The following is a 57,671-nucleotide window of genomic DNA, read 5'->3' as shown; positions in this document are numbered from 1 at the left end:
TTTAGGGTCAATCAACTCACCAAAAACATTTTTACCCTTTTCTCCCTTAGGTAAAAGACGGGCTGTCAAAATCAGAGCATCCTTTTCTACAGTTGCCGTACTAAGCTCTTCATTAAATTTAATCGACCATTCAAGCCTATAAGAGCCGGGAGCAATCGGAGGAGTTCCGCTTAATATTACAAACTCGCATTCATCGTTTACCTTTCTTGCAGATTCTATAATTTCGTTTATTTTTGCGTCCGAAATTGAGTCGAGAAGGTTGACTTCGTTTAATGCGGTTTTTACGCCTATTACCGAAAGTCTTTCTCCTGCACCCAGTCCCGACTGCAAAATAAGAGAAACTTCCATCTTATCGCGGCTTATTACCGCTCTTACCTTTGCATCCCTATATGGAACTATGCGAATCTTTAAACCTCTTTCGGTATTTGCTATTAAAAGAAGGCCGGTTTCTCCTGCACGCAACTCTGAATGGTTTTGTACTATGTTTCGTAAATCCAAGAAAAAAGGGTCATTGCCCGGAAGCCCGGGAATAGACTGACCGTATACATCAACACCGGCCTCTCCCAATCCTGCATCTTCAACCTCATAAATAAGGTCGCCTTTTTCGACAACCGTAAGGGTTTCAGCTTCGGAAAGAGGATAATCTTTGTCTGTCGTGGGGTTTTCCACATCAGGGGTACGTAAGTCGGGCCTCTTTAAACGGTCTGCCAAACGCTGTACCTCATGGTCAGGTATTTGCTCAAAATGAGTAATAAGTTTTTTATCGGGCCCTCTTTTTGGGGGAGAACCTTCAGCAATCTGCATCGAGAATTCCATCTCTGAAGAATTTATAAAATCGCTTAAACCTTCTTTTACTTTTTCCGTATCGATATTTGCAATATTACTTCTCTGGAGAAGTCTGTTTATAGTAGACATGTCCACTTCGTTAGCGGAATCGGCAGCCTTTCTTACATAGAGATAGGCCGCCGTTTTGTCGTTATTTGTCGTAATTCTTGCATCAAAGTTGGGATCAAGCTCAAGCGGCAGTGAAACGGGTTCTATGCCGGAGCCGGTATGTTTTTTTAAATAGTCCTCAATAGTTTTTTTACTTACCAGAGATGAGCTTTTTATTCCTTTTCTTTTTGCCTCAAGATGAATCTCATCGGCTGAGGGGCAATTTTCAGACTCAATTAAGGCTGTAAAGGTTAAAAACCACTTTCCGCTGTTATTTTTCTTTAATGTCCATGCCTTTTCCATAAACTTTTTTCCTATACTTTAAAGCCCTGCTTAAGAGCCTTTGCTATTTTTGTTTTTAAAAGTAAATTTTCATTCCTAAGCACATTTATTTCAAATTGCTGGGATTTTATAATTTCGCTCATTTCGCCCGAAGACAAGACCTCTCCTCCTATCAAATCATCCAAATACTCCATCTTAGACTTAAAGTCCGTTTCAGCTTCGGCTTCAGCCGACACAAAGGAATAATCGGAGAATTCTTGAAAATCTTCTCCACTATAATTTTCGGCTTCAGACTGAATAAGTTTATCGGCTATGCGGTATATAGCCTGAGAAATCATAGACTGAGGTTTATACCTGATTACCGGAAGCCTTGAAGCAAGAGCTTTATCCTGAACCGCATCCGTATATATTACCCCCAGATGCTCCAGATCAACATTTAAATACTGCTTTGTAGAACGGCGTATCTTCATAGCCTTTTCAGCATCCTTTGGATCATCCATCATGTTCATTATAATGCGGGGCTTAAAATGAGAAAATTTGCTTAAAAACTTTTTGGTATTGTCAGGGTCAAGAGTCATCAACTCTTGCGTTATTGTCGGGATATAAAGACGCTGCATTCCGGGAACATCATTTTTTAATTTTTCAAAAAATATACCGCCCTTAGACTTTGCAGGAAATGAAGAGCACATCATCCTAAACACAATATTCTTTAAAAAAACATAGGCATCAAGAGTTGAGGTTACCGAAGGAGAGGTTATTATTATTCCTTGAGGGGACAGTAAAAAAAAGTCTAAGATGCCCAAATGAGTTCCGGCACCTAAGTCCAAAATCAAAAAGTCGGCTTCGAGTTTTAAAAGCTCTTTTACCAAAGAGTTACGCTGATATATTTTTAAAGCGGCAAAACCGGGAATTTCGGAATCTCCCGGAACAAACCTGACATTTTCATAATCCGTATCGATTATTATATCTTTAAATTCGGCTGCCTTTGTTAAAAAAGTGCCTATGCCGTTTTTGCGTCCTTGAACACCTAAAACTAAGTGCAGGTTTGAAGCTCCCAAATCAAGGTCGGCCAAGGCTACCCTCTTACCGGCCTGCCCCAATGCAATTGCAAGATTTGCAGCTATAAGACTTTTACCCACACCGCCCTTTCCGCTGGCAATAGGAATTATTTGCATAAAGACCTCTCCCTTTTTAAGCATAAAATTAATATCAAAGTATCAATATACAAAAACAACCTTGTTACTCGTGTCTGTAAAATAAACGCATCGGCAGTCCAATCCGTAAGGCTTACAAAACGCGCAGTTTTTATCAAAAAAAACCATGCCGCAATAATGGATAAAAATTTAATACCGGCAATAATCCTTAAAAGCTGGTGAAAATCTTTTTCTTGATGTAATAATAAAAAGAAAAACACGGCCGGCATACATAAAAAAACGAAGGCAATCCAATCAACAATACTTAAGGGCCAAGGCTGAGCCTTTTCAATATAAGTAAACAAGAGAACTCTGAGTATTTCTATTGCCAATGCCAATATATAAAGCATATAAGCCAAAACGCGTCCCATACTTACAGTTTACGTAAGTAAAGCCTTGCGGTCAAGAGGGATAGAGGGCTTTATTTTTCTTTTCCCGCTTTTTTTGCATCTACCTTAAAGAAAAGAAGCTTTTCCGTTTCAAATCCGGAATTTAAATCGACCTTCCAAAAAAACAGATTTCTTATTCCCATAATAGGATTTTTTGCCTCAGAGATTTTCTCGTATATGGGAAGAATAATACACTCTGCAGCCTCATTAGATTCTATGGTAAAGACAGTCTTCCCTTCAGGTTCCGTTATCTGAACCCAAGAAACCTTTGAAAAGGTATTTTTTTCTTGAGAAGCCTCATATTTTTGATCATCTGCATAAACTGAAACGCTTGCAAGTTTTTTTTCAATAGGGCTTACGGACAGGTCTATTTCCACCATAAAATAAGCCGAAAGATTAAAGGGACTTTCATTTTTTAAAATATATTGAACTTGGACGCCATGATCATTGAAGCTGTATTGTTTGCGTAAGGATACCAATTGATTAAAACTGCGGAAGCTTCCTTCGGTTTTCATTAGAAGCTCAAATTTAACCCTGTCGAATTTTACATCCTGATAAAGATTTTCGCAAAAAACCGGCTTGGCAACAGCAGACTTAAAGTCCCCATTTCTAATTGTTTCAAGCTCATCCGAAGATATAAGATGGTCTACAAATAATCCGGTCTCTTCGGAGCAGATATCTGCATAGTTTTTATAGGCGGAAAATACATCCATCTCAAAAATCTTTCCACCCAGAGCGTGAATATACATATTAAGATGTTCCCGCTGGGATATAAACTCCTTAATGCCATCCAAATCAAAATCCAAACTGGTTAAAGAATCTGCAAAAACACCGGGGATTCGAGTCTGCTTTTCGGCTAAAAGCAGATTTCTGTAGCAGTACTGCCTTAAATCTCTGTTATATTTTTTATTTTTACAATCCAAATTAAAAAGTATTCCGCTTTCAGCCTTCCACAAATCCAATGAGGAATTATTTTTGCGGGCCTTATCACCACGCACCTGGTTTACAAGACTATGGACATAGATCATCTTTGCATACATGGCATAGACATTGGGTTTATTGGCTAGAAGCTGTTTTACGGAGCTGTTTACAAGTTGATTTGAAAATATTGCATTTGAGGATATAAAGCCTTTTTGATATATTCTTTTATTTTTAATTATTTGTCCGGTATGAGTGAGCGAAATAACGGAGTCGGGAGATGAAATACGTTCAAGAAATTCCTCCATCCACGATTTTTTGCCCTTTGATTTATCTAAAAATCGAACTGCTGTTTCTCCGGATAAGAAGACGACAACGCTTGTTTCGGTAACCACACTTGCATAATTACATAATAAGTCATAAAAGGCTGCCGGCTGCAAATCGGTATTTTCAAATTCATAAGTAGAAGGAATACCGAATAATATTTTTCCGCCGTCTTCCATACAAACCGGAGCAAAAGCATTTAAGCCGGCCTTAATAAAAAAGCGGAAATCAAGAAGGCAATACTCCATTCCGCATTTTTGTAAATTGGGAAGGATATTGGGATTCCATGCAAAATAGGGCAGATACATACCGCGGGGCCTCTTATAAGAATGTTTACGCAAAGTATCCGTCATGTACTCTATCTGCCCTATGAGGTCGGATGAAGGAATCATCGAGATAAACGGCTCATAAAAAGCATTTCCCAAAATCTCGACTTGTTTTCTATTGTGCATTTCGTAAATAACATCAAAAAAGGAGGGGTTTTTACGCTGTATCCATTCTAAAAATCTACCGCTAAAGACAAGAGTAAAGGGAATAGAAGGAGAAGCATATAAGCTTGAAAAAAAATCTTTGTAGTCTTGAGTATAATCTTCTTTTGAAAACTCATCAATTACGTTATAGTCTGCATGAACGGCAAAACATATCTCCAGTTTTTTTTTACTGTTCTTTTCCACAAAAACCCCTTTACATTTTTACAATGGTTCAATTATAAATTATAAACAAAGCCTTGTCAATCCTGTAATGCTTTTCAAAAACGGTTAAAAATTAAAAAAAGGGCGATAGATCAGTAAGATAAAAAGCCGATAACATCAGCCCCATGCTTATCAAAAATAGAGACGCTTTTTTCCATTCGGTAAAAGATTCTTTATCCGCTGTTTTTTGCTTTATTGCATTTAGAACAAACAAAAACACAAAAAGACTAAAAAAACCCGAAAAAATCAAAGCAAGACATTCTCGATATGTAGAGGACTGATAAAGGCAAAAAAATACGAGTCCCCAGCTAAAAATCTTTTCTTCAGGTTTTAAACCGTTAAACTTAGGCCATACAAGCTTAAAAATCAAATTCAATGCCTCTAAAAAACTTATAGTCAAAACAGGGAGAAGAAAACCGGCACCGAGAGGGTTTAAAATATAACGGCATAAAGCCCAAACCAGACTAACCGATATCAAAACTACTATGACATTTTTAATAAAAAATGCGTATACTTTTTTTGGGTTTTCAAGATAGATATAGAGGCATTCCAAACCTATTCCATATACAAAAACAATCGAAGATACAAAAGTATAAAATATAATCAGACTCATTCTTCCTCTCCCATCTTAACAGTCGGCAATTCTTTTGTAACGGAAAAATAAATCCATATTATAAGCCCGAGGATAATAAAGGCTCCGGCAGTGGTCCCTAAAAAACGGAATAGAGGATGATTTGAAAAATAAGGCAGCCGAAGCGATAAAAAACCCGATGAAACAGGAAAAGAAAGCGAGCCGAAAGCAAAAAATTCCCTTAAAGCAGATAAACTCAAAATCAAAACGGAATACCATATAGGTAAATCCAATGATTCAGAGTCTTCATAATATTGTTTTAGGCCCAAAAAAATAATGTAGGAAAAGGTTAATATATACGTATATACTTGAAGGGGGCCGTGTATTATAGGTAATATACCTTCCAGCAAGGCATTGACCAAAGCCGTACCGGTAATCATAAATATACTTACAAACACATAGTTAAAACGGTTAATATCTATCAGCTTCCCTACATAATTTCCTAAAATCCCCAAAAAAAAGATAACCCACAATGAAACGGTTAAGACAATTCCGTATGCAAAATTTGAAGCAGCAGGAATTATGGGGCATAAACCGAAAAGAAAGACGATCAACTTCTTATTTGCAGCCATTTATTTTTTCTCCTTATTGTTTATCTCAAGCCGTTCAAAGGCGGAGGCTAATTTTTGCTCGGAAATACTTATACTCAAAGGGATTATGCCGTAATATATCGCCGGTTTATCGGCAATTCCTCCCCCCAAACCGCAAAAAAAGCATTGTCTTTCCTCTTTAAAGTAGAGAAACATTCCTTGATATATTCCATATTTTCCGCTCATATTTATAAAAGCGGCATAGCCTTTTTTCTCCTTCATCTTGACTTCAAAAACCGCATTACAAAAATTCATATTTAGCGAAGAAGGATTTAAGGCCTTTATAAATTCTACACCTTGATGTTTCGAACAAAGCGGAGAGTTTTTTAAAATATAGTCTGCATCCTGTAAATAGGCATCGTTTTTAAGTCCTGAAATTATATAACCGCTTCCCCATAATATAAGTCCCGATGCAATAAAAAAAGCAAAAAGGAGGAGGTGTTTTTTTATTTTTTCTACATTCGAATTATTCATAAAGACTCCTTTTTTTAGCCTGTATTTTTATCTCAAGTCTTTCGATAAGAGGAGAAATTATATTGCCAAGGATTATGGCAAAGAATATTCCTGCAGGCGATGCTCCATGGGCACATATAAAAAAGGCAAAAACTCCTGTAAAAAAACCGATCATAGCCTTTCCATATTTGGTTTTGGGAGAAGATGCAGGCTCCGTCATAACAAAAAAGGCTGCAAATAAAATGCCGCCCGTTAAAACAGCCGACAGTATGTCTCCCGTAAAATAAATATTTGAAACAGGGGCCATTCCGAAAATCCAAACTAAAACAGCATAGGTTGCCAAAAAAAACGCAGGAAGAATATAATCCACAGCCCTGATAGAAAACAGTATTATCGACGACACCAATGTAACTATATTGTAACGGAAAGCAGGTATTGATGATGTAGAATTTAAAAAGAGGCTTATATAGCCTTCAGGAAGGGTTACGCCTACCCCGTGTAGTAAAATGGAATTAAGAGCAGAGGTAATGGTAAAATCCGTTTTAAGTTTTAAAAGGCCGTTTGCCTCCATCACGGCAAAAAAACTGCCTTTTTCAGCTAAGAGTGAAAAATCTGAAATCAGCGGCGGAAAGGCCTCCGGCCGGGAAATATATGCAGCACAGACTGCAAAAGCAACAGGGTTCAGCCAATTTCGCCCTGTTCCGCCGAACACGGTTTTTACAATAAATACCGAAAAAGCACTTAAAATAAAAACAAAAACAAATCCTATACCCGTAGGCATAAAGAAACCTATCAGCAGACCTGAAATTATCATTTCGAGGGATAAACCGAATTTTGAAGAAGCTAAGTATCTAAGTAAATTTTCTACAAATAATACGCCCATAACGGCAATGACAATATTTAACAGAGCATAAAGGTCGGCACTCAGCGCCAAAATCAAAATTTGGATACCTAAAAGAGATAAAACGACAATATTAATTTTAAAAATGGGAAGGCGTGTATACACAAATGGAGCTGCCGTCAAAGACAAGTTAGAATAAGATTTCATAAAAGATTTCCTTTTTTAATTTTTTTTGACATCTCTAAAATAATGGAACACAGGGGAATCCTTGAAGGGCAGCAGGAAGAACAACAAGCACAACCGCTGCAAATCTTTATTTGTTTTAAAATGTCCTCGTTTAAGTCCTCAGCTTCAATGGATTCGACTATTTTTTTAGGTTCCAAATATAGAGGACAAGAATTAAAACATAAACCGCAATTTATGCACTCTTCTATAGAGTGTTTTTTTATACTATCCTTCCCCGGAATATGAATCGATTTTAAGGTACTCGTTACAGGTATATCCAAAGTATCGGCGGATATCCCGCCGATAAGCCCGTTCAATATAATTTGTGCCGGCACGGTTTTAAAGCCTCCGCACTCTTCTATAAGATTTCCTATAGGTGTCCCTATCTTAACCTTTAAGACCTTGGGTTCATTGATAGCCTTACCCGTTACAAGAACATAAACAGAGGTTATAGGATTATTTGTTCTTACAACCTCATATGTATACATAGCAGTAGGAATATCTATTAAAAGAGAATTTTCCTTATTTGCAAAATAATTTTTTTGAACAAAGGGATAATCATTCGATGCATTTATAAATTTTACCTTACAAAAAGGCTCACAAGTTTGTGAAATTTGCTCTAACTTGTAAAGATCTTTTTTTGCCAACTTATGAATACAGGTTACAGAAGCAGCATTGAGGATTTTCGCCATTATACCAAGACCCTCTGCAACATCTTCAAAAAAATGATCAAACAAGATTGAATCAATACCTGAAGAAGGGTCCTTATCGAAAAGGTTTATATAGATATCGGCCTCTTCCTTTTTTAAAGCATTTCTTACCTGATAAATAAGGGGCACTGTTGAAAAATCAGCCGTATTTAAAATTCCGGAATAACCTATTGCTCGAACAATTTCGGAATTAGAAGAAGTCCTCCACGGATAATCGGCAGATGGGCGGCCTAAAATATCAAAAGCCCCTTCGAGTTTTACGGCTGCAGCATGAATATGCTTTCCGTCCGGAAGGGTAAAGTCAATAAAATCATATAAAATTCCGGGAATAGAAGAGTATATGCCGACCGAAAAAGGTTCTTCAGTACGGGCTATAATTTGACCTTCTTTTACGGTCTCTCCTTTCATAACAAGGGTTTCCGGGCGCTTTTTAGAATCAAAAGCTATAGGTATAAAAGCCTTTTGAGGTAAAAAAGCATTGCCCTCAAACGAGGCAGGAAGCTTAGGGTATTCTAAAACCTCTTTACCCCGTTTAAATCTTAAAAATTCCGTCATTTTTCTAACACTCTCAATAATATAATCATTAACGGCATTATAGCCGAAACAAGGGCAACAAGCAATGCTGCACTATTATAACGGTTAAGCGGAAATTTCTTAGGTGCATAAGAAGCCGTAATAAACCTTCCCTGACTGTAAAGCAGGTCTTCGATAGAAGGGCTGGTCCTAAAAGAAATAACGCTTTTTATAAACTCATCATCAAAATTGAATACAAGGCCATCTTGTTCCGTAACTACACCGTTTTCATCTACGGAAAAATCGTTAAAACTGACCCTGTCATTTTCTTGAGGAGAAAGACCCAGACGGGTAAAGGGAATAACCTTTGCATTCCATGTATCCGAAATAAGGTTTCCAAGATCAGGAAGGTCATCTCCTGTCCTTATTTTTTTTAATTCATCAAAGGCCTTTTTTGAAAAGCCTGGAATTCCTACAGAGGCCTCCGGCATAGGCAGATATAGGGTATTTTGATATGCCTTTATGGTTTTATTAAAACTGAAATATAAAAACAAGGCTGAAAAAGCAATAGAAAAAAGGGCACAAGAAGAGACGGCGAACAAATGCCTTGTATGCCAAAATTTTGCGATAGATTGCGGATTCATCACATAGGCCCGTATTGTTTTATGAATTTTTTGCGTATCCATCTTCTCTTCAACAAAAAAACTAAACCTTTCAATGATGTATGTAAAAGAGGCTGAAGCCGATATTGCAAAGACAAAAAGAACAAGCGAAATATTACTGTTGAATTTTGCAATTATCAAAGCAACAAAGGGGAAAAAAACTAAAAGAGGATTTTTTTTGATTCTGGACACAAGCTGTTCTCTTGTAAATTTTAAAGAAGAACCTATGGCTTCCATCCAAAATGCAAGAGTATACATTATTAGAATTGAGGAAGAAAGAGCTAAAATTCCCCTCTGAAAGGCTGCGTAAATAACAAAGGGAAAGGCGGCAGAAAAATAATTTTTTTTACGGCTTGTATAAAAAAAAGATACTGCAAAAAATATTAAAGCAATAAAAAACTGAAAGGCCGAAAAAGAAGTATCGTTTTCTATAAAAAAATACCCGGTATTTTTCTTTAAAAATCTAAAAAAGTCCTTAGTTATATGCTTATCGGATGGAATATACATATATCTTATATTTTCCTGATCATTTATGAACCACTGAGTGTAACGCTCCTTATCGGTAAAGGGATAGCCGGTATAACCTTGTTCTTCCAAATCCGAAAAACGGTTTTCTATGGTTTGAGAAGAAATTATCCCCGTAATACCGTGTTCTTCGGCTGCCTGTAAAATTGCAGGTTCATCTACTTCCATGGGTAAAAAAAGGACACGGTAGTCCTTCCACAATGTAGACATTGAGCTCATCGGAACAAATATTAACAAGAAAAAAGAGAAAATCAATAAAAAACCTGCAATAATATCAAAACAGAAGATGTATTTTTTAGGTTGATTCATAGCTCTTATCCAAAATAAGCAAATAATATTGATGTGATTATACCAAGAATAATGCCGGCAACAGCTTCAACGGGCTTGTGTCCTTGGATTTCCCTTACTGCTCTAAAATGATACCCTTCATTCTTTTCGGCAAACTTTGCACCGAGGTCATTTAGAGCCTTAGCCTGCAAACCGCTGGACCTTCTTACGCCTACAGCATCCCTTATAACTATAAGTGCCATAAAACAGGCAAAAATAAAAAGATCCGAATCAAACCCCTGCCTTATACCTATGCTGACGGTTAAAGATGCTACAAGAGCGGAGTGACTTGAAGGCATTCCGCCGGTACGCCAAAACACCAGCTCAAAAAAATCTATAGGGGTCTTTATTGAGGCATTAAATAATGCAAAAATAGTCTTTATAATCTGACTCATCATCCAGCTTGTTATAGCGGACAAAAAAATCGGATTAGAAAAAAACATAATCCACTGCATTTTATACATCGCTTCCAACATATCTTTAATTCTCTACAAAATAGCTCTTTTGTCAAGTCTGTAAATGGTATATAATGTATAAATGAGTAAAGAAAATAAGATTTTTTATATAGGCGAAGATGATTCAGGCAGGAGACTGGACCGTGTAATACGAAAATTTTTAGGAAAGATGCCCCTTTCCGGCGTATATTCGGCAATACGCAGAGGGAAGATAAGGGTCAACGGTAAAAAAGAAAACGGAGCCTACTTAACCCAAAAAGGCGATGAAATTTCAATGGATTTGAGCCTATTCGGCTTAACTGCACCCGCATCAGAAGATCAAACAAATTATTCAATTTCAAAACCTGACGTTCTATTAAAAACCGATGATTTACTCTTTATAAACAAAAGATCCGGAGAGCTTGTACATGGAGAAAAAAGTCTTTGTGAGGCTGTTTTAAAATATTTTCCGTCAAAAGAAAAAAGTCTTTCCTTTAAAGTAGGAGCCCTGCATAGACTGGATAAGGATACAAGCGGAATTCTGGCCTTTTCTCAAAGTTTAAAAGGAGCACAGGGATTTTCAAGGGCCCTGCAGGAAGGAAAGATAGGTAAATTTTACATCGGAATAACTGAGGGGCGCCCTTCTTTAAGCGAATTTAAAAGCATAATCGACGGAAAAGAATGTCTTTGTCTTATAAGAATTCTTGATTTTTCAAAAGAAGAAAATTTAAGTCTTGTGCTTTTTAATCTTATAACCGGAAGGAAGCACCAAATAAGAATACAATGCTCTCAGTTCGGCACTCCCCTTTTAAACGATAAAAAATACGGCTCAAAACAAAAAAAAGCATTTTCTGAAGATTTATCAAAAAAAACTACATATTTTTTACATGCCTATAAGTTAATATTTTCGGAACCGTTTTTAGACGACTTACCAAAGGAGATTACCGCCCCCCTTCCCGAAAACTTTAAGAGGGCGGTCAAAAGTTTATTTGGTATAGATTTGGCAAGCTTAAAAACTTAGTTGAGACAGGTACTTCATAACCTTAGTGACAGCCTCTTCATTCTTTTCGCTTATTCCGCTTACCTGAGTTATAATTTCATTTATTTGTCCGGTATCGTTTCCTATACCATCCATACCTTGGTTTATCAGTTTAGAAATTTCTACCAGTTTTGAAATTTCTTTGCTGACCTCAGTATTTCCTTTAAGTATTTCCAAGGAACCGCTTTTTACATCATAAGTTATATCGCTTATTTCTTTTATGGCATCCAAAACTTGACTGCTTCCGGAGCTTTGCTCTGTCATAGCATGCATTATAGAGCTGCTTCCGTCATTTACCGTCGAAAGAATTTTCATTATTTCGGCAAATTGCACTTCCGTAGTCTCGGCGGCAGAATTAAGCTCTTCAATCTTAGTTTTGAGATTATTTAATACGGTCGTAATCGTTTTTCCTTGAGTACTTGATTCTTCAGCCAGTTTTCTGATTTCGTCAGCAACTACGGCAAAGCCCTTTCCCGACTCTCCCGCATGAGCAGCCTCAATAGCCGCATTCATTGCAAGAAGGTTTGTTTGACTTGCAATATGCTGAATAACATTAGAAGCCTCCAAAAGTCCATCCGAATCATCGGTAATATTTTTTGCTATAGTGTGTGCGGTCGAAACGGCTTGATTGCCTGATTCGGCAGAAGCGTTTAGTTTTTCGATGGAGTCGACATTTTCTTTTACGGTTTTTGTTACGGACTGAATATTGGAAACCATTTCTTCTATCGTTGAAACGGATTCCGTAACGGCTGCAGACTGACTTTCAATATTCTTTCCTAATTTTTCTATACCTGAGGCCATTTGATTTAAGGTCCCCTGCATCTTTACAACACCTGAAGATTGATCTTGGATATGATTTCTAGCTGAAGAAATATTGTCGGTTATTTTTCTGACTGACTCGGATGTTTTATCCATATTTGACAAAAGAAATTCGGCCGTATCTCCTGAAAGGCCTACACTTTCATTAAGCTCCTTTATAAAAGTTTTGTTAAAAGTCAAAAGCTTACCGATATCCACCAGTAAAAGAGCTATCTCATCCCTGTTCCAGCTTGCGACAGGTTCCCTCTTATAATTTCCATCAGCCAGATCCTTTATTATTCTTTGAATCAAAAAAATTCTAACTTCGATAGATTTTATTATAATCCCTAAACTTAGCACCGATAAAATTAAACCGTAAATGAACAAAGGTAAAACGGAATTTATAAGTCTTTCATAAATATTTTGATTTTCAAAACGTACGATAGGTGCAAGTACAAGAAGAATAACGGCTATAATACAAGTAATACTTGCAATAGTAACTTTTTTTATCATTGAAAACGATAGATACTTTTCTTCAACAGGAATAAAGGAAACCCATTTTTCAAAAGCTCTAATAGTACTTGAAGAAAATATAGTACCCAACAAGAATATATTACCTATGGTACTAAAAAGAGAGGATAAGAACATACCTGTTTCCCCAATAATTCCAACTTCCAAAGATATGAGAGGAACAGTAATGGTAAACAGCAGCGGCACTACCAACAAAAAGGTTTCATATCTTAATATATTTCTTTTCGCCTTTTCCGGATTTTCTTCCCAGTTTATAATTGCAGGGAAAAAAAGTTTTTGTTTTACGACGGGACTTAAAACGGCAATCAGCATACCTATTATAAAGACCTTTGAGCTCACAACAGCCTTCAAATTAGATGAACTTCCGACAAAAATAGAAGTAAAAAAATTACCGGCAATCCAACCAAGATTGGTAAATAGATCAAAAACTAAAATCTTTTTTGGCGGAGGGGGAACAATTACATTAACTTTTTCCATAAAACTTTCTCCTTTATTTATTATATCAATTTTAAACCTTTTCTTTAAATTCTTCAAGCTTAAAAATTTGATTTATTATGAATAGAATACATGAGCGATTGGATTATTTACACGGAAATGGAAATGATAACACCCGATGACTATCTTTTGATGATGTATATCTTTTATAGTAAGAAAAACCGGCCCTTAGCCAAGTAAAAAGCTGAGCCGGTTTTTCTTAATTTTGTAATTTATCAATATTGAGCTATCTTTTTGCTCTTAAAGAATTAAATACGGCCAATAAGGCAACTCCGACATCGGCAAAAACAGCAGCCCAAAGGTTTGCAAGACCGAGAGCGCCCAAGGTTAAAAAGCCGATTTTTATACCGAAGGCCAAGGCTATATTTTGCCAAACTATTTTTCGGGTAAACCTTGCATGTTTTACGGCCGCAGCAACAAGACGGGGATTATCGTTCATAAGAACAACATCAGCCGCCTCAATGGCAGCATCACTTCCTATACCGCCCATAGCTATACCTGCATCCGAGCGTGCCAATACGGGAGCATCGTTTATACCGTCTCCTACAAAGATAACAGAAGCCTTCTTATTCTTTGCTTTTACTTCATCGGAAATTTCCTCAAACCTTGAAACCTTTTCATGGGGTAAAAGCATTGAGGTGTAATTTTTTATGCCCAAATCTTCTGCAATCTTTTTGGCCGATTTTTCATTATCGCCGGTAAGTATTTCTACCCTTGAAAGCCCCAATTTATTTAAATCGGATATAGCTTCCCTAGCTTCATTTTTAAGCGTATCGGTTAAAATCAAGCAGCCTATGTACTCACCGTCATAAGCGGCATAAACTTGAGTTCCGCCTATCTCATCTCCATATAAAGGAATTTCCTTTCCTATGTTTTCGCTTATAAAGGAATTTTTTCCGGCTAAAAGGCTCTTTCCCTTGTAATTTACCGAGATACCTTTTCCAGCCTTTTCGTAATAGTCTGTAAGCTCGGCATTTGGAAAAGTCTTTGTTACCTCTTCGGACAAGTTAATTAGGGCACAATCTTGAACGGCTTTAGCTATAGGATGATGAGAATTGAATTCGGCAAGAGCGGTCAATTTTAAAAATTCATATTTTTCTACATTTTCCGCAGGCATTAAGGTCATAACCTTTAGAACACCCTTGGTAAGAGTTCCCGTTTTGTCGAAGACAACGGCATCGGCCTTTGAAAGGGCATCTATGTAATCGGCACCTTTAATCAGTATACCCCGTTTTGCAGCTCCTCCTATTCCGCCGAAATACCCCAGCGGAACCGAAATAACAAAGGCACAAGGACAGGAAATTACCAAAAATACAAGGCCGCGTGAAATCCACGGAGCAAAACTTTCCCAGCCGTTAATAGGCGTTGAAAAAATAAGCGCACTTAAAAGAGGCGGTAAAACCGAAAGAAGAACCGCTCCTATCGTAACTATCGGAGTGTAAATCTTCGCAAAGGATGTAATAAAGCGTTCTACCCTAGCCTTTCTGTTTTGTGCGGACTCAATTAGCTCAAGCATCTTTGAGGCAGCGGTATTTTCTAAAGAAGCTGTTGTCTTTACCGTTATAACTCCCGTTAAGTTTACAAAACCTGCAAGTACGGGGCTGCCTTTTTCTGCAGTACGCGGAAGGCTTTCTCCCGTCATAGATGAGGTATCAAGTTCGGCACTTCCTTCATAAATGACACCGTCCAAGGGGATTTTTTCACCGGCTTTTACAAGAACCAAGGAACCGATTTTTACGCTTGCAGGATCTACAAGTTTTTCTTTAGAATCGGAATCATAAAGGCGGGCAAAATCGGGTCGGAGGTCCATAAGATCTATGATTGAACGCCTCGATTTTTCGACGGCCGAGTGCTGTACCACCTCGCCTAAATTGTAAAAGAGCATAACCGCTGCACCCTCGGTCCAGTCACCTAAAATAAAGGCACCGATTGTTGCAACAGACATCAAAAAATTTTCATCAAAAACTTGACCTTTTAAAATATTTTTTACCGAAGTCAACAAAACCTTGTAGCCTGCTATCAGCCACGCTATAACAAATAAAACCGTCGAAAAAGCTGCATAAAAATTCTTAATTTGTATTCCGGCTTCCGCAAAAAAAATACGGGTAAAAATACCTCCGGCAAAAAACAAGGCCGAAATACCGAATTGTACTACCATCTCTTTTGAGGAGCCGTGATGATGTTCACAGCCACAGCCTGAATGATCGTGTCCGCAAGCGCAATGTTCATGATGGTCATCATGACTATGCCCGTGATGATCGTGTCCGCTGTGGTCATGTTCGTGGTGGTCATGGCCGCAGGTACAGTGGTCGTGATGTTCATCATGACTGTGCCCATGGTGATCGTGTCCACGCATACGGCAATCTTTTTCTTCATGGTCATGCCCACAGCCGCAATGTTCATCGTGGCTATGTTCGTGATGATCGTGATGATCGTGATGGCCGTGTCCATGGTGTTCATGTTCATGATGTTCATCGTGCTTATGCTCGTGATGACCGTGTTCGTGATGATCATGATGTTCTTCATGACTGTGCTCATGCTTGTGTTCGTTTTCTTTTTTATAATCCATTTACCTGCCCTCCCTAATGTGTTCCAAACCGACGGAATATAGAATTCCGACATGGTTGTCATCTATTGTATAATAAACCTGTTTTCCGTTTCGGCGGCTTTTTACTATCTTAGCCTGCCTTAAAATTCTAAGCTGGTGAGAAACGGCCGAAGCCGACATTTCCAAAACTTCTGCAAGGTCGGCTACACAGAGCTCCCCGGAAATAAGAGCGGAAACAATCTTAATCCTCGTAGAATCTCCGAAGTTTTTAAAAAAATCTCCCAAGTCGCTCATTGTCTGCTCATCGGGCATCTTAGCCCTTGCATGAGCCACAGTTTCTTCATTCGAAACACCTATTTCATCATCTTCTATCATATTCTATCACCTATTCATATGAACAAATGCTCATATGTTCATTTATAATTATAATAAATTTAAAAAAATTGTCAAGTCCTATCTTGCTAATAATTAGTTTTTCTGTTACAATGTTGAAAGCATAACTTTGTTAAGGAGACATATATGGAAGTTCAATTGCAAGAGCTTGTTGATAAGATAAAAAAAGACGGAGTTGCCGCTGCCGATGAAAAAGCAGCTGAAATTATCAGAGCAGCAGAGGAAAAAGCAAAAAATATTATCGAAAAAGCCGAAGCTGAAGCTCAGGAAAGCGTAAAAAAAGCTGAAGCTGAAGCTCTCAGATTCCAAAAAGCTGCCGAATCTTCAATAGACCAAGCCGGCAGAAATACTCTTATTTCATTCAGACAAGGTCTTTTAAATGAACTTAATGCCATTATAAAGGCTGAAACAGCCAAAAATTACGATTCAGCAGTTCTAAAAAATCTGATTCCCGAAGCAGTCAAGGGCTGGGTAAAAACCGGCAATACCGAGAATTTATCAGTAATTCTTGCAGACAAGGACCTTAAAGAGCTCGAATCCTCTTTAAGTGCAGCCTTAAAAGATCATATTGCTAAGGGCATGGAACTTAAAGCCGACAGCAAGATAGCAGGCGGATTTAGAATCGGTACTAAGGACGGATCTGCCTATTATGACTTCTCGGCAGAAGCCGTTGCGGATTTGTTCTCATCATATCTAAGCCCTAAAACAGCCGAAATTTTAAAGAATGCGGCAAAGGAGCTTTAAAAGGTGGCATCCTACTATTATTTGACGGCTCAACTGCCTTCAATTTTTCCTAATCTACAGCCTCCTATGAGCTTTAAAGCCTTTAAAGAACTGGCTTTGCGTTCTCTTTCAAAAAAAGATGCTCAAATTTTGGAAAATCTAACCCTTGAGCCTCCAAGAGAAGAAAAAAGCACAGGCTCCGCCTATTTGGATAAGTGGTATGAGTTTGAGCGTTCTCTTAGAATAGCCCTTGAGCAGGTACGCTCGGCAAAGCTGAAATGGGAAGCTCCTATTTCCTATGACGAAAGAGTTTTGCTTTCTTCGGCTTTTACACCGGTACAAATTGCAAGAACAGCCGCTTCAATTCAAAATCCTCTTGAGGCCGAAACTTTTTTGGATAATGCAAGGTTTCAGGCTGCCGATACGGTAAGAGGGGCTGAAAACTTCTCTTCCGATGGAATTTTTGCCTATGCTGTTAAGCTCCTTTTGAGAGAGAGAGCATCTAAATTTGAAATGGAAAAAGGAAAAGAAGAATATTCTTCGATATACAACACTATCCTCGATGAAGAAAAATAAGCCGCTTATTTATAAGCTGATTATAAAACCGGTTCTTAAAACAAATGGCCGGATTTTAGGCTTATAGGTTAGTTATGTCCAACACCTTAAAAGACCTGAGATTTAAAGTCTGGATAGCCTTTTTAACCTTCTTGTCGGGTTTTATAAATGTAGGAGCAATCCGCAGCTTTTCTTTGCCTGTAAGCCATCATACAGGGAATGTAAGTCATCTTGCCCTTTCAATTGCAAACAAAAATATAACGGAAGTTTTTATAATCGGTTCAGCGATTCTTGCCTTTTTTGCGGGAGCCTTCATATCAGGACTTTTATTCCACCAAAGAAAATTCGGATTAAAGAAAAGATACGGAATCTTGCTGATGGGCCTGGCTATGATATTTTTAAGTTTAGCACTGTTTAAAACACCCCAAATCCTCAAAGTATCTGCCCTAAGCTTCGCAGCAGGAGTTCAAAACGCCATGTTTATCTTCTATGGAGATATCCTTGTAAGAACCACCCACATAACAGGCTACCTTACAGATGCTGCCTTTGCCCTAGCTATGTGCCTTAGGGGCAAAAAAGACAAATTCCGATTTTTTTTGTTTTACAGCCTCAACATTCTTTTTTTCTTAGCCGGAGGAATTACAGCAGGCCTTATCAAAATCGGCTCATTTTTTATAAGTTCTGCCTGTCTTTATCTTATCGCCGGCCTTTACTATTTTATGATGAGGAAAAAACAGTAAGATTGAAAATAAATTTCAACCATTGACATACGCATTTTTTATACATATAATTTACATATGACAGCAAAGGAAGTGTTAAAGCTCTTAAAACAAAACGGATGGTATATTTGTGAAACTAAAGGTTCACATTATCAATTAAAACACTTGAAAATTAAGAGGTATAAAATGAGAAATAAAATATATGGAATATGCATATTCAATTAGAAGCATCGATAAATTTAAAGAATATAATTTATTTTTAGAAACTCATAAAAGTAAAATAGCGGCTTATATTGATTTTATTCAAAATTCCTACAGTGTAAAAGATCTGCCTGAATATATAGTTTTTGCAGATTTTGATATGGCAACAAGGGTACACAGCAGCATAAGTATTCCGGCATATACCAATGAAATTAGAATGGTTATCACACCTGAACTTAATATTTGGAAATCCATATATTTAAAACAACTCGAAGTCTACGAACTCAAGACTGTGGAAAATATTCAAAGTTACTATTCAAATGACATAAATGAAAATAGTATTTTGCAAATAATAGGACATGAATTAATGCATCAAAGCGAACTCTTTCTTGACGATTTCGAAGATGAAAAAAAATTGACAGAAGGCATTTGGTTTGAAGAAGGGATGGTCGAATATATAAGCAAAAAATTTTTTCTTACAACCGAAGAATTTGAAAAAGAAAAACAAATTAATACTAGTCTGGTCAAACTTTTTGAAGAAAAATACGGCATTTCATCTATAGAAAGTTTCGGACAAGAAACCTATGATGAGAATTATACTTCAATTTTTTATAATTACTGGCGTAGTTTTTTGGCAATCGATATCTTGGTTCAAAAATTCCATATAGTATCCAAGGTTTTTGAACACTACCATAATTGGAACAAGGCAGGACGGACCATGCCCTTATCAAAATGGTTTCAAATAGAATAATCATAAATTGAAACCGTCTTAAATCATCTTAATTCAGTTTGATTTTCCGGTATTATAAGAAGTCCAAAACCACCCTTTTGAGCAAAAAGACTTGTGTATCTTTATTCCCTTTATCATAAATATAATCATAAAAATTAGAAAAAATAGGCCTCCGGCTATCGAGATATATAAGCGGAAGGATTTAAGGAAGAGCCAAAGACTATCAATACTAAGGCTTATAGGTGCAAAGATACAAAAAAATTTTAACCACAAGCCGGAAAGCAGGGTAAAAGAGTCTTCCCAGACCTTTTTTGAGCTCCATTGATATTTTTGGGCCTTAATACGGCATCCGGGTAAGACAGCCCTATCGTATTTATCTATTAAATAACGGGTGTATAAATACCCTAAAAAAGATGAAATAGACCACACCAAAAGGAAAATGGGAACTAAAATTTCTATAATAAACATCTATACCCCTACGCAAACGGTTTTATATTTCCTCTATTTTTTCCTTTAAGGCTTTTTCGACTATGGGAGGAACCATACCGGAAAGGTTTCCGCCGAAGGATGCCAATTCTTTTATGGAACTTGAACGCAACACAAAGTACTTTGTGTCGGGAACCATAAAAACGGTTTCTATCTTTTGGTTTAAACCCTTATTCATAACGGCAAGATCGAATTCATAGGAAAAATCGGAAACATTTCGCACTCCGCGGATTAAAACATTGGCACCGATTTTTTCGGCATAGTTTACTATCAGCGAATTCCAAGTATTTACAAAAACATTATCCCATTTTTGGGTAAGTTCTTCCATCATATGCTTACGTTCTTCACCCGAAAATAAATAATTTTTATTGTTATTTACGGCGATTACGACATGTACCTCGGTGAATATCTTTTGAGCTCTTTCAATTACGTTTAAATGCCCGAAGGTGGGCGGATCAAAGGACCCTGCAAAAACAGCTTTTACCATTGGCCTACTCTAACATATTATAGGGCCTTTAATCAAGCAGACCGGAAAAAAGATAGAAATCAGGCTACAACAATATCCTGACAAAGAATATTTTAATCGTACTTATGAGAAAAAATCAAGGTATATTTATTGATGTTGATTGTTGAATTTTTTAAGGTATTATTTACCTTGCCGGTTGAAGCGGGCCTTAGGTTTTATTTCCATAACAGAATAACTGCCGAATGCCGTCAAAGATAAGGGCATCATCAGTTCTCTTGAATTTTTCCGAGTATTTAATTATACTTCCGCCATGAAGTGCGAAATAAATAATATATTGATTGAAAAAACAAAGGCTTTTCTAAAAAGAAAATTCGATGAGAGTAAATATTTAAGCGGACATCCCGAAGAAAAAGCATACCGGCTTGAACATTCTTACCGCGTTGCAAATATCGGCAAAGCGATAGCCGAAAAAGAAAATTTTTCCATTACGGAAATGATAATTGCCTGTCTTCTCCATGATATTTCTTACTGCGAAGAATTCTGCGGCAAGGAGGATTGGCTTAACCATGGACGAAATGCGGCAAAAATCTCCTATCCTTTTCTTAAAGAATTGGGATTACCTGAAGATAGGATTAACGATATATGTTACGGAATAGCGATTCATGTAGACGACAAAGCCGATTTTGAGGGAGAGCGCACCTCATTTGCTCTGACGGTAGGAGATGCGGATAATATTGACAGATTTGATGTGTATAGGATTTATGAAACTCTGCATAACAATAATTTTAAAGATATGAATATTTCGCTTAAAAAAGATTATGTTGAAAAGAGACTCAATGAGCTTTACAAATTGCTAAACATGGAACTGGGAACAAAATCTGCGGAAGATCTATGGAAAGAGAGACTGGTATTTTACATTGAGTTTTACGAAAAACTAAAAGAGCAATTAAAAATAAGCGAGGATGTGTTTTAATCGATATGTATTGCCATTGATACAAAACCCAATGCGAAAATCTTGCTAAAAATCCGATATTGTGCTATTATATGCAAATGATGAAAAGAAAATTTATACGGAAACTTTGTTGTTTTACTCTCATTTTAACGCTTTTTCAGGGCTATACTCAAGTTTTTGCCCAAGAAAATGACAAGTCAATTAAAGAAATACGAACCGAAGCCATGGATTTTTATCGAAACGAAATCTCGGCGGCCTCAATCAATGAAATATCCGGCGAAAATTTAGGAGTTTGGCAGGAAGTGCTTAATGCCTCCCTTTTTATGCTCATAAGAAATAACGAGCTTTACCGAGGCAGAATGCGCCTCATTATTGAAGAAAGTCAAATAATCAAATGCGGAATTTATCCTGATGGAACAATCTTGATAAGTACGGGACTTTTCGATTACATAGAAGCTCGAATTGCCGAAAATTTAACAGCTTCTCCGCGAAGAATAAAAAACTTAAACATTGAAAGAGAAAAAATGCTTTCAGCTTTTTTAGCCCACGCAGCGGCATCTTTTGCCCTTGACAATAAGCTGGTCTATTTTTCGGACCCAAGGAGAAGCGGAGAAAAAAACAGCGAGCTTTTAAAATCATATAATTTGACTGCCGACAGCTTTACCTTAATTCTTTTAAAACTTGCAGGTTACGATTCAAACCTTTTTTATAACCATCTTGAAGACCTAAAAAGAATCCAAGCCGACCCTAATTATGCAAAAAAATTTGAAAGCTTTTTTACCGATAACTTTTCACCGCAACAGCGTATAAGCAATTTACTTAAACATAAAGATGAGGCAGAAGCCGTTGCCGATGAAATTTTTTATGTGCTTGATGCAGTCAGAAGTGATGATGAAAATGCTATCGAAGATGCAAAGCAAAGAGTTTCGGCCCTGCGGACTGCCTATCCAAACAATATGTATTTTAAAAGATTGGCAGCCATAACAGCACATAAAAAATGGGAATCAGGTATTTCAAATAAAGGACTTTTAACCGCCTATCCTGCAGCTGCACAAGATTCAAAAACAGCGAAACAAAATTATGAGATTTTAAATTTCGATCCCAAAAGTCTTTTGATAGATCAAAAAAACGAAGAAACGGAATCGATTCCGGGAAATATAAACGATTATGATGAAGCCGTGCGGGCTTATAAAAGCTACCTAAATTCAATTCAAGAATCCGGGATGGAGTCCTCCTATGCAATGCTCCTATTTTATTCTCCCAATATCAATGATAGGGCTCAAGCTCTTTCCCTTGCCGAAAAAGCATATTTGAGCGAGAGCGGAACGGAAAGTCTCATTGCAAATACAAATTATGCTTCCCTCCTCTACCTTTCACAAAAAGATTATACAAAAGCGAAACTCCTTTTGGAGTCGATGATAAAAAATACAACTGCAAGCACTGACAGCCTTTTTTTAATTACAGGAAGCATAATAGATAAAAGAATTATTATCTTTAATTATGCAAGAATGCTTTTTGGTTTAGGTGAATCGGAAAAAGCCTTAAAGGTGAGGGAGCAGTTACGTAATTTAATTTTCTCTATGGAAAAATATAATCCTATAATTTTAAAAAAGATTAAGCTTGAAGATACCACAGATGATTTAATCGAATATTGGGGTAAACCTTCAGGAATAAAATATAATTATTTTTCTGAAAAGTGGTATTACGATTTTTTAAATGCCGAGGTTTCAATTTCAACTGCAACAAACAATAACATAGAAAAGATTTCGATTTTTGCAGATTCCAATTTATCATTGCCCAATGATTTACGGGTAGGAGAAACAAAAAAATCTTTTGAAAGTTTTTTCGGTAAACCGATTTATACGGCAGGAGACTGTGAAAATTATTTTTATAAGTCGAACAAAATTCAGGTTTTATATTTAAACGGATTTATAAGGCAAATATCCATAACAAAACTTGAATTGTAAAATTATTGTAAGCAGCTTATTTTAAACATGCTTATTCTAAGCGGCTTATTTTGAGGAACAAAAATGAATACAAATGCAATCGTCTTATATAAAAACCGTCCGGCTCTTATAAAAGGACAGGCTGACGGAAAATTTGAAATAGAAACGGAAACGGGCATCAAAAAGGTGCGCGAAAAAGATTTTTCCGTTTTGGCTCCAAGTAACTCCTCATCGCTAAAAAACATTTTGACCGCTGCTTGTCCCGAACCTGACTTTAATGAAGCCGCCGACTTTTTTGAAGAAGGAACAGCCCTCTTCTCTGAAATAAGCGAATTGGTTTGGGAAAATTTAAATCCCGAACAAATGTGGGCAGCTTGGCTTTTAGTTTCGGCATCTCCTCTTTTTATTGCAGAAAGCCCTGACCTTCCGATTAAGATAAGAACAAAAGAAGAAGCTGAGTCCATAGCCGCTGCAGCACTAAAAAAAGAAACCGAAAAACAAGCGGAAGAGCAAGAGCGGAAAGAATTTATAAGCAGCTTATCAAAATTTATAAAAGAAAAAAAGGAAGAAAATTTCGACTTAAAAAAATATTCTCACTTTTTGCAGGAAATAGAAGCTCTTGCCTTGGAAAAAACCGACAAGTCAAAACTTTTAAATGAAGCTCACTTAAAAGAAACTCCTGAATCTGCTCATAAGATTTTAATTAGTACAGGTTATTGGAAAATAGAAAAAAACCCCTACCCCACCCGCTTTAAGCATCCTTTAAATTCGCCGAAGCTGGAATTGCCTCCTATCGAGCATAACAAAAAATACGAAGACCTGACTCATCTTACCTCCTATGCAATCGACAACGAGGGCAGCACCGATCCCGACGATGCCGTATGCTTTGACGGAGAAAACTTATGGATTCACATTGCAAACCCTGCCGACATAATTACCCCCGATTCCAAAAGCGATATGGACGCAAGGAAACGGGGTGCGACCCTTTACATTCCTGAAGGCGTATCCCGAATGTTGGGAGAATCGGCAGTCGATGCCTTTGCCCTCGGCCTGCATGATGACTCTTATGCCCTGTCGTTTAAACTTAAGCTAAATGACTCGGCTGAAATTCTCGATGTAGATATTTTGCGTACCAAAATAAAAGTAAGCTGTATAAGTTTTGAAAAGGCCGATGAAGAAAAGATGAATACAAACCTAAAACATCTTTTTGAAATAGCAGAAAAAAACAGAAAAAAACGGGAAGCGGCAGGAGCTGTTTCGATAGATATGCCCGAAGTTCAAATCAAGGTAGAAACCGAAAATGAGAACCAAAAAGTTTTTATAAGCCCGTATAATTTTACGGAATCTTTTTTGATGATAAAGGAAATGATGCTCCTTGCAGGAGAGGCCGCTGCCCGCTTTGCTTTTAAAAACAATATTCCCTTTCAGTATGTAAGTCAGGAAGCACCCGAATTACCGAAAAAACTTCCCGAAGGTCTTGCGGGCGAATACCGAAAAAGAAAAGCTATGAGGCCGAGAAATGTGGGTACAATTCCTGCAATGCATTCAGCCCTCGGAATTGCAATGTACAGTCAAATTACAAGCCCCCTCCGCCGCTATGGAGACTTGGTTGCCCATCAACAGCTTTTAAAATTTATCGACGGAAAAGAGGTGATGAAAACCGATGACCTTCTTATGAGAATAGCGGCGGGAGACATTGCAGGCAAAAATTGTTCCTATGCTGAAAGAGCCTCGCGTCAACACTGGACTCTGATCTATCTATTACAAAACCCTGACTGGCAAGGAGAAGCAGTAATCTTAGAAACAATAAAAAATACTGCTCGCATTTCCATTCCGTCTATCGGCTATGAAACCGAAATGAGATTAAAAAAAGAATTATCGATTAACGAACGCATAAATGTAAAAGCCGAGGATATAGATATTCCGAATCTGACTGTAAGATTTGTGCAGGTGTAAAGGGAAAGAACTTATGCAAAATGTTTTTTATTCTTTAAGGGAATTGGATAAAAGAGCCGAAGAAGATTTTAATTTAAAAAACGGAATCTTAATGGAAAACGCAGCCCGCGGTTCAGCGGAAAAAATTAAAAATCTTTTTCCGTTAAAAAAAAGAGATGAAAAAAAAACTCTACAGATTGTCTGCGGTTCGGGCGACAACGGCGGAGACGGGCTCGCCCTTGCAAGAATCTTAGCCGATGATTTTAATATTCATGTTATAATTTTAAAGGAGCCGAAGTCTGAATTATGTAAACTACAATACGAAAGATTAAAAGCCTTAAATATAAGGACGGCTAAAAACATCTTGCCCGAATCGGATATTCTTTTTGATGCATTTTTGGGCACCGGCTTAAAAGGGCTTTTAAAAGCCGAGGATAAAAAAACAATAGAGAAGATAAATAAGGTCAAGGCCTTTAAGATAGCCTGCGATATACCGAGCGGCTTAAACCTTGATGGAGAAGCAAGCCCCAATGCAGTTCTATGTAACATGACCTTTTCGATGGGAGCCTTAAAGCAGGCCTTTTATTCGGATGAGGCAAAAGATATTACGGGAAAAATCGAGGTCATAGACCTAGGCCTCCCCCGCTCCTTATACGAACAAAACGAAAAGTCCAATGTTTTTTTACTCGAAAAAGAAGATATGCTTCTCCCTTCAAGAAAAAAACAAAACACCCATAAGGGAAGTTTCGGTCATGCAGGAATAATTGTAGGAGAAAAAAACGGGGCAGCACTTTTGGCAGCTTCTGCCGCCTTGGAATTCGGTGCAGGCCTTGTAACATTGATAGGAGAAAATCGGGAAAGGCCTAAAAACCTAAAAGCCGATTTTATGTATGACGGCAAATTCGAAGCCGGCAAATTCAATGTTAAAAAATTTACAAGCATCGCAATAGGTCAAGGACTTGGAAGAAAAAATGATGGACTTTTTTCTATCCTAAAGGTGAAAGAAACACAATCAATGCCAATGGTTATAGATGCGGATATCTTTTATTATGCCGAACTAAAAAAAATCTTACCCGAATTAAGTGCTGCCGTTTTAACCCCTCACCCAAAAGAATTTTCTTCACTTTTAAATATTGCCGGTTTTGGAAGTTTAAGCATTGAAGAAATACAAAAAAAACGCTTTATCTTAGCCTTAAGTTTTTCAAAAAAATTCCCTAAGCTTGTGCTTGTGCTAAAGGGAGCTAATACCTTAATAGCCCATAACGGAAAAATATGTATCAATACTTTAGGCTCTCCCTCTCTTTCAAAGGCGGGTTCAGGCGATGTGCTGACAGGTCTTATATGCTCCCTCTTGGCTCAGGGCTATAAGCCTCTTGATGCTGCAATTACGGGGAGCCTCGCCCACAGCCTTGCTTCTCAAAACTCAAGGGCAAGCTATAGCTTAACGGCAAGTAAGCTCATTAAAAATTTGGAAAAATTAGAAGCGGAGCAATTTAAAGAATCAAAGGCACGACAGGTAAAATAATATGAAGCAGTTTAAACTTATTTCGGATTATAAACCTTCAGGTGATCAGGGAGAAGCTATCAAGGCTCTTTCAGACGGAATAATTGCAGGCGACAAATTTCAAACGCTCAAAGGTGTTACGGGATCGGGAAAAACTTTTACAATGGCAAATATTATTCAAGCCGTACAAAAGCCGACCCTAATCATAAGCCACAACAAAACCCTTGCCGCTCAGCTTTACAGGGAATTTAAAACCTTTTTCCCTGAAAATGCCGTCGAATACTTTGTTTCATATTACGACTACTATCAGCCTGAAGCCTATGTTCCCGCACGCGACCTTTATATCGAAAAGGACGCTTCAATAAATGACGAGATCGACCGCCTCCGCCTATCGGCAACCTTCAGCCTTATGGAACGCCGAGACGTAATCGTCGTTTCCACCGTTTCCTGTATTTACGGTTTGGGGCTTCCCGAATCGTGGCGGGACTTACGCATAACCATAGAAAAAGGCGAAAACATCGAAATCGAAAAATTAAAAAAACAGTTGATAAGTTTGCAATATGAAAGAAACGATGCAGTCCTTGAAAGAGGCCGCTTCCGCGTCAAAGGTGATGTTATGGAAATTTTTCCGGCCTACATGGAAGATGCCTACCGCCTTGAATTCGATTGGGAAGAAATTGTGCGCATCAGAAAATTCAATCCGATTTCGGGTGAGGTAATACAGGAATACGAAGAGCTTTCAATTTATCCTGCAAAACACTTTGTGATGCCGGAAGATGCAATTCCCAATGCTCTTGAAAGAATAAAAAAAGAATTGGAAGAAAGGCTGAATGTTTTAAATAAGGAAGGAAAGCTCCTTGAAGCAGAAAGGCTAAAAACCCGCACCGAATACGATATCGAAATGCTTTCCGAAATGGGTTATTGCCCCGGCATCGAAAATTACTCGGCTCCAATCGCAAACCGGAAACCCGGAGAGCCTCCCGCTACCCTCTTTCATTATTTTCCCGATGACTTTTTATTGTTCATGGATGAAAGCCATGTAACATTTCCTCAAGTGGGAGCCATGTATGAAGGAGACCGCAGCCGCAAACAAAATCTTGTAGACTTCGGTTTCCGTCTTCCTTGTGCCTTAGATAACCGCCCTTTAAAAATCGACGAGTTTGAAAAGATGCTTAATCAGGCCGTTTTTGTTTCCGCAACCCCCGGCCCTAAAGAAATAAAATACTCTACCCGCATTGTCGAACAAGTAATACGCCCTACAGGCCTTTTGGATCCGATAATCGAGATTCATAAAAGCGAAGGCCAGATGGAGCATATCTACGGAGAGGTAAAAAAACGCATTGCCCTAAACGAACGCAGCCTAATTTTAACTCTTACAAAAAAGATGGCGGAAGACTTAACCGATTATCTTACAGGGCTCGGTCTCAAAGTAAAATATATCCACAGCGAAGTTGAAACGATTGAGCGTGTCGAAATTCTAAAGGGCTTGCGTGCAGGAGAATTTGATGTGCTTATAGGAATCAACCTTTTAAGAGAAGGCATCGACTTACCCGAGGTTTCTTTTATCGGAATTCTCGATGCAGATAAGATAGGCTTTTTGCGTTCTACTACAAGTCTTATTCAGATTGTAGGACGGGCAGCCAGAAACGAAAACGGTAAGGTAGTTATGTATGCCGACAGGATAAGCGATGCTATGAAAGAAACCATAGAAGAAACAAACCGCCGCCGTGCTATTCAGGAAGCCTACAACAAGGAACACGGTATAACACCCAAGACAATCAAAAAAGCAATTGAAGATATTTTAACACGGGAAAATGAAATAAAAAAAGAAGCGGCCCTTGCAGAAGCCGGCCCCCTTATCAACAGCCTAAACATTTTAAACCCTGCCGACAGAAAAAAACTTATCAAAAAACTTGAGGCCCAGATGGCCGAATATGCCGACATGCTCATGTTTGAAGAAGCAGCAGTCATAAGAGACAAGATAGAAGAAGTAAAGCGGATAGGAAGTTAAGGAAAAATATGGAATTGGATATAAAAAAATTTTGGAAAGCAATTGCGGAACAAGATGCTGAAAAAATACGTTCTTATTTTAATAAAACTGCAACTATCAGATGGCATAATACAAATGAGCAATTTACTTTAGAAGAATTTATCAAAGCTAATTGTGAATATCCCGGCAAATGGGAAGCGGAAGTTGAGAGAATCCAAAAAATAGAGAATCTAATCATTACTGCCGTAAAAGTATTCAACAACGATACATCGGTTCACGCAACATCTTTTATAAAAATTGAAGACGATAAGATTATTGCAATGGATGAATATTGGGGAGATGACGGCAAGCCTCCGCAATGGAGACTTGATATGAAAATAGGAACTGCAATTAGATAAGTTATCATTTTAAAAATTAAACAGTTATCTCGATTTGGTTGCCTTCGGGACCGATGATACAGCTTTCATAATATCCGTCTCCGGTTGTTCTTGGACCCGATAAAACTTTGTATCCGTCATTTTGTAAAATTTGTGTTAATTCATCTACCCTTTTTTTTGAACCCACACTAAATGCAACATGACTTAAGCCTGTCCTTCGAATCTCCTTATTCGGATCCTGCATATCAGGATGATTCATAAGTTCAAGCCTTGCTCCATCATCGAAAGTCAAAAAATAAGAACGAAAATTCGTCGTTTTATTGTGATAACCGTCACTGGAATTTGCTTTAAAATATTTAATAAAAAAATTCTTTGCATTTTCAATATCATTTACATACATTGCTATATGCTCTATTCGCATTATTTACCTCTCTTATTTTGTTGGTTCCATTTGAAACTTATATCTTAATTTTATATCGAATTATTTTACTTACTCTTGCATAAAATGAAAGAATAGATAAAAATCCTATCGTTATATATACGCAAAATAAAATAACATTAAACAGATATTTGTTCAATAATGCATGTAATATTAATATTATAATCGGAATTGAATATAATATAACGGCAACAAAACGGCCTATTTTATCGAAAAATAATAATTTATTCTTTTTTAGTTTTTTGTCAAATAAATATGATGTTATACAAAATTCTGTAAATTTAATTAAAATTATTATGATCATACCTACAGGTAACAAACCTTGTTTATACATAACGCAAGCTGTAGTAAAAATAAAGAAAAAGTCGGTTGTAACATCTAATACAGCACCTACTCTACTTTGGACATTATAATAACGGGCAAGTTTTCCATCAAAAAAATCCGTTAAAGCTATTACCAAAAATAATATGCCGTAAAGAAAGAGTCTGCGTTCTTCATATAACAACATGACATTAAACATAATAGAAAGAGGTATTCTTAATAAAGTCAAGGTATTGATAAAAATTTTTTTTTGTATATCAAAAGTTTTATTATATATCATAGAACATCCCATTAAATACAAATATTATCTAGCGGAATTTTCATATACCAAACCTTTTACAAAATATACTGTAAGAAGTTTAATTACTTCACTGCAGCCTTCAAAATCAGAATCTGTTACATGGCAATCAATATAATATAAAAACTCATATACCCTCTTTAACCGAACGGCTAATTGAGGCTTAATTTTTAATTCTTTCATTTTTTTATCAATCACAGTCATCAAAAAATTGTGAAATTGATTATCCTTTTTTCCTTGTTCTGAAAAATAGTATTTACGTAGAATCTTTGATATTTTGGGATTACTCCATTCCGCCATTATCTTATTCCCAAATAAATGTTTTGAAGTTACGAAAAACAATGATTCAATAATCGATTCGATCGGCAGCTGCCAATCAACATGTTCCATAACTAATTGCCTCACTCTCGTATTTTCAAGTTTGTAAACCTCTAAAAATATATCTTCTTTGGAAGAATAATATTTGTAGAAAGAACCTGTTGCAACATTTATTGATTTTGTAATATCCGAAATATTTGTTTCCTTATATCCCTTTTTTGTAAAAATGGCATGTGCACTAGCCAAAAGTTCTTCTTTTTTATCCATTTCAACCTCTTTATGAATGAATATTTATAATTATTCATTCATAATTTACCATATAATTTTATTTATGTCAAGCCGAAAGATTAAATTTATAAAACTATGTTGATTTTTATGGATCCTATCCACATAAAGAGGTGTTTCGAGAACCGATAATATTTAAGGGAGCCCATAAAAACTGATGCTTTTATAAACTCCCTTAAATCACCTTATAAGAAATTTTTAAACCAAACTGCACATTCCTTGAGCCGCTTGCAGTTAAAAATCTCTACCTCATCCCTTCCAAATAACCTTTTAGTTTTTCGATACGCCTTAAAAACTCGGCGTGTTTTTCTTTTTCGCCTTCGATGACTTCGGGAGGAGCGTTTTTAACGAAGTTTTCGTTTTTGAGCTTAGAATCTATCTTTGAAGCATTTTGTTCATTTTTTTCAAGCTCTTTTTCAAAACGCTTTTTTAATTGATCGATATCTATTGAATCTCCCGTTATCAAAAAAGCCTCAAAACCCGCTCCTACTACACCGATTGAAGAGGCAGGTTTTTCTTTAAGAGAATCGATAAAGTCTAAACCGGAAAGGCCTGAAAGCATTTCTATTATTTCGGAATTTTCACGGGCAGCTTCCGCAGGAGAGTTTTTCTCGATATAAAGAGAAACCTTAAGCTTTAACTGAGGGTCTATGCCGCATTCGGCCCGTAAGGCTCTAATGTTGCGGACAATTTCCTGCAAGGTCCTAAAACGGATAGAAGCAGCCTCATCTATGCGTTCTTTTTTTTCTTCGGGGTAATCGGAAGTCATTAAAATCTTGGCACGGGGCAAGGCGCCTTCAGCACAATTACCGGGCAGCTTTGAATAAATCTCTTCGGTAACAAAGGCTAAAAACGGATGAAGCAGGCGTAAGGATTCTTCCAAAACGGCAAGGAGCACCGAAGCCGCCCTATCCTTCTCTTTTTCGTCTCCGTACTTAAAAGAAAGTTTAGTACCTTCAACATACCAATCACAAAAATTATTCCAAAAGAATTCGTAAACCTTTTGAGCGGCCTCATTATAACGGTAAGAATCGAGGCTTGAGCGAACCGTTTGAGCCGCCTCGTTTAGTTCATGATAAATCCAGCGGTCAAGTTCTTTTAAGCTGTTTAGACTGCCGTCCCGTCCGACAGGCACAATGGTTCTGCCTGCAAGATTTCCTAAAATATATCGGGAAGCGTTCCAAACCTTGTTTGCAAATTTTGAGCCGAGCTTAAAACTTTCCATGTCGATTAAGAAGTCTTGACTTTGAGAACCGCACATAAAGGTAAGGGTGAACTTCATAGCGTCAGCCCCAAACTCTTCGATGGCTACAAGGGGGTCAATACCGTTTCCCAAGCTCTTACTCATCTTGCGGCCTTGTTTATCCCGAACCAAACCGTGAATAAAAATATCTTTAAAAGGAGCCTTGCCCGTAAACTGCAAGGAGGCCATTATCATTCTTGCTACCCAAAAGAAAATTATATCGTGTCCTGTAACAAGGGCCGATGTCGGAAAAAAGCGTGCGAGGTCTTCGGTCTTTTCGGGCCAGCCGAGGGTTGAAAAAGGCCAAAGCCAGCTTGAAAACCAAGTGTCTAAAACATCCTCATCCTGCTTTATGTTTTTTGATTTACAGTGAGGACATTCCGTAATATCCGTACGGCTTACGATAGTTTTTCCGCAATCGGCGCAATACCAAACAGGAATACGATGCCCCCACCAAAGCTGACGGGAAATACACCAGTCGCGAATATTATTCATCCAGTGAGCATAGGTGTTTTCCCATTTTTGAGGATAAAAAACAACATCGCCTTTTTTCCATGCATCTAAGGCTTTTTGAGCCAAGGGCTGCATTTTTACAAACCATTGTTTTGAAACATAGGGCTCTATACTTGTATGACATCGGTAACAGCAGCCTACTGCGTGTTTTATTTTTTCTTCATTTTTAAAAAGGCCCAGTTCTTCCAAATCTTCGATAACGGCCTTGCGTGCTTTTTCCGTTGAAAGGCCTCGGTATTTTTCGGGAACGGCATCGTTTAATGTTCCGTCGGGGTTTAAGATATTTAGAACGGGAAGATTATGCCTTTTACCTACCTCCCAGTCATTGGGGTCATGGGCAGGAGTTATCTTTACAACCCCCGTTCCGAATTCTTTATCGACATAGGAATCGGCAATTACAGGAATTTTCCTATTTGCGAGAGGGAGAATTACTTCCTTTCCTATGATGGAAGCATAGCGGGGGTCTTCGGGATGAACGGCTATGGCGGTATCGCCCAAAAGGGTTTCAGGGCGGGTGGTTGCAATTTCTATTTCTTGTATTTTCTCGCCGGCTTCATTTTGTAAAACTGCCCCGTCTGCCAATTTATAATAAATATGGTACATGCCGCCCTTTCGGTCTTCATGTTCGACCTCATCATCGGAAATTGCGGTACCGCATGAAGGGCACCAGTTTACAAGGTAATTTCCCTGATAGATTAGCCCCTGTTCATATAAAGAAACAAAGACCTCTCTTACAGCCTGAGAAAGCCCTTCATCTAAGGTAAAGCGTTCCCTATCCCAATCAACCGAAACTCCCATTTTGCGGAGCTGCTTTGTTATAATCGAGTGATGTTCATTTTTAACTTCCCATACCTTTTCGATAAAAGCTTCCCGTCCGAGGTCGCGGCGGTTTTTGCCTTCGGCCTTCAGTTTTTTTTCTACAACGGATTGCGTGGCAATACCTGCATGATCGGTTCCGGGAATCCAAAGGGTTTCGTCCCCTTTCATACGGTGGTAACGGACAATTACATCCTGCAAGGTTTCATCAAGGGCATGGCCTACATGGAGAACGCCCGTAACATTGGGCGGAGGAATGACGACAGTAAATGTATTTTTTGTGTTTTTCTTTTTTATCGGGCTAAAGCACTTATTGGCTTCCCAAAAGGAATAAATACGCTCTTCAAATTCTTTAGGATTATAAGATTTTTCCAATTCAATCGCCTGCAATTTTTCGCTCATTGTTTTCTCCAATCGTTTTAAAATACGAGGAAAGATTATAATATGAAAAGGTTAAGTTTTCAAGTGGGACAGATTAGGTATTAGGGGAAGGGAGTACAAACCATAATCCCGACGATTGACTTTATTTTACGATTATTACATAATAACAATATGAATTTTAATGATTTTTTATCGCTTATGAAAAAAAGACAAAGCTGCAGGAGCTTTGATTATTCTAAACCTGTTTCAAAAGAGGACTTGATTTCTATTTTGGAGGCAGGGAGGCTTTCGCCGTCGGCCTGTAATTCTCAGCCCTACGAGGTCTTTGTAGCTCAAGGCGAAAAGGCCAAGATAATTGCAGATGCTAAGATGGGTTCTTTTAACAAGTTCATCGATGACTGTAATACTTTTTTGGTAATAGCCGAAGACAATTACAGCCTGCCTGCAAAGATAGGTTCACTGATAAAGAAGGTTGACTTTAAGGCCATAGATATAGGTATCTTAACGGCCAACCTTGTAAATGCAGCCTCAGCCCTAAATTTGGAAACCTGCATCCTCGGTGTCTTTGACGAAAAACGAATCCAAAAGCTCATAGAGCGAAAAAAGAGAATCCGCCTTGTCATAGCCCTAGGCTATCCTAAAGAAGGATATCCTTTAAGGGAAAAGACAAGAAAGGACTTTGACGATAATATGCACTTTTTAGCCTAAAACTAAAACTTTTTAAGGTGCAGGTGGCAAGGTAGTAAGATTACCGTAAGAATTTACATACCATGGTGTGCCTCCATTAGACTTTACTTTAAACTTTTTATAGTTTTCAAAATTGGATATATCGTCGGCAAGAACTTTTATATTGTTACTGCCTGACGGATAGCTTTGAGGATTTATCATGGCCGCAGTTCCTCCATCAGGAGTAAGCTTACTTAAAATATTTATCATCTTATTTGTAGGAAGATATACATCATTGTTTTCGTCTATTTTTGCACTACCCGACATTGTAAATGAGCCGCCTGCGACATAAACACCCTTACCCTTACTATTAATATCTTTGTTGTTTTCTTTGATAAGGCCGCCAATCATTGTAAAGATTCCGCCATTTATGTATACACCTCCGCCTTCACCACTAACCTTCTTTGTGCTATTGTTTTTTATTTCGCCGCCGATCATTGTAAAGGTTCCTCCGGCTATAAGAACACCTCCTCCACGTACGGCGTATGATGCCTTATTTTCCGTTATAACACAATTAGCCATCTCGACTTTACCTTCCGTATAAATTGCACCGCCTCCGTGGCTGCCGCTATCTGCACCCTTAAGGGTAAGCCCTTTAAGGCTAAAATCTGTTCCAGTATATACCTTAAATATTTGGTGATAATTTATATTACCACCTGTTCCATAGTTTGCATTTAAGATGTCAGAACCTGAACCCGTAAGGCCCATGATTGTAAGCTTCCTGTCTACACCGGCCGGAAAATAAGGAGGTTTTATTATCTCAATCGCTCCATAATTATCATATAAACCGCTAGCTTTAATTTCTCCATCTATATAAATAACGGCATCTTGAGGAGCATTAGCTACGGCATCTTTAAGTGTCTTCCATGAATCGGATGATGACTTCACTAATTGGGCAAGGTTACCTCTTTTATCTACCTTCCAATGTGTAGAACTTTTGTCGGATACCTTGAATTTATCATTACAGGCTGCGGCAGCAGAACTTTCAAGCACCTTAATAACCGTATTTCTATCAGGATATTTTTCAGGCGTAATTTTAGCACCAAAGTCCCCTAAAGCAGAAGTTTCAACTTGTATTTTTTTGTTCTCTTTTAGATAGACATCATTGTTCTCATCTATTTTTGCACCAGCCTTCATCTCAAAAGTTCCATCGGCAACATATATACCCTTCCCCTCACCGGAACTTCCTACAGTGTTACCATTTATTAAGGTATGTTCTATTTTTACGGTACCGCCGGCAATATAAATACCGCCCCCTTTATTTTTACCGGGCTGACTACTATTTGCCTTACAGCCTGAAATAATAACCTTATCGGATACGGTTCCTTGAATAGTAAGATTACCTCCGTCATTATAAATACCGCCCCCGTTTTGAGCTTCATTGTCTTGTATCTTTACACCTTCCTTTATTGTACAATTAGCCCCTGCAAAAATAAATATGCCTCCGCCTAAATCGCCTGCCAAATTAAAGCCATCGGTACCTATACAGGTTCCCTTGTTTATAAGACAACCGTCACTTTGCGTAGAGGCGACATATATACCTGCTCCGTTTTTAGCCGTATTAGAATATATTTTTGTAGTCTGATCTGTTTCAGTACCTATTGTACATTTTCCATTTGCAGCTACAAATACAGCACCGCCTATATTTGCATTGTTTGAAATAAATTTGCAGTTATCGATTGTGGTCTGTCCGGATTCAACATAAACAGCACCTCCTGCTCCGGCAACAGAATTTGAACCGGCTTCATTATCTTCAAACTTACAGTTTTTAGCGGTAAAACTTCCTTTAGAATATACGGCAGCTCCGTTCAACTGGGTAGAACTATCTTTTCCGCCGCCTTTAAGGGTAAGACCGTCAAGGGTGAGGTTTCCTGAAGGTTCTATCTTAAATATCCTGTGATGAGGTTTACCTCCCGTATTTTTATTTGCATTGAGTATGTCGGATACTGAGTCCGTCTTACCTTTTATTGTAAGGGTTCTGGTTACCGTAATTTCTCCATAATTATTTAAAGTACTTTCAGCCTTAATTTCGCCGTCAATGATGATAAGATTAGGCCCATCTGTTGCTTCTACGGCATCTTTTAGTTTTTTCCAACCGTCTGTAGATGTAATTGTTATAGTACCGCCTTCAATCAGCTTAACATACCTTATCTGCCAGTCACTCGGCGTAAAACCGCTACCTTCGGCCCTAAATTTAATCTCATAAAAAACATCTCCCGATCCGGGTTTATCCAGCTCTATATCTACACTAGTTCGAGGACCACTATCTATTGCAAAATAGATATATGTACTTCCATCATGCTTTTTGACTTCTCCTTTGATAATAGCACCTTTGGTAGCCGTTTCAGCCTTTAATTTTATTTTATCCCCGCTAATATCTTTATAAGCAATTGTGTAAGGAGAAGCCGGATCATTTGAAAGAATCTCATGGGGAGATGTAACCGTCATATCGTAAAGCTTTGCATTATCAGGCGTGTTGGCAGGTGTTGATACAGTCTTTTTATTAGAAGAGGAAAGCTTTTTTTCATCGCCGATATATAAAGTATAATCTGTTTTTATACCGCCTACTACAGCATTAGTTTTAAAATAAAGATTAGCATCAGGTGTTGGACTACCACCCAAAGGCAAAACATCAGTTTTAGCAATAAAATTCGAATCGGTTGTAGTAAAGCCGGTTCCTGAAGAGTTTAGTTCTATAGGGTATTCGGTTCCATTTATAATTATACTTTTAATATCTTTATGAAGAAAATCGCCGCCCATCTTTTCTTTTAATTTATCGGAATCGCAGCTTATACAGAGCACATAGTACGCAGGATCAGGTGAGACTAAGGGGACACGGGTTTTACAGATAACGGCATCGGTTATATCGGGAGGAGGAGTATTACAACGCAGTTTAAATGTACGTGTCTCGAATTTTCTACCTTCTTTACTGATAAAAGTTATCCTAGGACTTAAATTCTGCTTACCATACTCATATTTTTTTAAAAAAGCTTCATTATATTTTAGGCGAATTTCGTCAAAAGCGGTTTGTTTAAGCTCGTAGTCGGTACCATTGCACGGGAACACCGCCGTCGATACCTTTGACACCGCTTTCAAACGTAATTATATCGGTATAAGTACCGGGTCCTTCGGGCATTTTTAGACTGTGTCTTCGTGAATTAAGTAATTTTAATGTTACCGTTTGATCGGAAGCACTAGGTATACACAGGTATGACTGTCCATCTTTCGGACTATCAGGAATTATTTCTTTTATCAATACCGTAGAAACCCAATTTTCAAAATCTTTTTCAATATCGGCAATAAATTGTTTACAAGTTGTTAATGTCAATATTAAAATTATAAATATACTGCCATAAAAAAATTTGCGCAAATCGACCTCCGGCAATTATTTTCAAATATAAGATCTTTAGATAAGAAACCCCTGCCTAAATTCGGAAGGGGTTTCTTTATTAAGTATTAAAATTTAACAAAAAATCTTAACATAAAGATAACAAAAAGTATCCATGTAACAACAGGGATTTCTTTAAATTTTCCTTTAATACATTTTAAGATAACATAGGCCAAGACTCCGTATACGATACCTTCGGCAACACTGTAGGTAAAGGGCATCATAATCATTGTCAAGAATGCGGGGATACCTTCCGTAGGGTCTTTATAGTTTATTTCGCCGGCTTGGGTCATCATCAAAAAGCCGACTATTATTAAAGCAGGGGCTGTGGCTGCGGAAGGAATCAATAAGAAAATCGGAGAAAACAGCAAGGCAATAATGAACATACCGGCAGTAACCACAGAGGTTAATCCGGTTCTTCCTCCGGCAGCAACACCGGCCGTACTTTCTACATAACTTGTTACCGTTGATGTTCCGAGAGCTGCACCTACTACTGTTCCGATAGCGTCCGATAAAAAGGCCTGCTTAATTTTGGGAATATTTCCATCCTTATCTACAAGGTTTGCCTGAGTTGCAACACCTACAAGGGTTCCTACCGTATCAAAAATATCGACAAAGAGGAATGAAAAAAATACAATAAAAAACTTAAAAGAAAGAATATTCGAAAAGTCAAAATTGAGTACGGCAGGAGCCGAGGGGAGACTTATAGGAGACCAGCCTTCCCAGCCCCCGAATGGAACCGTAATCTTTAAGGGAATGCCTATGATGGTTGTAATTAAAATACCTATCAATATCGCTCCCGGTACTCTTAAAATAAAAAGAGCACAGGTTATAATTAAACCTATCATGGCTAAAACGGCAGGAGAGCCCCAAGTGAATTTTCCGAGTCCTACGAGGGTTGCAGGATTATCGACAATTATTCCGGAATTTTGAAAAGCAATAAAAGTAATAAAGATACCGATACCTGCGGCTACAGCTTTTTTAAGATTAAGAGGTATGGATTTTACAATAGCTTCACGGACGTTTACAAGTGAAAGCAAAATAAAAAGAACGCCCTCTAAAAACACGGCTGTTAATGCCGTAGACGGGGAATAACCTAAGCCGATAACAACGCTATACGTAAAAAAGGCATTTAATCCCATTCCTGAAGCAAGAGCAACAGGCAGGTTAGCCAAAAGCCCCATAGCGAGGGTTGCAATAGCGGCTGACAGAGCGGTTGCAGTAAAAACGGCACCTCTATCCATTCCGGCTTCACTTAAAATGCCGGGATTTACGGCCAAAATATAAGCCATTGCCAAAAAGGTAGTGATACCCGCAATAACTTCGGTGCGCACGGTAGTATTGTGCTCTTTAAGTCTAAAAAATCTTTCCATAACTAAGAAATTCTCCTTGGCGCATTCTAACACAATTTTTTATTTACAGCAATAGATAAATTTTAGATATTTTTAAATAAAATCAAATTTCCATTTAAAAAATTAGTATTTAATACAAAAAAAAACTATATATAAGTATGAAGACAAAAAATATTTTTATTAAATCCTTTAGGATTTGCTCAATGATGTTGCTATGCAGCATCTTTTTAAATGCGGAAATACCTGTAGAAAAAGCAAATTTTTCTCTTACACAGAGTATTGATCTTAACTTTAACTATAACCTAAAAGCGGAAGCAAAAAATCCTTTTTTTGAGCTTTATACAGAAGCAAAAATGCGGGAATACCGGCCTAAATTTGCTCTTATGCCGCAAGGTTTTAGCTTAAAATTCAGCCCCCTTCTATACAGGGAAAAGAAACAGCTTTATCCTGCCCTCTCGTTTTTTTATGGGGGAATTACAAAATCAAGCTTTTTAAACCTGATGCTTTTAAAGGAAAGTTTCGAAAAAAAGCCTTTTTATAAAGGAATCGGCTTTGCACCTAAGTATTTAATAGGTATCTCAAAATCCAAATTTGATGCAAGTTTAGGTACCGAATTTGCAATAAAAAATTTTAACTTGGTATTTTTTTCCGAACAAAAGCCGAAAGAACTATGGCCGGATCTTTCTTTTTGTACTGTTTATAAAAAAGAAAATGAAACCGCATTGTTCAATATGAGCTTTTTTTCTTCTTTAACAAATTCCGCCTACTCTCAATTTAATCTAAAAGCACCTGCCTATGATCAATTTTATTCGGGAGAATTTATATTGGCCGAAAAGGGAACGGTATCTTCCGTATTTTTACTAGCCGGCGGAATAAAAATTCCTTATGGAAAAATATCCGGAATCGGCGAATCCGATTTGAACTTTTTGGGTAAGGCCGAGTACAATTTTCAAAGCGAGTATTTCGAGGCTAATGCCGGAACTATGTTTGAAAATGATGGAACATTAAAAGCCTTTTTTCAACCTAAGATTTCAGTTGATGCTTTGGATCTGGGTTTTTCGTATAATTTTTTACGGAAGTATTTTGAAAAGAAAAAGCTGTTCAAAAATTTTCATTCGGGAGGAATGGGTTTAGGTCTTAGCTTTACAAAATGTAAATTTTCCGGAGAAATTTATTATAATGACTCTTCATGGGACCTTAAAGGACAAATAAAAATTCCTATAAACCTTTTTTTCAACACCCTCTTTTCAATAAAAGGAAACACAAAACTGGAAGAAAAATCTCAAAATCCCTTTATAGTAAAAAACTATTCTTTTTCATCGGATATTAAAATAAAATTTAATAAGAGTTTCAATCTAAATATTTCAGCTTCTTTTATGCAAAAAAATAAAACGGTAAAAATAAATAAGAGTCCATATATAGTTTGGGAAAAAGGAGTTTTTAACTTTTCTACTCAGGCAGAATTTATAAAAAAGACAAGGCTGACATCAAACTCTTTTAAGGGAGAAATAATATTGGAAACCGCCAAGCCTTTTATAAAAGGAAGCCTTGCATATAAAATAAGTTTTTAAAATGCAAAATGCCAAAGAGTCTCGCGTTCATAAACTTCACCCGGCTTAATTACGGTATTGGGGAAATGAGGCTGATGTAACGAATCCGGGAAGGCTTGACTTTCAAGGCAAAGGCCTGCAAATTTATTATAGACGTCTCCGTTCTTGCCTAATTCGTTGTTAAGAAAACCACCCGTATACATTATAAGAGCAGGTTGTGCCGAGTAAACGGTTAAGGTTCTTTTGGTAACGGGCTCTTTTACTATTGCAGCCAAGGTTTTATGGTCACTGACTTCTTTTTTTATAACCCAGCTGTTATCAAAACCCCCGCCTATTTCTTGTACGCCCTCGCTCAAAAGCTTAGGTTTTCTAAAGTCATAGCCCGTATTTTCTACATTTAAAAATTTACCCGTCGGAATAAGCTCTTGGTTGATTTCAAGGTATTGCTCGGCGAATATTTGAACCTCATGATTTAAAACCGAAACATAGGAGCCGTTAGACTGCATTCCGGCAGGATTTAAGTTAAAATAGCTGTGATTTGTAAAATTAACCGGTGTCGTTTTATCGGACACGGCCTTATATCTTATAATAATCTCATTATCCGGCGTAAGAGAATAGCTTACTTGAATTTTTAAATTTCCGGGAAAGCCCTGCTCCCCATCGGGAGAGGTACGAGAAAAAACGACACCCGCTTCTTGCCTGTTTTTAAAGGTTTTTGCCTCATACAGCATTTTATCGCAATACGGATAACCTCCATGAAGGCAGTGTTTACCGCCGTCATTAGGCGTTAAAAGATATTGCTGGTTTCCTAAAGTAAATTCCGCATTTGAAATTCTGCCTGCGTATCTGCCTATAAAAGAACCGAAATGCGGAAAATTATTTATATAGCCGATAAAGCTTGAATATCCTAAAACAACATCGTCAAAGCCTCCGTTTTTTGACGGCAAAAGGATTCCCGTAATACAGCATCCGTAATTAGTACAACAGAGCATCATCTTACCGTTGAAAATCGTAAATAATAAGGCCTTATTTCCGTTTGAAAAAGTTCCGAATTCGGTCGTTGTGATCTTCATATCTTCCTCCCAATATTTATAATTAAGTATAGCATATTATTGCATTATATGATAGAATGCGGCCCGGAGAATTTTATGAAACACAAAATTATATTAGTTTTGGCAGCTGTCTGCCTATTTTTCGGTTGTACCAAAAACGAAACACAAAAGCCGGTTACCATGGTATTTTTACCGAATGAATCAAGCGATGCTATGAAGGATGCGCGGCAAGCTTTTATGGAAATAATAAGCGAAGCTGTAGGCCGTCCCGTCGAAATCAAAACGACAACTGATTATAACATAGCCTTAGAAGCAATTATATCCGGAAATGCAGACATGGCTTATATCGGAGCCGAGGGTTATATAAATGCCCATAAAAGAAATCCGGCCATTGTACCGGTAGTAACGAATTCGGGACCCAGCGGCACATTGGAAGATGCACTATACTACAGCTTTATAGCAGTAAGAACGGAAGATGCAGCTCAATATAAAGATGAAGACGGCTATGACTTAAACCGCTTAAAAGGAAAAAACATTTCATTTGTTTCTACAAGCTCTACATCGGGCTTTGTAATTCCTGCGACTCTGTTCGTAAAAAAATTCGGATTAACAGGTACCGATGAACTTATTCAGGGAAATTCCGTTTTTTCTAAGGTGCTATTTGCAGGTTCCCATCAAGGCTCTCAGGTTAATCTATTTAGAAAGGATGCAGAAGCCGCAGCCTTTGCAATTCCTCAAACAATAGGCGTCTATGATCTAATCGAAGGAGAAGCCTATCAGACAGGAGCCGCTTACAAGGTTGTAGAAGGAGCTATAGAACCATTTGACAAATTTCCCGGAAGCGAAATTACCATAATCCAATCGATTCCTGTTTTAAACGCTCCAATAGTCATGAATACAAAGACCCTGTCCCCTGAAGAACAGAACAAAATACAGGAAGCCCTTACCTCAGAAAAAACGGCAAATAATCCCGGTATTTTTAAAATAAAAGACTCCTACAAAAAAGGAATGTATCCAAAATACACGGAAAAAACAAAACTTGTTAAAACCACAGATGCTTGGTATGATAAAATCAGAAATTTAACAAAATAAGTTTGTAAAAGTTTGTAGAAAGGCTTGACATAATGCTGCTTATATGCTATACTCTCCCCCACATCGCAGGGTAGAGCAGTTGGCAGCTCGTCGGGCTCATAACCCGGAGGTCGGAGGTTCGAGTCCTCTCCCTGCTAATCTTTTTTAAAGGCACTCAGATGAGTGCCTTTTTTTAACTAAAAGATAGAGAACTTAGCTGTAAATATCGTATCGATATGTAATGGTACATTATCCGGCCTATTCTCTTTAGAAAAACCTATCATATCAGGACCTATAAAAAAATAAGCACAGATATTTTTCTTTTCTATATCATCTACTTTGTAAATAAGATAGGTTTGTGAAACACCATATTTATCATACTCTAATGCCAAAGAAGCTCCCGAATTACTTGAAGGATTTATAAAGTCGGTATACATACCGTATTCCGACTTAAAATTAGATATATCAGTATATTTATCTAAAGGACAAGCAGTAAAGTCAGCAATATGTTCCGATATATCAATTTTTTCCGGCATTTTTTCTAGCTTTTTTTATATCGTCCCAAAATCGGCTGTATTGCTCTACGGATTTTCGGGCAACTTCTTTTTGCTCTTCGGTAGGAGGATTCATTTGACATTTACAAAAATACGCTATCGTTTCGGGGTTGCGTAGAATTGTGGGTTTTATAGGTTTAAATTGCGAATAATCCATAGTTTTTCTCCTTATTTTTAATCTAACACCTAGGCTGCTTTTTGTCAATACTTTTTTTTACTATTTTTACAACGGAGCATTTTTACAGCTGACGTAAGTTTATTCCTATAACAACGCCGACGGAAATCATAGCCGTCCAAAGGGAAGAACCGCCGTAGGACAAAAACAAGAGAGGGATTCCTGTAATAGGCATTATCCCCATAACCATGCCTACATTTACAAAAAAATGGAAAAAGAACATTGCCAAAATACCGGAAACAATGAGTTTGCCAAAAAGATCATCACATCGCTTAATCGAAAGGAAAAATCTAAAAAAAACTATGCTGTAAAGGAAAAAAACAAAAATGCCGCCTAAAAAGCCCCATTCTTCCGATAAAATACTGAAAATAAAGTCCGTACTTTGTTCAGGTAGGTATCGGTAATGACTTTGAGTTCCCATAAGATAGCCGCGTCCCATGAATCCGCCTGAACCGATAGCTGTAATTGACTGAATTATATTCCAGCCGTGTTTTAAGGGGTCTACCTCAGGATCCAAGAAAATAATTAAACGCATCATCTGATATTCTTTTAAAGCCCTCACCCCGACTATAGAACCTGCAAATGCCAGAGTAATCAGCGAAAGAACATAGGCTATCCAATAATAATATCTTCTTTTTAGTAAAACATTACCTATCATTGCAATGACGGTTGAAATACCCATTGCAAATAGAATAATAATGGAAACTTGAGAATTTTTTAAAATATTTGTCATAACATGACTTGTCTTTAAAATTATTTCCTCCCAAAGAGGCATAAGGGTAAACACTATTGTTAATACACCAAGAAAAAAGACATAGAGGATAAAGCGCAGCGGAATACCGGCAATAAAACACATTATCAAAAAAATCGGAATATATACGCTTGCCGTTCCAAGGTCAGGCTGTTTTAAAATAAGGGCAACAGGAACAATCATTATCGCAATCGCCTTTATAAATCGTTTCAGAGGTTCTTCATTTTGCGATTTATCCAAATAATAGGCTAAAAAAAGAATAAAAATAAGCTTTATAAATTCTGAAGGCTGAATACCTAGATTCTTTAAACCTATCCAGCTTCTTGCATTATGTCTGACAGTTCCAAAAATACCGGTATAAAGCAACAAAATCATTCCCACCAAATAAATTAAAAAGGTTCTGTCCTTTATCCGCCTGTAATCGTAAATGCAGGAAAGCAATAATAAAACGATACCTGTACACACCCATAAAATCTGCTTAACATACTCCTTAGAAACAAGTTCTCCGGCAGAATTTATTCCTGAAGAATAAATAAAAAGTACTCCTATAAAAGACAAAAGAACAACAGCCAAAAATAATAGATAATCAAAGTTTGTAATTTTGCGTATGTTCATTCGCTTCTCCTTACAACTGCAGGAAGATGCCTAAAGCCGAGATAGTCTATAGTTTCATCATAGGTTTGATTTGCAAGTGTTCCATGCAATATTATATTGGCAGCATAAGGAGCCCACCATTCCCACTCGTTTACAGCCTCTACAATAACGCTGACTACTATGATGTCCTTAGGAGGTGCGTCATAGGGACCGTAAGCTACCATCCATGAATGCCACCTATCATGTAAGCCGACTTCAGCAGTTCCCGTTTTGCCTGCAAAACGGAACATGGGATTTTTCATAGGATAGCGGGCCTCTCCCTGTATCGTAACAAGATTCATAGCCTGTCTGACTTGTTCAAAAACTTCCTTACCGATATTTTCTTTATGCAGAATTTCAGGCTGAACGGTTTTTATAACCTCACCGCTTGAAGGATCTCTTATTTCTTTTAAAAGGTGGGGCTTATAGATTACACCATTGTTTATAACCATACATGCCATGTTTGCTACCTGAAGCGGAGAAGCAAGAGTAAAACCTTGACCTATAGACATATTCATTGTATCTCCGTTAAGCCATTTTTCATGGAAACGACGCTCCTTCCATCTAGGCGACGGAACAAAACCATCGGATTGACTGGGCAGGTCTATCTCCGTGGACTGACCCAGCCCGAAACGCTTTGCATAATCGACAATTTTTTCAACACCCAAATAATCGCGGCAAACCGTCCAATAATAAATATCACATGATTTTGCCAAAGCCTCGTTTAAAGCCAATTTTCCATGCCCCGGTTTTCTTATATGACAGCGGAATACTCGGTTTCCATATTCAATTTCTCCCAAACAAGGTACCGTTGTTTCAGGCGGAAAGGCTTTTTCGTTTAAAATGGCGGTGTTCATGATAACCTTAAATGTTGAAGCAGGAGGATAGGCAGCATCTACAGCCCTGTTTAAAAGCGGCTTATCGGGATTTTCAAACAATTCTTTTGCAAGAGAACTTGAGATTTCCTTGCCGAAAATATTTTGATCAAAAAAAGGATAGGAAACCATTGCCAGGACCTCGCCTGTTGTAGGTTTTAATACGACAGCAGCCCCTATTCTGGGGCCCAAAGCATCTTCTGCCAGTTTTTGAATTCTCTTGTCGATAGTAAGAACAAGGTTATTTCCCATCTTAGGCGGTGTTACAACTGTGGTGTTTTCTATGTATCTGCCCTTGGCATCTACAGTCCGGTATTCCACCCCATCGGTACCGCGTAAAATTTCGTCATATTGTTTTTCGATTCCGGCCTTGCCTATTATGCTGTTTGAGGTATACCCCTTATTATAAAAGCGGGTCAATTCGTCCGTAGTTATATCGCCTACATAGCCTATTATGTGAGAAAAAGAACGGGTATCTACATAGTTTCTGACAGGTTTTGAGTGCCATGAAACCCCCGGAAGAGAATCGATGCTTTCTGCCACTTGCACAACCGTGGAATAATCGACATTGGATTTGATTTGTATTGATCTAAAATCTCTCCTAACACTTACCGGCAATTTTTTTTCTATCTGTGAAACAGGAATTTTTAAGATTGAACTTAACCTGTTTATTACGGTATCGAATTCCTGACGAGGGACCTCTCCGGGTACAATATCAACAGCGAAGGAGTCGATGTTTAAAACCATCGGCGTATTTGCTTCTCTATCAAATATCTCGCCTCTTTGAGCCGGTATAACGGTTGTCCGCTTTGAAATATTTTGTGACTTTTGCTTAAACTGATCTCCGTGAATGATCTGCATTGAAAACAGTTTATAAGTATAAGCTATCAAAATAAAAAAAACGAAGATTGAAAATAACCTAAGCCGTGAATTTAAACTATCTTCAGTATTTTTCATATTGTACTATACTCCTCGATATAAAGGCTTGAGGAAAAAGATTAAAAAATAAAAATACAAAGGGAGTAAAAAAAATATTTACCGCAGCCTCTATGGCAAAGTTTATCGAAAAAATATTATAGGTATGAATATTTTGCCCAAAAAGTATTTTTAAAACAAACAAAAGCAATACCTTAAATACAAAGCCTAAACCGCCTAAAATACAAGGGAAAATTACCTTGTTTAAATTATAAATACCGTAAAATTTTCCTACAAGGTAACCTGTTAAAGTAAAAATAAAGGAATGTAAGCCTATGGGAGCTGCCGACAAAAAATCGGCTAAAAGGCCTGCAATAAAACCGCAAATCAAACCTGTAAGAGAACCGTTTGAAATTGCAATATAAATAACGGTAAGCAAAACCAAATCGGGCAGCACCGTAAAAAAAGATATGTGAGAAAAAATAGCCGTTTGAAGTAAGGTTATAAAGAAAACGCTTAAAGAAGTCCACAAAATAACTTTTTTCAATTTATTAAAACTCCTTTTCTATTTTTGAAGTATCAAGTACAAAAACATATTCCAAACAAGAAAAATCTATTATAGGATTTACAGATAGCTCAAGCGAAGTTTCATAATCATGTGTTTTAATTTTAGAAACAAAACCTATGGGAATATTTTTTGGAAAAATCGAGGAATCATCGAAGCCGGAGGTAATTATTTTATCCCCAATCTTAATGTCATCTCCTGCCCTCTTCTTTATGTACTTCATAATTAATGGAGAGTCCTCAGAGCCTTGTCCGCTTACAACACCGCGGTGGTTTACAAGGTCCACCTTCGCAGCAACATGACACTGATAATCATAGATAGGAATAATCATAGATGAGCCCCTTCCTACCTGCAAGATTTTTCCTACAAGGGCCATATTTCCGTTTTGAAAAGCAATAACGGGCATGTCTTTTCTGACACCGTGCTTTACGCCCCTGTTAATAATCATTCCCGAATAAAGAGCATTAGGATCATAGCCTATTATTTCTGCAGGGATATTTGCAATCTGAATGCTATCGGTAAATTTAAGAAGGGTACGAAGTTCATTATTCTCTCTTTTTATATCGGCGTTGGAACGCTCCAAAAGTTCGTACTTTTCAAGCTGTTTTGTAAGTTCATTATACTTTGCTTTTAGATCCCATAATTCCCTTACGGAAGAAACGCTTTCTCCCACAAAGGAAGAAACATTGTAAACAGCCTTCTCCGTTCCGGCACTTACCGAAAAGGCCATGCTCTTAAAATCCAAAATAAAAGAACCTCCGGAAAAGGCCATAAAAACAGATGATATGAGAAGAAATAAAATTAAAAGAAAAACTTCTAGATTTAGTTTAAGCGAAAGTTTTTTCTTCATAGGGTCTTAATTATTTAAACTGTCATAGAGACTGCGGTCAACAGTCATATCCCTAAACACTTCGTAATATCTGCCGGCGCCTATTGCAACACAGTCCATAGGGTTTTCGGCCAAGATTACGGGAACACGGGCTTCTTTTGCGATAAGTTTAGGAAGACCCTTTAACAAGGAACCTCCTCCGGTCATTACAATACCCCTTTCAACAATATCGGCAGTAAGCTCAGGCGGTGTCTGGGCTAAGGTCCGTTTAATTTCTTCGACAATCTGTGTAACAGGTTCTTTTAAAGCTTCTCTGACTTCGACAGAGTCTATTTCCAATCGGCGGGGAAGTCCGGTTATAGCATCGGTTCCCTTAATTTCGACCTTTTCTATTGTCTTTTCGGGCGAAGCATTGCCTATGCTGATCTTTACCCTTTCGGCTGTTTGTTCTCCAATGATAAGGTTATCAACGGAACGGACATGCTTAATGATGGCTTGATCGAACTCGTCGCCTCCTACGCGGATTGCATTTGTTACAACCATACCGCAAAGAGATATAACCGAAACTTCGGTTGTACCGCCTCCGATATCACAAACCATATTTCCGGCAGGCTCATGAATAGGAATATTTGCACCGATAGCCGCAACTAAAGATTCTTCCAAAACTTTAACATCTCCGGCTCCGGCCTTCATGGCACTTTCATAAACCGCATTACTTTCAACATCCGTAATACAGCTTGGAATACCTATAACCATTCTCGGTTTTACAAAACGGTGCTTAGGCAAAATCTTAGAAACAAAGTAACGGATCATCTTTTCGGTAGTGTCCATATCTGCAATAACTCCGTCTTTTAATGGCCTGATCGCCACAATATTTCCCGGAGTTTTCCAAAGCATTCTTTTAGCCTCGGAGCCGACGGCAACCACTCTCTTTGTACCCCTTTCAACGGCAACAACAGAAGGCTCGTTTACTACTATGCCCTTTCCGTTCACATAGATAATGGTATTGCAGGTTCCCAAATCTATTCCTATATCTGTTGAAAATCTTTTAAAAAAGCCCATATCATCCCCCAAAATTTTTATAAATTTAGTTTAGCCCGTGTTTTTACATGGAGCGGATCAAATTTAAGAGCCTTCCGCCATTCTGCACGGGCCTTTATCATATCTCCTTGAAGTTCGTATACAACACCCAAGCCGTAATGAGCATCGGCAGAGGTCATATCTTTTTCAAGAATGGTATTAAATTCCTTTACAGCATCATCAATCTTATTTTCTTCAAGAAATAAACTACCCAATAAATATCGGCATTTTAATTCTAAAAGTGTATCTTTCGTTTTATCTATTGTTTCAAATAAATACAACTTTGCATTTTGTTTATCCGAAATCTTAATATAATTTTCGGCAAGAGCAAAAAACAATAAATCCGAAGGGTTATGGGAGAGGGCATCCGAAAAAGCATCAATGGCTCTTTCCGGCTCGCCCAAAAGAGATGCCGACATACCCCTGAATTCCGATAAATCGGCAAATTTTTCTCCGGAATTATATGCTATATCCAAGTATTTTAGTGCAAGGTCTGCATAGTAATATCCCTTTTGATAATAAGCCTTTCCTAAAACGTAGGCAATTTTCGGCTGTTGAGATTTTGAAACACAATACATCGCTTGTCTTAAATTCAAAATAGAATCATTTAGATAAGAATAGCTTACCGAAAAATCCGTCTGTTCGGCAAAGATATAATATGAGGCAAAGCCTCTCATAGCCAAAGCCTCACCGTCATATGCTCTTCTTTTTAAAATACTCGCAGTTTTTTGATATACGCTCTCGTAATTTTTTTCGGCCCAATCGGCATACACCTCTTTCATTGAAGGTATGCCTGCATAGTTTTTATTATAGATATATAAAAAATAGACGGCAGAAGTCACGCACAAAAGAAAAAGTAAAACTATAAGAATCTTTTTAAAACTTCTTTTTTTGTTTGAGAAATTTTTATGTGATCTTCCTTTTGAAAATTCCATTTTTATAATACCTTAAAAAAAGGGATTAATAAGCCGGATTCTGTTTCTGTAAAACAGACGGAACCATCTTTCTTAAACCCGCTTTACAGCAAGTTTTTATCGCGGTTAACCCGTAAATTAAGAATCGGAGATTCTTTACTGCTTAACCTTGCTCCCGATGAGGTTTACATTGCCGTTTCCGTTACCGAAAACGCGGTGGGCTCTTACCCCGCCCTTTCACCCTTACCGCAAAATGCGGCGGTTTACTTTCTGTTGCACTGTCTGTAAACGGAAACTTTAATTTCCGTTCCCCGGCCGTTAGCCGGCATCGTTTCCGAAGGAGTCCGGACTTTCCTCTGCAAATGCAGCGGTTCCCTTAATCCCAAAATTATTTATTCTTTTTAATCTTCGTCTTTATCTTCAAAACTTGCAAGGAAATCCTCATTTGCGGAATCTCCAATATCAAGTAAACCTTCCATATCGGAATCATTAAAATATGCTTCCTGCTCGGCCGTTAATTCGGATTCTTCATAGAATAGAATACGGCTGCAGTAAGGGCAGAATTTTATATCCTGATCCGACCTGACTTCATTTACAAACTGAGCGGGAAGAATCATGTGGCAGCCCATACAAACATTTCCCTGAACGGAAACGATACCGACACCATGTTTATTTTTAATAATTCTGTCGAATTTAAACATTGTTTCATCACTCAAACCCGGAGACAGTTTTTTTTCTTCCAGCTTTAACTCTTCTACCTTATTTTGTTTTTCGGAAATCTCCGAGTCCAAGAGCTGTTTATGCTCTTCAAGTTCTTTCTCGGTTTGTGCAATAAGATCTTCTTCCTGCTTAATATTTGCATCCAAAATCTTAAACTGACTTTCAAGCCTCAGAAGGTCCTTTCTTATAGTTTCGGCCTTTGTAGTAGAATCATCGATTTCTTTTTGCAAGATTTCATACTCGCGCTGAGTTTCGATATTATCCATTGCTTTTTCGGCCTTTTCTCTCTTTTGTTCAGCTTCAAAAAGATCAGCCTTAAAAACGGCAATACCTTTACGCAGCTCTTCATACTCGCTGTTCATTTGGATATAACCGGACTTTAACTTTTCCAAAAGCTCTTCCTGCTGTGTAAGAGCCTTTGGGGCATCCAAAATCTCCGTTTCAAGTTCATTTTTTCGAGCAAGAATATCCTGTAAAGCTCTCAATTTTTCCAATACATCATTATCCATAAATTACAACCCCTTTAATTATCAAGACAACCGATTATCAAAATAATCAATTATCAAGATAATCTTTTAATTTTCTACTACGTTTAGGATGGCGCAGCCGTCTTAATCCCTTTGCTTCTATTTGCCTTATTCTTTCACGCGTTACGTCGAAATATAAGCCTACTTCTTCAAGGGTAAGAGGATAGCCGCCCTCAATACCGAAGCGCATTTTTAAAACTTCCTGCTCACGCTCAGGCAAACTCGAAAGCACCATTTCAAGCTGCTCCTGCAAAAGAGTAAGCTCCGTTCTGTTTGAAGGATTTTCAACACCCTTATCTTCGATTAAATCTCCCAAGAGCGTATCTTCTTCTTCACCTATGGGCGTTTCAAGAGAGATAGGCTCCCTTGCAACATTTTTAACCTGCTTAACCTTTTCGATCGACCAGCCAAGCTGCAAGGCTATCTCATCATCATTGGGTTCACGGCCGAGTTTTTGCATAAGCTGGCGGGATTCCCTGTTTACCTTGTTTATTTGTTCTATCATGTGGACAGGAACCCTTATCGTACGTGCCTGATCCGATATTGAACGCGTAATAGCCTGCCTTATCCACCAGGTAGCATAGGTAGAAAATTTATATCCCTTCCTGTACTCAAACTTTTCAACAGCTTTTATAAGCCCGATATTTCCCTCTTGCACAAGATCAAAGAACTGTAATCCCCTGTTGATGTACTTCTTAGCAATAGAAACAACAAGGCGCAAGTTTGCATTTATCAGCTTATCTTTTGCATTTTTAAGCATTCTCTGGCCGTTCTTTATCTCTGAAGTGAGATCAATAACTTCATCTACAGTAGCTTCAAAATCATATTCGATCTTTCGGATTTTTCGGGTCAAGACCTGAATTTGAGTGTATATATCCTTTACTTCATTAGCCGAAATATTAAGCTCTTTTTCCAGTTTTTCTCTTTCTCTCGGAATTGCAAGCCGTTTACCCAGTTTTCTTAAATCGGCATAGCTTTTAATACCAAGCTGTTTTTCTTTTCTTTCTTTTTTGTGTTGGTAGTCCTGCACTTTTTCGGTAGCTTCAATAAAGCGGTCCGAAATTTTTTCTATTTCTTCCGATTCAATGTGAATACGTTTAAGACTGTTAAACATCTTCTTTCGCAAAGCTTGAAGTTCAGGGCTCTCCAAAAAGCTTTCCAAGCTTTCTCTATCATAACAGTGCTTTTTTAAGGACATATATTGTTTAATTTCGGAATATATGTTCCGTAGACTGTCCCCATAAACCTGCTTGAGACGCTTTTTTTCGGCCATTTCTTCACTTAACTCTTTGCGCGGCTTATTGGACTCAGCGGGATCTAGTTTTGAAAAAGCCTTTTGTCCGATTACAAAAAACTCTGGAATCAATATACCGGAATTTTTTATAACCTTTTTTATGATAGCTTCCCCGTCTTCCATACTTTTTGAAAGAGATACTTCTTCATCGGCAGTTAAAAGATCTTCCTTGCCTATCTCTTGAAGATAAAGCTTAATCGGATCGTCAACTCCGGCTTCGTGAGAAGTTCTAACCAGTTTTTTTGCCGTTTCATGCCTAGGCTTTTCTTTTTCGATATATGGAGTCTCGATTTCATCGGAATAAGGACTTTTTATATCGTCATCCTCTTCTTCGTATGTATCATCCAATAATCGGTAGTCTTCATCATTGCCGCTCTGAGAATCGGAGTCGGATTCCGAATTGGATTCGGATATTCCTTCATTTTTTATTTGAACGCCGGCACCTTCCAAAATATCCAGAATATCAGGTATAGTTTCCGGAGACATTAAGTCTTCGGGCAGTAGATCATCAAGATCACCCAATCCTATTGTGCGCTTCCTTTTGGCATATTCCAAAAGTTTAATAATCGCAGGATTCTTTTCGAGATCAGTCATACACCTTTCCCTTTAATTTGTTTAATTGAATATCGATACTTTTTTTTTCTTCCATTAATTCTTTTGTCAAGTTTACGGTATCGATATTCTTTTCTCCATGTAATAATCTCAGTCTGCCTATGATTTTGTCTTTTTGTTTTTGTAGAACGTTTTGTTTTATAAAATTTATGCCGTCATCGACTATCTTTTCAGAGTTCTCGGCGAATTCACCCTTAGAAATTGTTTGAGAAACAATTTCTTTTAATTTTTCTTCCCCGCATCTGTGCATCAGATTCGCATAAGTATAGGCACCATCTCTATAACATTCTTCTAAAACAATAAACAAATGTCTGGCATAAAAATCCTCAAAATCATCGGGGCTCAATTGTGAACGCAAACGAGAAAACAGATCCGTATTTGCCGTAACGGCAAGAACCAATCGTAACTCGGCATTCATCCTTATATCTACCGGCTTTTGTTTTACTTCGTCAACTATATGCCTTAGAGCCTTTTTTTCGCGGTTCACATAATCGCTGAAAATTGCTTGTTGACTGACACCAAAGGCCGATGAAAGTTTAGAAATAGCAGACTCCCTTTGAATATCGGATTCCAGGACCTCAATATACGGAAACAAAAAGGCTATAGCTGAGGCCTTTCCTTCCGGACTGCTTATATCAAATCTCATGGATGCAATTTGTATAAGATAATCATCGTCTACTATAGCACATTCCAAAAGAAATTTCAAGCCTTCTTTTCCTTTTTTTTGTAGAATTTCGGAAGGGTCCTTTCCATCTTTTATGTATAAAACACGCACATTCACGCCCATACTGCGGCAAATTTTTATAGCCTTGTAGGAAGCTTCTTGTCCGGCCTTATCCGAGTCAAAGGCAAGATAAAAGGTTTCGGCAAAGGATTTTAAAAGTTTTACCTGATCTTCGGTAAGGGCTGTCCCTAAGGGGGCAACGGCATTTTCGATTCCGGCCTGAAAAAAGGCTAAAACGTCCATGTAGCCTTCACATAAGATTACCGATTTTGATTTTCGAATTTCGGCTAAGGCGTGGTGAAAGGCAAAAACCGTTTCACCCTTTTTATATTGCGGCATATCCGAGGAATTGAGATATTTAGCCCCATCGCCTTCCAAAATGCGGCCTCCGAAGGCTATCGTTTTACCGTGACGGTCGCAAATAGGAAACATAAGCCTATCGGAAAAAAAAGCCATCTTTTTATAGTTTTTAGAAAAAAGGCCTGTCTTTTCTAAAAAGTCTTGAGAATAGTTTTTTGACAATAAAAAACTATGGAGCCATTTTCTATCCTTTGGAGAATAGCCCAGATTAAATTTTTCGATTATTTCCGGAGAAACGTTACGGGAAAGGAGGTAGTCAAGAGCCTTTTTCCCTGTAGGATTTTGGGTCAAGAGAAAATGAAAACTCCCTGCGACCTTGTCGTAAAGATCTAAGATTTGGTCTTTAATTTTTGCTCCTTCGTCCGGGACATAGGAGCCGCCTTCATAGATAACCTCGATGCCTGCATTTTTTGCAAGCCGTTCCACGGCTTCCATAAAGGAGAGCTTTTCCATTTCCATCAAAAAGTTGATTGTTCCACCGCCCTTGTGGCAGCCGAAACAATAATACATCTTTTTATCGGGAACGACATTAAAGGAAGGCGTTTTTTCGTTATGAAAGGGACAGCAGCCCCACCAATTTGCTCCCCGTTTTTCCAAGCGGGTATAGTTCTCGACAAGGGATACAATATCTGTCATTTCGGTTACTGCATCGACTGTTTTTGAACTTATCTTAGGCATTTACCCCTCCTTAAGTTTTGTAAGTAAGTGATTTTACTATAAAGAGGTTTAAAAATCAAGGACTGAAGTTTTATAAATTGTAAGAGAGGAATTTAACCGCGGTGCACGCAAAGACCGCAAAGGAATTTTTAAGAGTCTTTCTCCGTAAAAGTGGGGGCGCTCCCCTAATCATAGCTTTTCGATTTCCTCTTTCTTTAGACCTGATATTGTGCAAATATCACTAATCGGATAATTCATATCTTTCATTAACTTTGCCGTTTCAAGTTTGGCTTGGTAGGCTCCTTGGGATATTCCTCGATCAATTCCCTGTTCAAGTCCTTGTCGATAACCTTCGCTTATACATGAAGCCCTGTCATGCTCGTATTTCATACGGGAATCATATAACCATTTATCTTTAGAGCTCATTTCCATTACAGAAATAGCGGTATTTGCTTTTGCCATCATCGGCGATTCCTGTTCTAACATTTCCCTTACCTCCCTGTCATCAGTTTCGATAAATTTCAGCCAGTTTAATAAGCGTTTAGTTTTATTATCTTTACATTGAGCTTCTTTTAACAGCTTTGCTTTTTCAAGGTTCAATATATGAATCTCAAGTTTTGAAACTAAAGGCTCTTTTGTATCTTTTTCCAAAACAAGATACTTGTTGTGCAAACGCTTATTTTTATCAAAGTCTTTTCCTATCAAATTTATTGTAATACACTTTGGCAGTTTTGTATAGTCTTGACCTTGTTTTATGTTTTCATTATACATTTTAGACCAATAATACAAGGTTCTTTCAGGAAAATCAAAATGCCAACTGTTTTGAATTTCAATATCGACAAAGGTTCCGTCTTTTAGCCTTAACTTGATATCCAAGATACCGAGCTTTTCACTTAAAAGCTCCTTATGAAACTCCTTATCCAAGAGCTCCAAACCTGCGATTGTTTCAGGGGGAATGTCTAGTATACATTCCAGCAAATCCTGCAGAACATCTTTGTTTTCTTCCACTCCGAATACACGCTTAAATGCGTAGTCGTTGCGTAAAGTTATTTTAAAAAGTTTTTGCATAATTAAGCCTCGCTAATAATTTTTTTAAAGAAGAAAAATTTTTCCCCTTTCATAATTATTGTAGAGATTATTTAAAGTTAATAGCAAAAATTTTAAAAAAGAATTAAATTTTATTGATAATTTAACCGCAGCGGACGCAAAGAGTTTTTAAGGCAGAATTGTTTTTATTAACAAGCAGGACTTTCTAATCAAAAATATGGCAAACAAAACTCTAATGCGGGTATTTACATGTTTTTTAAAAGAAAAGGGGATTATCAAGATAGGCACTTAAAACCATAAAGCTGTCCATATAACCTGCCCTAACCTTTTTTGTATAAATATTTACATGAATAATCTCTTCGTTTTCATTATCCCATCTTTTCCCGTTAATCTCAATATAGTCATTTACACCAAAGGCATTTTCAGATGCAAAACTTCCGGGGATAACCTCTGCAACCCTATAAGAATTCTTTTTTCCCACCGATTCAAGTTTAAATCCGAAAACGGGAAGCATGGATCTTGCTATACTGTCCTTTCTAAAAACGGAATTTCCCGGATATAAAGGACGTTCGGCACATAAAACAGGCCAAGTTTTTTCTTCATAAACACCTGCTTCATTTTTTTGATAGCCTTTAATGAGGACTATAGTTTCAGGAGCTATAGACAATAAATTGGCCTGTATTTCTTCAACCGAATTTACCGGAATACCGTTAACTTCTTTTATTACGGTACCCTCATTTATACCTGAAATTGAAAAAGGGCCGTCAGGAAGAACATAGTTTACAAGAACCCCGTCCGAAACTCTGCCTGCATTACCGGAGCCGCTTTTTTGGTTTTGACCGTGACAGCCAAGCCAAGTATGCTTAACTTCTCCGCCCTTATATAAATCGGGAAGAACAGCCTTTAAAAGCTCAACAGGGATTGCAAAATTAAGGCCCTCGTTTCTTTCGAGACCGGCAAATACTACGGCTTGAACAAGACCCTTATCATCCACTATCGGTCCGCCCGAATTCCCATGATTGACGGCAGCATCTATCTGCATTATATCTACCATAGAAAAAAGCCGTCGGTATTTTGCCGATACTATACCTGAGGTAAGGGTTTTTTCCAAACCTGCCGGAGAACCGATTGCATAAATACGGCTTCCGACTCCTAAATCCTTTGAAGAGCCCAGATTAAAAATAAACTGAGGCGTGTACTCGGTCTTTACCAAGGCCAGATCAAAAAGAGGATCCCAGCCTACAACCCTTGCAGGGATTTTTATATTTGGATTATCGGGAGACTTAATATAAAGTCTGGAATAGCCGTTATATTTTTTATCAACCTCGCTTTGAATAACATGATAATTCGTAATAAAATAACCGCGGGAATCTATAAAAAAACCCGAACCTATAACAATGTCAGGCGAAGCATAACCTCTTTGTATGCGTGTTCCCCTATTCACCCAAACGGTAAGAGAGCCCTTTATCATCTCATCTATATTTTGAGGAAAAGAAGCTGAACCGGCTGAAGGATTTTTTTTATTTTGTAAGTTTAATAAGGGAAGATCGGCATTCTTTTTCCATAAGATATTCCTCTCTTCAAAAAGCCGCTCCTCCGTCCATCCGGCAGGGCGTTTTCCAATTGAGGTAAGAGACCTAAAATACCTGACAGCCT

General features: G+C 37.7%; 52 protein-coding genes, 1 tRNA gene and 1 other RNA gene (2 of these 54 cut by a window edge). 16 read left to right on the top strand and 38 right to left on the bottom strand.

What is annotated here, in order from left to right; genetic code table 11:
• From TDE_RS06695 to TDE_RS06645, 11 genes are all read right to left on the bottom strand, one after another.
• A protein-coding gene (locus TDE_RS06695; protein ID WP_002678983.1) for a FapA family protein crosses the window boundary here: on the bottom strand, window positions 1–1,236 show its 5' portion. Its footprint begins 951 nt before the window's first position; only the first 1,236 of its 2,187 coding nucleotides appear in the window; it begins with the start codon at window positions 1,234–1,236; its stop codon lies beyond the left edge, outside the window.
• A gap of 11 nt (window positions 1,237–1,247) precedes the next feature.
• On the bottom strand, window positions 1,248–2,390 hold the full coding sequence (locus tag TDE_RS06690; RefSeq protein ID WP_002678981.1) for a P-loop NTPase: 1,143 nt from the start codon (window positions 2,388–2,390) through the stop codon (window positions 1,248–1,250).
• Window positions 2,381–2,779, bottom strand: a complete 399-nt coding sequence (locus tag TDE_RS06685; protein ID WP_044962970.1) for a hypothetical protein — start codon at window positions 2,777–2,779, stop codon at window positions 2,381–2,383. The genes TDE_RS06690 and TDE_RS06685 overlap by 10 nt, the downstream gene beginning before the upstream one ends.
• A 50-nt stretch (window positions 2,780–2,829) precedes the next feature.
• A complete protein-coding gene (locus tag TDE_RS06680; protein WP_010956965.1) occupies window positions 2,830–4,713 on the bottom strand; it encodes an alpha-amylase/4-alpha-glucanotransferase domain-containing protein in 1,884 nt (627 codons plus the stop codon).
• A gap of 91 nt (window positions 4,714–4,804) precedes the next feature.
• Window positions 4,805–5,344 (bottom strand): hypothetical protein, encoded by a 540-nt coding sequence (locus TDE_RS06675; RefSeq protein WP_002678977.1) that lies wholly within the window; start codon window positions 5,342–5,344, stop codon window positions 4,805–4,807.
• Entirely contained in the window at window positions 5,341–5,934 is a 594-nt protein-coding gene (locus tag TDE_RS06670; RefSeq protein WP_002671401.1) for a hypothetical protein, read from the bottom strand. The genes TDE_RS06675 and TDE_RS06670 overlap by 4 nt, the downstream gene beginning before the upstream one ends.
• Window positions 5,935–6,426: a hypothetical protein gene (locus TDE_RS06665; RefSeq protein WP_002678976.1), complete on the bottom strand. Its 492-nt coding sequence runs from the start codon at window positions 6,424–6,426 to the stop codon at window positions 5,935–5,937.
• Window positions 6,419–7,453, bottom strand: a complete 1,035-nt coding sequence (locus TDE_RS06660) for an RnfABCDGE type electron transport complex subunit D (protein ID WP_002678975.1) — start codon at window positions 7,451–7,453, stop codon at window positions 6,419–6,421. Before TDE_RS06660 ends, TDE_RS06665 begins: the two co-directional genes overlap by 8 nt.
• Window positions 7,450–8,736, bottom strand: a complete 1,287-nt coding sequence (locus TDE_RS06655) for an SLBB domain-containing protein (protein WP_002678974.1) — start codon at window positions 8,734–8,736, stop codon at window positions 7,450–7,452. Before TDE_RS06655 ends, TDE_RS06660 begins: the two co-directional genes overlap by 4 nt.
• On the bottom strand, window positions 8,733–10,190 hold the full coding sequence (locus TDE_RS06650) for a hypothetical protein (RefSeq protein ID WP_002678973.1): 1,458 nt from the start codon (window positions 10,188–10,190) through the stop codon (window positions 8,733–8,735). Before TDE_RS06650 ends, TDE_RS06655 begins: the two co-directional genes overlap by 4 nt.
• Window positions 10,191–10,195: 5 nt before the next feature.
• Complete coding sequence (locus tag TDE_RS06645) at window positions 10,196–10,684, bottom strand: divergent PAP2 family protein (RefSeq protein WP_002678972.1); 489 nt, start codon at window positions 10,682–10,684, stop codon at window positions 10,196–10,198.
• A gap of 61 nt (window positions 10,685–10,745) precedes the next feature.
• Here TDE_RS06645 and TDE_RS06640 point away from each other — a divergent pair, with 61 nt between their 5' ends.
• A complete protein-coding gene (locus tag TDE_RS06640) occupies window positions 10,746–11,663 on the top strand; it encodes a pseudouridine synthase (RefSeq protein ID WP_002678971.1) in 918 nt (305 codons plus the stop codon).
• On the opposite strand, the gene TDE_RS06635 is transcribed toward TDE_RS06640, so the two are convergent.
• The 3 genes from TDE_RS06635 to TDE_RS06625 all read right to left on the bottom strand — a co-directional run bounded on the left by TDE_RS06635 (window position 11,652) and on the right by TDE_RS06625 (window position 16,428).
• Window positions 11,652–13,487, bottom strand: a complete 1,836-nt coding sequence (locus TDE_RS06635; RefSeq protein ID WP_002678969.1) for a methyl-accepting chemotaxis protein — start codon at window positions 13,485–13,487, stop codon at window positions 11,652–11,654. The genes TDE_RS06640 and TDE_RS06635 overlap by 12 nt on opposite strands.
• A gap of 244 nt (window positions 13,488–13,731) precedes the next feature.
• Window positions 13,732–16,074: a heavy metal translocating P-type ATPase gene (locus TDE_RS06630; RefSeq protein WP_002678967.1), complete on the bottom strand. Its 2,343-nt coding sequence runs from the start codon at window positions 16,072–16,074 to the stop codon at window positions 13,732–13,734.
• Window positions 16,075–16,428, bottom strand: coding sequence for an ArsR/SmtB family transcription factor (locus TDE_RS06625; protein ID WP_002668756.1), 354 nt, complete (start codon window positions 16,426–16,428; stop codon window positions 16,075–16,077).
• Window positions 16,429–16,572: 144 nt separating this feature from the next.
• Between TDE_RS06625 and TDE_RS06620 the strand changes: the two genes are divergently transcribed.
• The 5 genes from TDE_RS06620 (at window position 16,573) to TDE_RS06600 (ending at window position 19,395) form a co-directional block, all read left to right on the top strand.
• Entirely contained in the window at window positions 16,573–17,190 is a 618-nt protein-coding gene (locus tag TDE_RS06620; protein ID WP_002678965.1) for a V-type ATP synthase subunit E, read from the top strand.
• Between the two features lie 3 nt (window positions 17,191–17,193).
• Window positions 17,194–17,745, top strand: coding sequence for a DUF2764 family protein (locus tag TDE_RS06615; protein WP_002678963.1), 552 nt, complete (start codon window positions 17,194–17,196; stop codon window positions 17,743–17,745).
• A gap of 74 nt (window positions 17,746–17,819) precedes the next feature.
• Window positions 17,820–18,464: a YoaK family protein gene (locus tag TDE_RS06610; protein ID WP_002678960.1), complete on the top strand. Its 645-nt coding sequence runs from the start codon at window positions 17,820–17,822 to the stop codon at window positions 18,462–18,464.
• 57 nt (window positions 18,465–18,521) lie between these two features.
• Window positions 18,522–18,668 (top strand): type II toxin-antitoxin system HicA family toxin, encoded by a 147-nt coding sequence (locus TDE_RS13420; protein ID WP_010956960.1) that lies wholly within the window; start codon window positions 18,522–18,524, stop codon window positions 18,666–18,668.
• On the top strand, window positions 18,646–19,395 hold the full coding sequence (locus tag TDE_RS06600; RefSeq protein ID WP_002677935.1) for a hypothetical protein: 750 nt from the start codon (window positions 18,646–18,648) through the stop codon (window positions 19,393–19,395). The genes TDE_RS13420 and TDE_RS06600 overlap by 23 nt, the downstream gene beginning before the upstream one ends.
• 33 nt (window positions 19,396–19,428) lie before the next feature.
• On the opposite strand, the gene TDE_RS13415 is transcribed toward TDE_RS06600, so the two are convergent.
• Together TDE_RS13415 and coaD are read right to left on the bottom strand one after the other, a co-directional pair.
• Window positions 19,429–19,842 (bottom strand): hypothetical protein, encoded by a 414-nt coding sequence (locus TDE_RS13415; protein ID WP_002678958.1) that lies wholly within the window; start codon window positions 19,840–19,842, stop codon window positions 19,429–19,431.
• A 22-nt stretch (window positions 19,843–19,864) separates the two neighbouring features.
• Entirely contained in the window at window positions 19,865–20,347 is a 483-nt protein-coding gene (gene coaD / locus TDE_RS06590) for a pantetheine-phosphate adenylyltransferase (protein WP_002678956.1), read from the bottom strand.
• A 289-nt stretch (window positions 20,348–20,636) separates the two neighbouring features.
• Between coaD and TDE_RS06585 the strand changes: the two genes are divergently transcribed.
• The 6 genes from TDE_RS06585 (at window position 20,637) to TDE_RS06560 (ending at window position 29,051) form a co-directional block, all read left to right on the top strand.
• Window positions 20,637–21,299 carry an HD domain-containing protein gene (locus TDE_RS06585; protein ID WP_002678955.1) on the top strand — a complete coding sequence of 221 codons (663 nt, stop codon included), beginning with the start codon at window positions 20,637–20,639 and terminating at the stop codon, window positions 21,297–21,299.
• Between the two features lie 77 nt (window positions 21,300–21,376).
• The gene (locus TDE_RS06580) at window positions 21,377–23,245 is read left to right on the top strand and encodes a hypothetical protein (RefSeq protein WP_002678954.1); all 1,869 of its coding nucleotides are present in this window, start codon (window positions 21,377–21,379) and stop codon (window positions 23,243–23,245) included.
• A 63-nt stretch (window positions 23,246–23,308) separates the two neighbouring features.
• Window positions 23,309–25,180: a ribonuclease catalytic domain-containing protein gene (locus TDE_RS06575; RefSeq protein ID WP_002678953.1), complete on the top strand. Its 1,872-nt coding sequence runs from the start codon at window positions 23,309–23,311 to the stop codon at window positions 25,178–25,180.
• 13 nt (window positions 25,181–25,193) lie between these two features.
• Window positions 25,194–26,684: a bifunctional ADP-dependent NAD(P)H-hydrate dehydratase/NAD(P)H-hydrate epimerase gene (locus tag TDE_RS06570; RefSeq protein WP_002678947.1), complete on the top strand. Its 1,491-nt coding sequence runs from the start codon at window positions 25,194–25,196 to the stop codon at window positions 26,682–26,684.
• Between the two features lies 1 nt (window position 26,685).
• Window positions 26,686–28,674 (top strand): excinuclease ABC subunit UvrB, encoded by a 1,989-nt coding sequence (uvrB, locus tag TDE_RS06565; RefSeq protein WP_002678935.1) that lies wholly within the window; start codon window positions 26,686–26,688, stop codon window positions 28,672–28,674.
• 8 nt (window positions 28,675–28,682) lie between these two features.
• Window positions 28,683–29,051, top strand: a complete 369-nt coding sequence (locus TDE_RS06560) for a nuclear transport factor 2 family protein (RefSeq protein WP_002668728.1) — start codon at window positions 28,683–28,685, stop codon at window positions 29,049–29,051.
• Window positions 29,052–29,067: 16 nt separating this feature from the next.
• Here the strand turns inward: TDE_RS06560 and TDE_RS06555 are convergent, their stop codons facing one another.
• The 4 genes from TDE_RS06555 to TDE_RS06540 form a co-directional block, all read right to left on the bottom strand.
• Entirely contained in the window at window positions 29,068–29,451 is a 384-nt protein-coding gene (locus TDE_RS06555) for a VOC family protein (protein ID WP_002671440.1), read from the bottom strand.
• A gap of 37 nt (window positions 29,452–29,488) precedes the next feature.
• Window positions 29,489–30,070, bottom strand: coding sequence for a CDP-alcohol phosphatidyltransferase family protein (locus tag TDE_RS06550; protein ID WP_002671441.1), 582 nt, complete (start codon window positions 30,068–30,070; stop codon window positions 29,489–29,491).
• A gap of 24 nt (window positions 30,071–30,094) precedes the next feature.
• A complete protein-coding gene (locus TDE_RS06545) occupies window positions 30,095–30,673 on the bottom strand; it encodes a TetR/AcrR family transcriptional regulator (protein ID WP_002678933.1) in 579 nt (192 codons plus the stop codon).
• 262 nt (window positions 30,674–30,935) lie between these two features.
• The gene (locus TDE_RS06540; protein ID WP_002678931.1) at window positions 30,936–33,665 is read right to left on the bottom strand and encodes a valine--tRNA ligase; all 2,730 of its coding nucleotides are present in this window, start codon (window positions 33,663–33,665) and stop codon (window positions 30,936–30,938) included.
• Between the two features lie 150 nt (window positions 33,666–33,815).
• Between TDE_RS06540 and TDE_RS06535 the strand changes: the two genes are divergently transcribed.
• Window positions 33,816–34,352 (top strand): nitroreductase family protein, encoded by a 537-nt coding sequence (locus TDE_RS06535; RefSeq protein WP_002678929.1) that lies wholly within the window; start codon window positions 33,816–33,818, stop codon window positions 34,350–34,352.
• Between the two features lie 12 nt (window positions 34,353–34,364).
• Here the strand turns inward: TDE_RS06535 and TDE_RS06530 are convergent, their stop codons facing one another.
• The 3 genes from TDE_RS06530 to TDE_RS06520 all read right to left on the bottom strand — a co-directional run bounded on the left by TDE_RS06530 (window position 34,365) and on the right by TDE_RS06520 (window position 39,131).
• On the bottom strand, window positions 34,365–37,457 hold the full coding sequence (locus TDE_RS06530; protein WP_010692212.1) for a right-handed parallel beta-helix repeat-containing protein: 3,093 nt from the start codon (window positions 37,455–37,457) through the stop codon (window positions 34,365–34,367).
• Window positions 37,402–37,740 carry a hypothetical protein gene (locus TDE_RS13275; protein WP_002678922.1) on the bottom strand — a complete coding sequence of 113 codons (339 nt, stop codon included), beginning with the start codon at window positions 37,738–37,740 and terminating at the stop codon, window positions 37,402–37,404. The genes TDE_RS06530 and TDE_RS13275 overlap by 56 nt, the downstream gene beginning before the upstream one ends.
• An 86-nt stretch (window positions 37,741–37,826) precedes the next feature.
• Complete coding sequence (locus TDE_RS06520) at window positions 37,827–39,131, bottom strand: NCS2 family permease (RefSeq protein ID WP_002671452.1); 1,305 nt, start codon at window positions 39,129–39,131, stop codon at window positions 37,827–37,829.
• Window positions 39,132–39,313: 182 nt separating this feature from the next.
• On the opposite strand from TDE_RS06520, the gene TDE_RS06515 reads away from it, so the two are divergent.
• On the top strand, window positions 39,314–40,681 hold the full coding sequence (locus TDE_RS06515; protein WP_002678921.1) for a hypothetical protein: 1,368 nt from the start codon (window positions 39,314–39,316) through the stop codon (window positions 40,679–40,681).
• On the opposite strand, the gene TDE_RS06510 is transcribed toward TDE_RS06515, so the two are convergent.
• A complete protein-coding gene (locus tag TDE_RS06510; RefSeq protein WP_002668712.1) occupies window positions 40,678–41,733 on the bottom strand; it encodes an aldose epimerase family protein in 1,056 nt (351 codons plus the stop codon). The genes TDE_RS06515 and TDE_RS06510 overlap by 4 nt on opposite strands.
• A gap of 75 nt (window positions 41,734–41,808) precedes the next feature.
• On the opposite strand from TDE_RS06510, the gene TDE_RS06505 reads away from it, so the two are divergent.
• Window positions 41,809–42,804 carry a phosphate/phosphite/phosphonate ABC transporter substrate-binding protein gene (locus tag TDE_RS06505; RefSeq protein WP_002678920.1) on the top strand — a complete coding sequence of 332 codons (996 nt, stop codon included), beginning with the start codon at window positions 41,809–41,811 and terminating at the stop codon, window positions 42,802–42,804.
• 64 nt (window positions 42,805–42,868) lie between these two features.
• A tRNA-Met gene (locus tag TDE_RS06500) sits at window positions 42,869–42,941 on the top strand.
• Window positions 42,942–42,980: 39 nt separating this feature from the next.
• Here TDE_RS06500 and TDE_RS06495 read toward each other — a convergent pair.
• The 14 genes from TDE_RS06495 to TDE_RS06430 form a co-directional block, all read right to left on the bottom strand.
• The gene (locus TDE_RS06495; protein ID WP_002678919.1) at window positions 42,981–43,319 is read right to left on the bottom strand and encodes a hypothetical protein; all 339 of its coding nucleotides are present in this window, start codon (window positions 43,317–43,319) and stop codon (window positions 42,981–42,983) included.
• Window positions 43,303–43,494: a hypothetical protein gene (locus TDE_RS06490; RefSeq protein ID WP_002678918.1), complete on the bottom strand. Its 192-nt coding sequence runs from the start codon at window positions 43,492–43,494 to the stop codon at window positions 43,303–43,305. Before TDE_RS06490 ends, TDE_RS06495 begins: the two co-directional genes overlap by 17 nt.
• A gap of 82 nt (window positions 43,495–43,576) precedes the next feature.
• Window positions 43,577–44,878 (bottom strand): rod shape-determining protein RodA, encoded by a 1,302-nt coding sequence (gene rodA / locus TDE_RS06485; protein WP_002677908.1) that lies wholly within the window; start codon window positions 44,876–44,878, stop codon window positions 43,577–43,579.
• On the bottom strand, window positions 44,875–46,728 hold the full coding sequence (mrdA, locus tag TDE_RS06480; RefSeq protein ID WP_002671463.1) for a penicillin-binding protein 2: 1,854 nt from the start codon (window positions 46,726–46,728) through the stop codon (window positions 44,875–44,877). The genes rodA and mrdA overlap by 4 nt, the downstream gene beginning before the upstream one ends.
• Window positions 46,715–47,233 (bottom strand): rod shape-determining protein MreD, encoded by a 519-nt coding sequence (gene mreD, locus TDE_RS06475; RefSeq protein ID WP_002671465.1) that lies wholly within the window; start codon window positions 47,231–47,233, stop codon window positions 46,715–46,717. The genes mrdA and mreD overlap by 14 nt, the downstream gene beginning before the upstream one ends.
• 4 nt (window positions 47,234–47,237) lie before the next feature.
• The gene (gene mreC, locus TDE_RS06470) at window positions 47,238–48,101 is read right to left on the bottom strand and encodes a rod shape-determining protein MreC (protein WP_002668697.1); all 864 of its coding nucleotides are present in this window, start codon (window positions 48,099–48,101) and stop codon (window positions 47,238–47,240) included.
• Window positions 48,102–48,107: 6 nt separating this feature from the next.
• The gene (locus tag TDE_RS06465; RefSeq protein WP_002668696.1) at window positions 48,108–49,142 is read right to left on the bottom strand and encodes a rod shape-determining protein; all 1,035 of its coding nucleotides are present in this window, start codon (window positions 49,140–49,142) and stop codon (window positions 48,108–48,110) included.
• 17 nt (window positions 49,143–49,159) lie between these two features.
• Window positions 49,160–50,095, bottom strand: a complete 936-nt coding sequence (locus TDE_RS06460) for a tetratricopeptide repeat protein (RefSeq protein ID WP_002678909.1) — start codon at window positions 50,093–50,095, stop codon at window positions 49,160–49,162.
• A 17-nt stretch (window positions 50,096–50,112) separates the two neighbouring features.
• An RNA gene (gene rnpB / locus TDE_RS06455) (RNase P RNA component class A) lies at window positions 50,113–50,458 on the bottom strand.
• 17 nt (window positions 50,459–50,475) lie between these two features.
• Window positions 50,476–51,303, bottom strand: a complete 828-nt coding sequence (locus tag TDE_RS06450) for a zinc ribbon domain-containing protein (protein ID WP_002671470.1) — start codon at window positions 51,301–51,303, stop codon at window positions 50,476–50,478.
• Between the two features lie 46 nt (window positions 51,304–51,349).
• Complete coding sequence (gene rpoD / locus TDE_RS06445; RefSeq protein ID WP_002678907.1) at window positions 51,350–53,209, bottom strand: RNA polymerase sigma factor RpoD; 1,860 nt, start codon at window positions 53,207–53,209, stop codon at window positions 51,350–51,352.
• A complete protein-coding gene (gene dnaG, locus TDE_RS06440) occupies window positions 53,202–54,989 on the bottom strand; it encodes a DNA primase (RefSeq protein ID WP_002678905.1) in 1,788 nt (595 codons plus the stop codon). The genes rpoD and dnaG overlap by 8 nt, the downstream gene beginning before the upstream one ends.
• 168 nt (window positions 54,990–55,157) lie before the next feature.
• Window positions 55,158–56,036, bottom strand: a complete 879-nt coding sequence (locus TDE_RS06435; protein ID WP_002678903.1) for an Rpn family recombination-promoting nuclease/putative transposase — start codon at window positions 56,034–56,036, stop codon at window positions 55,158–55,160.
• Window positions 56,037–56,271: 235 nt separating this feature from the next.
• Window positions 56,272–57,671, bottom strand: the 3' portion of a protein-coding gene (locus TDE_RS06430; protein WP_002678901.1) for a S1C family serine protease. 211 nt of this gene lie beyond the right edge of the window; the window shows 1,400 of its 1,611 coding nt (coding positions 212–1,611); its start codon lies beyond the right edge, outside the window; its stop codon occupies window positions 56,272–56,274.

The organism is Treponema denticola ATCC 35405, from assembly GCF_000008185.1.
GTDB classification, from domain to species: Bacteria; Spirochaetota; Spirochaetia; order Treponematales; family Treponemataceae; genus Treponema_B; species Treponema_B denticola.
This window is presented reverse-complemented; position numbering and strand designations above follow the sequence as displayed.

Excerpts from the sequence above, each read along its gene's own strand:
- TDE_RS06540 (WP_002678931.1), bottom strand. The coding sequence starts at position 33,665 with ATGAGCGAAAAATTGCAGGCGATTGAATTGGAAAAATCTTATAATCCT.
- TDE_RS06620 (WP_002678965.1), top strand. The coding sequence starts at position 16,573 with ATGGAAGTTCAATTGCAAGAGCTTGTTGATAAGATAAAAAAAGACGGA.
- TDE_RS13420 (WP_010956960.1), top strand. The coding sequence starts at position 18,522 with ATGACAGCAAAGGAAGTGTTAAAGCTCTTAAAACAAAACGGATGGTAT.
- TDE_RS06660 (WP_002678975.1), bottom strand. The coding sequence starts at position 7,453 with ATGAAATCTTATTCTAACTTGTCTTTGACGGCAGCTCCATTTGTGTAT.
- uvrB (WP_002678935.1), top strand. The coding sequence starts at position 26,686 with ATGAAGCAGTTTAAACTTATTTCGGATTATAAACCTTCAGGTGATCAG.
- TDE_RS06650 (WP_002678973.1), bottom strand. The coding sequence starts at position 10,190 with ATGAATCAACCTAAAAAATACATCTTCTGTTTTGATATTATTGCAGGT.
- TDE_RS06625 (WP_002668756.1), bottom strand. The coding sequence starts at position 16,428 with ATGATAGAAGATGATGAAATAGGTGTTTCGAATGAAGAAACTGTGGCT.
- TDE_RS06575 (WP_002678953.1), top strand. The coding sequence starts at position 23,309 with ATGAATACAAATGCAATCGTCTTATATAAAAACCGTCCGGCTCTTATA.
- rodA (WP_002677908.1), bottom strand. The coding sequence starts at position 44,878 with ATGAACATACGCAAAATTACAAACTTTGATTATCTATTATTTTTGGCT.
- TDE_RS06600 (WP_002677935.1), top strand. The coding sequence starts at position 18,646 with ATGGAATATGCATATTCAATTAGAAGCATCGATAAATTTAAAGAATAT.
- TDE_RS06690 (WP_002678981.1), bottom strand. The coding sequence starts at position 2,390 with ATGCAAATAATTCCTATTGCCAGCGGAAAGGGCGGTGTGGGTAAAAGT.
- TDE_RS06635 (WP_002678969.1), bottom strand. The coding sequence starts at position 13,487 with ATGGAAAAAGTTAATGTAATTGTTCCCCCTCCGCCAAAAAAGATTTTA.
- TDE_RS06610 (WP_002678960.1), top strand. The coding sequence starts at position 17,820 with ATGTCCAACACCTTAAAAGACCTGAGATTTAAAGTCTGGATAGCCTTT.
- rpoD (WP_002678907.1), bottom strand. The coding sequence starts at position 53,209 with ATGACTGATCTCGAAAAGAATCCTGCGATTATTAAACTTTTGGAATAT.
- TDE_RS06450 (WP_002671470.1), bottom strand. The coding sequence starts at position 51,303 with ATGGATAATGATGTATTGGAAAAATTGAGAGCTTTACAGGATATTCTT.
- TDE_RS06580 (WP_002678954.1), top strand. The coding sequence starts at position 21,377 with ATGATGAAAAGAAAATTTATACGGAAACTTTGTTGTTTTACTCTCATT.
- TDE_RS06505 (WP_002678920.1), top strand. The coding sequence starts at position 41,809 with ATGAAACACAAAATTATATTAGTTTTGGCAGCTGTCTGCCTATTTTTC.
- TDE_RS06465 (WP_002668696.1), bottom strand. The coding sequence starts at position 49,142 with ATGGGCTTTTTTAAAAGATTTTCAACAGATATAGGAATAGATTTGGGA.
- TDE_RS06545 (WP_002678933.1), bottom strand. The coding sequence starts at position 30,673 with ATGGATAAAAAAGAAGAACTTTTGGCTAGTGCACATGCCATTTTTACA.
- coaD (WP_002678956.1), bottom strand. The coding sequence starts at position 20,347 with ATGGTAAAAGCTGTTTTTGCAGGGTCCTTTGATCCGCCCACCTTCGGG.
- TDE_RS06655 (WP_002678974.1), bottom strand. The coding sequence starts at position 8,736 with ATGACGGAATTTTTAAGATTTAAACGGGGTAAAGAGGTTTTAGAATAC.
- TDE_RS06630 (WP_002678967.1), bottom strand. The coding sequence starts at position 16,074 with ATGGATTATAAAAAAGAAAACGAACACAAGCATGAGCACAGTCATGAA.
- TDE_RS06555 (WP_002671440.1), bottom strand. The coding sequence starts at position 29,451 with ATGCGAATAGAGCATATAGCAATGTATGTAAATGATATTGAAAATGCA.
- TDE_RS06685 (WP_044962970.1), bottom strand. The coding sequence starts at position 2,779 with ATGGGACGCGTTTTGGCTTATATGCTTTATATATTGGCATTGGCAATA.
- TDE_RS06675 (WP_002678977.1), bottom strand. The coding sequence starts at position 5,344 with ATGAGTCTGATTATATTTTATACTTTTGTATCTTCGATTGTTTTTGTA.
- dnaG (WP_002678905.1), bottom strand. The coding sequence starts at position 54,989 with ATGCCTAAGATAAGTTCAAAAACAGTCGATGCAGTAACCGAAATGACA.
- TDE_RS06640 (WP_002678971.1), top strand. The coding sequence starts at position 10,746 with ATGAGTAAAGAAAATAAGATTTTTTATATAGGCGAAGATGATTCAGGC.
- TDE_RS06665 (WP_002678976.1), bottom strand. The coding sequence starts at position 6,426 with ATGAATAATTCGAATGTAGAAAAAATAAAAAAACACCTCCTCCTTTTT.
- TDE_RS06435 (WP_002678903.1), bottom strand. The coding sequence starts at position 56,036 with ATGCAAAAACTTTTTAAAATAACTTTACGCAACGACTACGCATTTAAG.
- TDE_RS06490 (WP_002678918.1), bottom strand. The coding sequence starts at position 43,494 with ATGGATTATTCGCAATTTAAACCTATAAAACCCACAATTCTACGCAAC.
- TDE_RS06510 (WP_002668712.1), bottom strand. The coding sequence starts at position 41,733 with ATGAAGATCACAACGACCGAATTCGGAACTTTTTCAAACGGAAATAAG.
- TDE_RS13415 (WP_002678958.1), bottom strand. The coding sequence starts at position 19,842 with ATGTTTATTATAGAAATTTTAGTTCCCATTTTCCTTTTGGTGTGGTCT.
- TDE_RS06460 (WP_002678909.1), bottom strand. The coding sequence starts at position 50,095 with ATGGAATTTTCAAAAGGAAGATCACATAAAAATTTCTCAAACAAAAAA.
- TDE_RS06585 (WP_002678955.1), top strand. The coding sequence starts at position 20,637 with ATGAAGTGCGAAATAAATAATATATTGATTGAAAAAACAAAGGCTTTT.
- TDE_RS06515 (WP_002678921.1), top strand. The coding sequence starts at position 39,314 with ATGATGTTGCTATGCAGCATCTTTTTAAATGCGGAAATACCTGTAGAA.
- TDE_RS06550 (WP_002671441.1), bottom strand. The coding sequence starts at position 30,070 with ATGATATATAATAAAACTTTTGATATACAAAAAAAAATTTTTATCAAT.
- TDE_RS06495 (WP_002678919.1), bottom strand. The coding sequence starts at position 43,319 with ATGCCGGAAAAAATTGATATATCGGAACATATTGCTGACTTTACTGCT.
- TDE_RS06645 (WP_002678972.1), bottom strand. The coding sequence starts at position 10,684 with ATGTTGGAAGCGATGTATAAAATGCAGTGGATTATGTTTTTTTCTAAT.
- TDE_RS06520 (WP_002671452.1), bottom strand. The coding sequence starts at position 39,131 with ATGGAAAGATTTTTTAGACTTAAAGAGCACAATACTACCGTGCGCACC.
- TDE_RS06570 (WP_002678947.1), top strand. The coding sequence starts at position 25,194 with ATGCAAAATGTTTTTTATTCTTTAAGGGAATTGGATAAAAGAGCCGAA.
- TDE_RS06670 (WP_002671401.1), bottom strand. The coding sequence starts at position 5,934 with ATGGCTGCAAATAAGAAGTTGATCGTCTTTCTTTTCGGTTTATGCCCC.
- mreC (WP_002668697.1), bottom strand. The coding sequence starts at position 48,101 with ATGAAGAAAAAACTTTCGCTTAAACTAAATCTAGAAGTTTTTCTTTTA.
- mrdA (WP_002671463.1), bottom strand. The coding sequence starts at position 46,728 with ATGAAAAATACTGAAGATAGTTTAAATTCACGGCTTAGGTTATTTTCA.
- TDE_RS06535 (WP_002678929.1), top strand. The coding sequence starts at position 33,816 with ATGAATTTTAATGATTTTTTATCGCTTATGAAAAAAAGACAAAGCTGC.
- TDE_RS06560 (WP_002668728.1), top strand. The coding sequence starts at position 28,683 with ATGGAATTGGATATAAAAAAATTTTGGAAAGCAATTGCGGAACAAGAT.